The organism is Streptomyces sp. NBC_01275, from assembly GCF_026340655.1.
Taxonomy (GTDB): domain Bacteria; phylum Actinomycetota; class Actinomycetes; order Streptomycetales; family Streptomycetaceae; genus Streptomyces.
Genome location: NZ_JAPEOZ010000001.1, coordinates 9,502,056 through 9,559,533, shown reverse-complemented (window position 1 = coordinate 9,559,533; position 57,478 = coordinate 9,502,056). Strand labels below are relative to the sequence as shown.

The 57,478-nt window shown below is 68.6% G+C and carries 49 protein-coding genes and 12 pseudogenes (2 of these 61 only partly in view); 34 read left to right on the top strand and 27 right to left on the bottom strand.

The genetic code is table 11. The features are described 5' to 3' along the window. The 5 genes from OG562_RS42025 to OG562_RS42005 form a co-directional block, all read left to right on the top strand. Positions 1–803, top strand: partial view of an MMPL family transporter gene (locus OG562_RS42025; RefSeq protein ID WP_266407483.1) — the end only. 1,648 nt of this gene lie to the left of the window's left edge; the window shows 803 of its 2,451 coding nt (coding positions 1,649–2,451); its start codon lies beyond the left edge, outside the window; its stop codon occupies positions 801–803. A 138-nt stretch (positions 804–941) separates the two neighbouring features. Further along, positions 942–2,225: a sensor histidine kinase gene (locus OG562_RS42020; RefSeq protein ID WP_266407481.1), complete on the top strand. Its 1,284-nt coding sequence runs from the start codon at positions 942–944 to the stop codon at positions 2,223–2,225. A 480-nt stretch (positions 2,226–2,705) separates the two neighbouring features. Next, a complete protein-coding gene (locus OG562_RS42015; protein ID WP_266407478.1) occupies positions 2,706–3,641 on the top strand; it encodes an SGNH/GDSL hydrolase family protein in 936 nt (311 codons plus the stop codon). 808 nt (positions 3,642–4,449) lie between these two features. After that, a complete protein-coding gene (locus OG562_RS42010; RefSeq protein WP_266407476.1) occupies positions 4,450–5,652 on the top strand; it encodes a sensor histidine kinase in 1,203 nt (400 codons plus the stop codon). Between the two features lie 68 nt (positions 5,653–5,720). After that, positions 5,721–6,377 (top strand): response regulator transcription factor, encoded by a 657-nt coding sequence (locus OG562_RS42005; protein WP_266407474.1) that lies wholly within the window; start codon positions 5,721–5,723, stop codon positions 6,375–6,377. Here OG562_RS42005 and OG562_RS42000 read toward each other — a convergent pair. Further along, positions 6,347–7,027, bottom strand: a complete 681-nt coding sequence (locus OG562_RS42000) for a DedA family protein (protein ID WP_266407472.1) — start codon at positions 7,025–7,027, stop codon at positions 6,347–6,349. The two genes, OG562_RS42005 and OG562_RS42000, sit on opposite strands and share 31 nt — an antisense overlap. Further along, positions 7,024–7,749 (bottom strand): class I SAM-dependent methyltransferase, encoded by a 726-nt coding sequence (locus tag OG562_RS41995; RefSeq protein WP_266407469.1) that lies wholly within the window; start codon positions 7,747–7,749, stop codon positions 7,024–7,026. Before OG562_RS41995 ends, OG562_RS42000 begins: the two co-directional genes overlap by 4 nt. Positions 7,750–7,881: 132 nt before the next feature. On the opposite strand from OG562_RS41995, the gene OG562_RS41990 reads away from it, so the two are divergent. The 3 genes from OG562_RS41990 (at position 7,882) to OG562_RS41980 (ending at position 10,583) form a co-directional block, all read left to right on the top strand. Continuing rightward, positions 7,882–9,027 carry a sensor histidine kinase gene (locus OG562_RS41990; protein WP_266407466.1) on the top strand — a complete coding sequence of 382 codons (1,146 nt, stop codon included), beginning with the start codon at positions 7,882–7,884 and terminating at the stop codon, positions 9,025–9,027. After that, positions 9,024–9,674, top strand: a complete 651-nt coding sequence (locus tag OG562_RS41985) for a response regulator transcription factor (protein WP_266407465.1) — start codon at positions 9,024–9,026, stop codon at positions 9,672–9,674. The genes OG562_RS41990 and OG562_RS41985 overlap by 4 nt, the downstream gene beginning before the upstream one ends. 303 nt (positions 9,675–9,977) lie before the next feature. Further along, entirely contained in the window at positions 9,978–10,583 is a 606-nt protein-coding gene (locus tag OG562_RS41980; protein ID WP_266407463.1) for an ABATE domain-containing protein, read from the top strand. A gap of 16 nt (positions 10,584–10,599) precedes the next feature. Here OG562_RS41980 and OG562_RS41975 read toward each other — a convergent pair whose 3' ends face one another. After that, a complete protein-coding gene (locus OG562_RS41975; protein WP_323187673.1) occupies positions 10,600–11,073 on the bottom strand; it encodes a helix-turn-helix domain-containing protein in 474 nt (157 codons plus the stop codon). Positions 11,074–11,309: 236 nt separating this feature from the next. Here OG562_RS41975 and OG562_RS41970 point away from each other — a divergent pair, with 236 nt between their 5' ends. Further along, positions 11,310–11,882 (top strand): TetR/AcrR family transcriptional regulator, encoded by a 573-nt coding sequence (locus OG562_RS41970; protein ID WP_266407459.1) that lies wholly within the window; start codon positions 11,310–11,312, stop codon positions 11,880–11,882. A gap of 159 nt (positions 11,883–12,041) precedes the next feature. On the opposite strand, the pseudogene OG562_RS46120 reads toward OG562_RS41970, so the two are convergent. Together OG562_RS46120 and OG562_RS41955 are read right to left on the bottom strand one after the other, a co-directional pair. Beyond that, positions 12,042–12,778: pseudogene (locus OG562_RS46120) on the bottom strand (alpha/beta fold hydrolase). A 246-nt stretch (positions 12,779–13,024) separates the two neighbouring features. Next, complete coding sequence (locus OG562_RS41955; RefSeq protein ID WP_266409817.1) at positions 13,025–13,519, bottom strand: alpha/beta hydrolase fold domain-containing protein; 495 nt, start codon at positions 13,517–13,519, stop codon at positions 13,025–13,027. On the opposite strand from OG562_RS41955, the gene OG562_RS41950 reads away from it, so the two are divergent. Together OG562_RS41950 and OG562_RS41945 are read left to right on the top strand one after the other, a co-directional pair. After that, entirely contained in the window at positions 13,497–14,249 is a 753-nt protein-coding gene (locus OG562_RS41950) for a GAF domain-containing protein (protein WP_266407454.1), read from the top strand. The two genes, OG562_RS41955 and OG562_RS41950, sit on opposite strands and share 23 nt — an antisense overlap. A gap of 501 nt (positions 14,250–14,750) precedes the next feature. Further along, on the top strand, positions 14,751–15,191 hold the full coding sequence (locus OG562_RS41945; protein ID WP_266407451.1) for a CdaR family transcriptional regulator: 441 nt from the start codon (positions 14,751–14,753) through the stop codon (positions 15,189–15,191). 61 nt (positions 15,192–15,252) lie between these two features. Here OG562_RS41945 and OG562_RS41940 read toward each other — a convergent pair. Next, a pseudogene (locus tag OG562_RS41940) lies at positions 15,253–15,860 on the bottom strand (GlxA family transcriptional regulator); the annotation flags it as partial. Positions 15,861–15,954: 94 nt separating this feature from the next. Between OG562_RS41940 and OG562_RS41935 the strand changes: the two are divergent. After that, positions 15,955–16,755, top strand: a pseudogene (locus OG562_RS41935) (NADP-dependent oxidoreductase); the annotation flags it as partial. 25 nt (positions 16,756–16,780) lie between these two features. After that, positions 16,781–17,233: a nuclear transport factor 2 family protein gene (locus tag OG562_RS41930; protein ID WP_323187672.1), complete on the top strand. Its 453-nt coding sequence runs from the start codon at positions 16,781–16,783 to the stop codon at positions 17,231–17,233. A gap of 234 nt (positions 17,234–17,467) precedes the next feature. On the opposite strand, the gene OG562_RS41925 is transcribed toward OG562_RS41930, so the two are convergent. Then, a complete protein-coding gene (locus OG562_RS41925) occupies positions 17,468–18,058 on the bottom strand; it encodes a TetR/AcrR family transcriptional regulator (RefSeq protein ID WP_266407449.1) in 591 nt (196 codons plus the stop codon). A gap of 162 nt (positions 18,059–18,220) precedes the next feature. On the opposite strand from OG562_RS41925, the pseudogene OG562_RS46115 reads away from it, so the two are divergent. Next, positions 18,221–18,436: pseudogene (locus OG562_RS46115) on the top strand (CGNR zinc finger domain-containing protein); the annotation flags it as partial. A gap of 310 nt (positions 18,437–18,746) precedes the next feature. On the opposite strand, the pseudogene OG562_RS41915 reads toward OG562_RS46115, so the two are convergent. Together OG562_RS41915 and OG562_RS41910 are read right to left on the bottom strand one after the other, a co-directional pair. Continuing rightward, positions 18,747–18,955: pseudogene (locus OG562_RS41915) on the bottom strand (PaaI family thioesterase); the annotation flags it as partial. Between the two features lie 16 nt (positions 18,956–18,971). Continuing rightward, positions 18,972–19,415 (bottom strand): annotated as a pseudogene (locus tag OG562_RS41910) (enoyl-CoA hydratase/isomerase family protein); the annotation flags it as partial. Between the two features lie 391 nt (positions 19,416–19,806). Between OG562_RS41910 and OG562_RS41905 the strand changes: the two are divergent. Continuing rightward, complete coding sequence (locus OG562_RS41905; protein WP_266407448.1) at positions 19,807–20,535, top strand: AAA family ATPase; 729 nt, start codon at positions 19,807–19,809, stop codon at positions 20,533–20,535. On the opposite strand, the gene OG562_RS41900 is transcribed toward OG562_RS41905, so the two are convergent. The 4 genes from OG562_RS41900 to OG562_RS41885 all read right to left on the bottom strand — a co-directional run bounded on the left by OG562_RS41900 (position 20,476) and on the right by OG562_RS41885 (position 24,259). Beyond that, on the bottom strand, positions 20,476–21,069 hold the full coding sequence (locus OG562_RS41900) for a hypothetical protein (protein WP_266407446.1): 594 nt from the start codon (positions 21,067–21,069) through the stop codon (positions 20,476–20,478). The genes OG562_RS41905 and OG562_RS41900 overlap by 60 nt on opposite strands. A gap of 35 nt (positions 21,070–21,104) precedes the next feature. Then, positions 21,105–22,022, bottom strand: coding sequence for an alpha/beta hydrolase (locus OG562_RS41895; RefSeq protein WP_266407444.1), 918 nt, complete (start codon positions 22,020–22,022; stop codon positions 21,105–21,107). Positions 22,023–22,085: 63 nt separating this feature from the next. Further along, on the bottom strand, positions 22,086–23,147 hold the full coding sequence (locus OG562_RS41890; protein WP_266407443.1) for an alkene reductase: 1,062 nt from the start codon (positions 23,145–23,147) through the stop codon (positions 22,086–22,088). 320 nt (positions 23,148–23,467) lie between these two features. Then, positions 23,468–24,259, bottom strand: a complete 792-nt coding sequence (locus tag OG562_RS41885; protein WP_266407442.1) for an SDR family oxidoreductase — start codon at positions 24,257–24,259, stop codon at positions 23,468–23,470. Positions 24,260–24,706: 447 nt separating this feature from the next. On the opposite strand from OG562_RS41885, the gene OG562_RS41880 reads away from it, so the two are divergent. Beyond that, entirely contained in the window at positions 24,707–25,285 is a 579-nt protein-coding gene (locus OG562_RS41880; RefSeq protein ID WP_266407441.1) for a TetR/AcrR family transcriptional regulator, read from the top strand. 229 nt (positions 25,286–25,514) lie between these two features. On the opposite strand, the gene OG562_RS41875 is transcribed toward OG562_RS41880, so the two are convergent. Further along, positions 25,515–25,988 (bottom strand): helix-turn-helix domain-containing protein, encoded by a 474-nt coding sequence (locus OG562_RS41875; RefSeq protein WP_266407439.1) that lies wholly within the window; start codon positions 25,986–25,988, stop codon positions 25,515–25,517. Positions 25,989–26,187: 199 nt separating this feature from the next. On the opposite strand from OG562_RS41875, the gene OG562_RS41870 reads away from it, so the two are divergent. After that, on the top strand, positions 26,188–27,201 hold the full coding sequence (locus OG562_RS41870; RefSeq protein WP_266407437.1) for an NADP-dependent oxidoreductase: 1,014 nt from the start codon (positions 26,188–26,190) through the stop codon (positions 27,199–27,201). A 247-nt stretch (positions 27,202–27,448) separates the two neighbouring features. Here the strand turns inward: OG562_RS41870 and OG562_RS41865 are convergent, their stop codons facing one another. After that, on the bottom strand, positions 27,449–28,459 hold the full coding sequence (locus OG562_RS41865; RefSeq protein ID WP_266407435.1) for an enoyl-CoA hydratase/isomerase family protein: 1,011 nt from the start codon (positions 28,457–28,459) through the stop codon (positions 27,449–27,451). 64 nt (positions 28,460–28,523) lie between these two features. After that, a complete protein-coding gene (locus OG562_RS41860) occupies positions 28,524–29,684 on the bottom strand; it encodes an iron-containing alcohol dehydrogenase (protein WP_266407433.1) in 1,161 nt (386 codons plus the stop codon). Positions 29,685–29,810: 126 nt separating this feature from the next. Here OG562_RS41860 and OG562_RS41855 point away from each other — a divergent pair, with 126 nt between their 5' ends. Both OG562_RS41855 and OG562_RS41850 read left to right on the top strand, forming a co-directional pair. Further along, positions 29,811–30,773 (top strand): LysR family transcriptional regulator, encoded by a 963-nt coding sequence (locus tag OG562_RS41855; protein ID WP_266407431.1) that lies wholly within the window; start codon positions 29,811–29,813, stop codon positions 30,771–30,773. Between the two features lie 248 nt (positions 30,774–31,021). After that, the gene (locus OG562_RS41850; RefSeq protein ID WP_266407429.1) at positions 31,022–31,357 is read left to right on the top strand and encodes a hypothetical protein; all 336 of its coding nucleotides are present in this window, start codon (positions 31,022–31,024) and stop codon (positions 31,355–31,357) included. Positions 31,358–31,449: 92 nt separating this feature from the next. On the opposite strand, the pseudogene OG562_RS41845 reads toward OG562_RS41850, so the two are convergent. The 4 genes and pseudogenes from OG562_RS41845 to OG562_RS41835 all read right to left on the bottom strand — a co-directional run. Beyond that, positions 31,450–31,952: pseudogene (locus OG562_RS41845) on the bottom strand (transposase); the annotation flags it as partial. 840 nt (positions 31,953–32,792) lie between these two features. Next, the gene (locus tag OG562_RS46300) at positions 32,793–33,989 is read right to left on the bottom strand and encodes a TniQ family protein (RefSeq protein ID WP_353962843.1); all 1,197 of its coding nucleotides are present in this window, start codon (positions 33,987–33,989) and stop codon (positions 32,793–32,795) included. A gap of 127 nt (positions 33,990–34,116) precedes the next feature. Beyond that, positions 34,117–34,375, bottom strand: a pseudogene (locus OG562_RS41840) (winged helix-turn-helix transcriptional regulator); the annotation flags it as partial. Positions 34,376–34,454: 79 nt separating this feature from the next. After that, positions 34,455–35,219: an IS5 family transposase gene (locus OG562_RS41835; RefSeq protein ID WP_266407427.1), complete on the bottom strand. Its 765-nt coding sequence runs from the start codon at positions 35,217–35,219 to the stop codon at positions 34,455–34,457. A gap of 327 nt (positions 35,220–35,546) precedes the next feature. Here OG562_RS41835 and OG562_RS41830 point away from each other — a divergent pair, with 327 nt between their 5' ends. Further along, positions 35,547–35,810: a hypothetical protein gene (locus OG562_RS41830; protein WP_266407424.1), complete on the top strand. Its 264-nt coding sequence runs from the start codon at positions 35,547–35,549 to the stop codon at positions 35,808–35,810. After that, entirely contained in the window at positions 35,756–35,995 is a 240-nt protein-coding gene (locus OG562_RS41825) for a GNAT family N-acetyltransferase (protein WP_266407421.1), read from the top strand. Before OG562_RS41830 ends, OG562_RS41825 begins: the two co-directional genes overlap by 55 nt. Positions 35,996–36,107: 112 nt before the next feature. Here the strand turns inward: OG562_RS41825 and OG562_RS41820 are convergent, their stop codons facing one another. After that, the gene (locus OG562_RS41820) at positions 36,108–37,253 is read right to left on the bottom strand and encodes a LacI family DNA-binding transcriptional regulator (protein ID WP_266407418.1); all 1,146 of its coding nucleotides are present in this window, start codon (positions 37,251–37,253) and stop codon (positions 36,108–36,110) included. A 100-nt stretch (positions 37,254–37,353) separates the two neighbouring features. Here OG562_RS41820 and OG562_RS41815 point away from each other — a divergent pair, with 100 nt between their 5' ends. Continuing rightward, positions 37,354–39,579 carry a glycoside hydrolase family 36 protein gene (locus OG562_RS41815; protein WP_266407417.1) on the top strand — a complete coding sequence of 742 codons (2,226 nt, stop codon included), beginning with the start codon at positions 37,354–37,356 and terminating at the stop codon, positions 39,577–39,579. Positions 39,580–39,696: 117 nt separating this feature from the next. Here OG562_RS41815 and OG562_RS41810 read toward each other — a convergent pair whose 3' ends face one another. Continuing rightward, a complete protein-coding gene (locus OG562_RS41810) occupies positions 39,697–40,710 on the bottom strand; it encodes a hydroxyacid dehydrogenase (RefSeq protein WP_266407416.1) in 1,014 nt (337 codons plus the stop codon). 361 nt (positions 40,711–41,071) lie between these two features. Here OG562_RS41810 and OG562_RS41805 point away from each other — a divergent pair, with 361 nt between their 5' ends. The 7 genes from OG562_RS41805 (at position 41,072) to OG562_RS41775 (ending at position 51,468) form a co-directional block, all read left to right on the top strand. Beyond that, positions 41,072–42,403, top strand: a complete 1,332-nt coding sequence (locus OG562_RS41805; protein WP_266407415.1) for an ABC transporter substrate-binding protein — start codon at positions 41,072–41,074, stop codon at positions 42,401–42,403. 84 nt (positions 42,404–42,487) lie between these two features. Further along, the gene (locus tag OG562_RS41800; RefSeq protein ID WP_266407414.1) at positions 42,488–43,444 is read left to right on the top strand and encodes a carbohydrate ABC transporter permease; all 957 of its coding nucleotides are present in this window, start codon (positions 42,488–42,490) and stop codon (positions 43,442–43,444) included. A gap of 26 nt (positions 43,445–43,470) precedes the next feature. Then, entirely contained in the window at positions 43,471–44,310 is an 840-nt protein-coding gene (locus OG562_RS41795) for a carbohydrate ABC transporter permease (protein ID WP_266409813.1), read from the top strand. A gap of 31 nt (positions 44,311–44,341) precedes the next feature. After that, positions 44,342–47,749 carry a Tat pathway signal sequence domain protein gene (locus tag OG562_RS41790; RefSeq protein ID WP_266407413.1) on the top strand — a complete coding sequence of 1,136 codons (3,408 nt, stop codon included), beginning with the start codon at positions 44,342–44,344 and terminating at the stop codon, positions 47,747–47,749. Between the two features lie 72 nt (positions 47,750–47,821). Further along, the gene (locus tag OG562_RS41785) at positions 47,822–49,051 is read left to right on the top strand and encodes a hypothetical protein (RefSeq protein ID WP_266407411.1); all 1,230 of its coding nucleotides are present in this window, start codon (positions 47,822–47,824) and stop codon (positions 49,049–49,051) included. Positions 49,052–49,078: 27 nt separating this feature from the next. Continuing rightward, positions 49,079–50,668 carry a glycoside hydrolase family 43 protein gene (locus OG562_RS41780; protein WP_266407410.1) on the top strand — a complete coding sequence of 530 codons (1,590 nt, stop codon included), beginning with the start codon at positions 49,079–49,081 and terminating at the stop codon, positions 50,666–50,668. Beyond that, positions 50,665–51,468 carry an alpha/beta fold hydrolase gene (locus tag OG562_RS41775; RefSeq protein ID WP_266407408.1) on the top strand — a complete coding sequence of 268 codons (804 nt, stop codon included), beginning with the start codon at positions 50,665–50,667 and terminating at the stop codon, positions 51,466–51,468. Before OG562_RS41780 ends, OG562_RS41775 begins: the two co-directional genes overlap by 4 nt. On the opposite strand, the gene OG562_RS46295 is transcribed toward OG562_RS41775, so the two are convergent. After that, positions 51,393–51,599, bottom strand: a complete 207-nt coding sequence (locus OG562_RS46295; RefSeq protein WP_353962842.1) for a hypothetical protein — start codon at positions 51,597–51,599, stop codon at positions 51,393–51,395. The two genes, OG562_RS41775 and OG562_RS46295, sit on opposite strands and share 76 nt — an antisense overlap. 28 nt (positions 51,600–51,627) lie before the next feature. Here OG562_RS46295 and OG562_RS41770 point away from each other — a divergent pair. The 3 pseudogenes from OG562_RS41770 to OG562_RS41760 all read left to right on the top strand — a co-directional run. Beyond that, positions 51,628–51,750, top strand: a pseudogene (locus OG562_RS41770) (IS5/IS1182 family transposase); the annotation flags it as partial. A 215-nt stretch (positions 51,751–51,965) separates the two neighbouring features. Continuing rightward, positions 51,966–52,532, top strand: a pseudogene (locus OG562_RS41765) (transposase family protein); the annotation flags it as partial. Positions 52,533–52,639: 107 nt separating this feature from the next. After that, positions 52,640–53,046, top strand: a pseudogene (locus tag OG562_RS41760) (RidA family protein). Between the two features lie 67 nt (positions 53,047–53,113). On the opposite strand, the pseudogene OG562_RS41755 reads toward OG562_RS41760, so the two are convergent. Further along, positions 53,114–53,434 (bottom strand): annotated as a pseudogene (locus OG562_RS41755) (IS701 family transposase); the annotation flags it as partial. A gap of 59 nt (positions 53,435–53,493) precedes the next feature. On the opposite strand from OG562_RS41755, the gene OG562_RS41750 reads away from it, so the two are divergent. After that, the gene (locus OG562_RS41750) at positions 53,494–54,354 is read left to right on the top strand and encodes an aldo/keto reductase (protein ID WP_266409812.1); all 861 of its coding nucleotides are present in this window, start codon (positions 53,494–53,496) and stop codon (positions 54,352–54,354) included. A gap of 231 nt (positions 54,355–54,585) precedes the next feature. On the opposite strand, the gene OG562_RS41745 is transcribed toward OG562_RS41750, so the two are convergent. The 3 genes from OG562_RS41745 to OG562_RS41735 all read right to left on the bottom strand — a co-directional run bounded on the left by OG562_RS41745 (position 54,586) and on the right by OG562_RS41735 (position 57,085). After that, a complete protein-coding gene (locus OG562_RS41745; protein ID WP_266407407.1) occupies positions 54,586–54,816 on the bottom strand; it encodes a hypothetical protein in 231 nt (76 codons plus the stop codon). A gap of 414 nt (positions 54,817–55,230) precedes the next feature. After that, positions 55,231–55,725 carry a MarR family winged helix-turn-helix transcriptional regulator gene (locus OG562_RS41740; RefSeq protein WP_051185546.1) on the bottom strand — a complete coding sequence of 165 codons (495 nt, stop codon included), beginning with the start codon at positions 55,723–55,725 and terminating at the stop codon, positions 55,231–55,233. 133 nt (positions 55,726–55,858) lie between these two features. Further along, positions 55,859–57,085, bottom strand: a complete 1,227-nt coding sequence (locus tag OG562_RS41735; RefSeq protein ID WP_266407405.1) for an acyl-CoA dehydrogenase family protein — start codon at positions 57,083–57,085, stop codon at positions 55,859–55,861. Between the two features lie 63 nt (positions 57,086–57,148). Here OG562_RS41735 and OG562_RS41730 point away from each other — a divergent pair, with 63 nt between their 5' ends. Then, positions 57,149–57,478, top strand: partial view of an NAD(P)-dependent oxidoreductase gene (locus OG562_RS41730; protein WP_266407403.1) — the 5' portion only. 498 nt of this gene lie beyond the right edge of the window; the window shows 330 of its 828 coding nt (coding positions 1–330); its start codon is at positions 57,149–57,151; its stop codon lies beyond the right edge, outside the window.

Sequence of the window (57,478 nt, the reverse complement as noted above, 5' to 3'; positions counted from 1 at the left end):
AGGCCGCCCTGGGCTTCCTGCTCAGTGTGGTCTCGACCCTCGGCGTCCTGGTGGCGGTGTTCCAGTGGGGCTGGCTGAAGGACCTCTTCGGCGTCGACCAGACCGGACCCATCGTCAGCCTGCTGCCCATCCTGCTGATCGGCGTCGTGTTCGGACTCGCCATGGACTACGAGGTCTTCCTCGTCTCCCGCATGCGGGAGGAGTACGTCCACGGCGCCGAACCCACGCAGGCCGTCGTGCAGGGTTTCCGGCACAGCGGCCGGGTGGTCACCGCGGCCGCGGTCATCATGGTCTCCGTCTTCTCCGGATTCCTCCTCGACGACGCCGCTCTGATCAAGTCGATCGGCCTGGGGCTCGCCGCCGCCGTGTTCTTCGACGCCTTCGTCGTCCGGATGACCATCGTCCCGGCGGTGATGGCCCTGCTCGGCCACCGCTCCTGGGACCTGCCGAAGTGGCTCGACCGGATTCTTCCGAACGTGGACGTCGAGGGCGAGAAACTGCGCCACGCGCTCGAAGCCGAGCAGACGGACTCCGCGCCTGAACCCGTGCTCGCAGGTGTCGCCACGGGGGTCCACGCGGGCTCGAACGACCACGGCGCCGCCCACGCTTTCACCGACGGCCGCGCTTCTGGCGCCCCGGACACGCCGGCACCTGCCCAGCAGGCCCCTGGGAAGGCACGCGGACTGTCCAGGCTCAAGCAGCGCCTCGCACGGGGCGGCGACGCCACCACCCCTGCCGACTCGACGGAGTCGGAGGCGCCGGCGCGCAGGAAGCTGCTGAAGAACCCGATCCGCAGGAGTTGACACACGGAGCCGCGGCACCGGCTTCCGCACGGCTCCCGACGTGGCGACCGACTCTCACCGGCCGTATCCCCCTGCCCCGTCCGCCGGCCCGATCACCCCCGTCCGGCGGACGGCCCGACATCGCGAAGGGCCTCCCCCGTGACCGCACCGAGCGCCCCCGCTCCCGGACCACGCCCCGACGAGCGCCAGTTCCTTCAGGCCCTGACGAGCGATCCCGAGCAGCGGGTGATCGCGTCGGTCATCTCCCGGCTCGCCTCATGGCGGCGGGCCGACCGGGCCCGTCCCCGGGCCCGGCGGTGGGGGGTCCCTGCCTTCTGCTTCGCGGTCGGCAGCGACGCCTACGCCAATCCTCACAACGTCAGCGACCCCCAGCTGCCGATCATCCTCGCCTTCTGTATCCCGCTGCTGTGGCGGGAACGACGCCCCATGCTGGTCTTCGCCCTCACCACAGCCGTCTCGATCGTGTCTCTTCCTCTCGGTGTGCTGACGGGCGCCGAGTTCGCCCGGGTGGTCGCCCTCTTCAATGTCGGCCGGCACTGCACCCCACGCCGACTGGCCGCCGCCACCGGCGTCACCCTCGTGCAACTCGTCGCATGGGCCTACTTCTTCTGGCGCGGCCGGCAACTGGAGTACGTCACGCGTCCGGAGCCCGTGACGTTGATGGCGATGGTCGCCGTGGCGGCGTGCGCGGCACTCCTGGCCTACGCCTACATCGACGCCCTGAAGAGGCAACACGGCCAGCAGGCCCGTCTCGCCACCGCGCAGGAACGCGCCCGCGTCTCCCGCGAGATGCACGACATCCTCGGCCACACCCTCGCCGTCATCGTCGGCCTCGCCGACGGCGCCGCAGCCCTCACCGAGACCAAGCCCGAACGCGGACCCCAGACCCTCCGCATCATCGGCGCCAGCGGCCGCGACGCCCTGGCCGAACTGCGCCGCCTGCTCGCCGTCATCGGCGACGACAACGACCGGCCGCACGATGCCCCGCTCGCCCCGCAGCCCGGCCTCGCCGACCTCGACGCCCTGCTCGACCGGGTCCGCGCCGCCGGCCCCACCGTCGCCCTGTACGCGCACGGCGACCTCACCAGCCTGGCCCCCGGACTCCAGCTGTCCGCCTACCGCATCATCCAGGAGGCCCTGACCAACACCGTCAAGTACGCCGCCTCCGCCACCTCGGTCCACGTCTCCATCGCCGCCGACCCCGGCATCGTTCGCCTCACCGTGGAGGACACCGGCCCGCCCCGCACCCACGCACGCCGTGACGGGACGGGCGGCGGTCGGGGCCTGGTCGGTATGCGCGAGCGCGCCACCCTGTACCGGGGTGAGGTCACCGCCGGACCCAACCGTGAGGGCGGCTGGACCGTCCACGCCCTCCTCATCCCCAACGCGCCTGCCGACTCCCTGGAGAAGCGGCCCGTTTGACTCGGCGACGTGCCGGGTGGTCTCGATTCCGCCGTGCCGCGCCGCCTGATGGAAACCCGCACCGCGCGGATCGCCTCGCGCGAGGTCGACCCCGACCCACGTCTGACCGGCCTGCCGGCGCGAGCGCGATGTCCTGGCCGATACCGCCGCCTGGCCGGGATCGGCGCGCGCCCCACGACACGGGACTCGCCCGGCCGGCCTTGGCCGCACCTCCGCCGCGAGTCGACGCGCCTTCCTACCGCGGTACTACTCGACACTGCCGCAATCGGTCCCGCGGTACCGACGACAAACGCGTTTTGCCGCCTACTTTGACGGCAGGTTCGCATACGACCTCGTCCCCGCCGTGATCCGGGCAAGCCTTCCGCCTCCCCGGCCGGCCCTGCGGTCCCGCTCCGGGCGACGCCGCCCATCGCCCGCAGTCCCCTGCGCTGCGGTGCCCGCCCAGCAGTTGGTCATCTGTGACGACGACAGGAGAAACCCGTGGGACCGTATGCACGCACAGGTCTGGCCGGGATCGTGAGCTGCGGTGTTCTGCTCACCGCCGTCCTCATCGGACGGCCGGACGGCGACCACGGGAGCTCCGGGGACGCGGGACCGCAGCCGGGGCCCTACGTCGCTCTCGGCGACTCCTACACCTCCGGTCCGAAGATCCCCCGACAGTCCGGAACCCCGGCCGGATGCGACCGCTCCGACCACAACTATCCCGCGGTGGTGGCACGCCAACTCGGCGTCACGGCCGCTGACTTCCGTGACGTCAGCTGCAGCGGCGCCACGATCACCGACCTCACCGCGCCGCAGAAGACGCCCAACGGCGCCAACCCCGCCCAGCTTTCGGCCCTCTCGAAGCGGACGCGGCTGGTCACCCTCGGCATCGGCGGCAACGACATCGGGTTCGGTTCGACGGTCACGAAATGCGTCACGTTGGGAGCGGTGTACCGCGCGACCGGCGGCGGCCGCCTCTTCTCCGACAAGGCGCCCTGCAAGAAGCAGTACGCCGACGACGGCACCGACGAAGTGGCACAGAAGATCCAGGCAACCGGCCGACAGCTTTCCGCGGCGCTGGCCGAGATCGAACGGCGTGCGCCGAAGGCCCGGGTCTACGTCGTCGGGTATCCGGCGATCCTGCCCGCCGAAGGCAAAGGCTGCGGCAGGGAGCTGCCCCTCGCGCCCGGTGACGCGACCTACCTGCACGACAAGGGCAAGCAGCTCAACAGCATGCTGCGCGAGCAGAGCGAGGCCGCCGGAGCGACGTACGTCGACACCTACTCCCCGTCCGTCGGTCACGACGCCTGCTCCGCGGAGAAGACCCGCTGGATAGAGCCCCTCCAGCCCAGCAGCCCGGCCGCCGCCGTCCATCCAAACGCGCACGGCGAGAAAGGCATGGCCGACGCCGTGCTCCGTGCGATCGGAGCCTGAACGCCCGTAGAAGCTGCAACGCCTCGGCTACCGCCTCCTGCTGGATTCCAGGCCGGACCTGAGCCCGGATCGGAGCCCGCAGTCGCGTCCAGGCCGTCGCCTACGCCTACGCCTACGCCTACGAGTCGGGTCTGACCGCGCCGCACACCATTCGCTCGGCGCTCCCCCCGCCCGGCCGCGCTCGCACCGGCCCCGCAACACAGACCGTGGACCGCCGTCGCGGCCGTGAGGAGGACGAACTCCGGTACCCCGGTACTAGTCGGCGCCGCGGCATTCCCTCCCGCGGTGCCGTGGCATCGGTCTATTCCGCTTCTAGGTTGAAGCCCGGTACTGGTCAGGCCCGTCCAGGCAATGACGTCTCTTCCCTGCGGGAGCAACTTCGTGGCCATCGTTCTGCACCAGTGGTGGTGGGTGAAACGCCGACCGGCTCGAGGCCGGAAACCGCGCCACGCGCTCGAAGCCCGGCAGGCCGCCCGCCCCACGGCCGCCCTCGCCCGAGGTTCGGCCCCCGGCTCCGGCGGCGCGGACAGGGGCCGGGGCAGGGGCGGTGACCAGGTCAGGACGACCGCCGACCCCGAACCGTTGTCAGCCGTACGATCGCGAAAGAGCGGTCGGCCCCGGTCGGCGTTCTCCCCCAGTCGCCGCCCGTCCGTCCATTCCCCCGGGACCGGCGAGCGGCTCGCCTGCACCGCGAAGGGCCCAGACCTTGACCCCCACGACCCCACAGGATTCCCGGCCCGGTCGACACCTCCCCGGTCGGCCCGAGCTGCCCGAGGCACTGACGACCGATGACGAGCAGCGTGTGATCGTGTCCATCATCGCCCGGCTGTCTTCCTGGCGGTGGGCGGACCGGACCCACCCCTGGGTCCGGCGATGGGGCGTACCACTGTTCTGCGCCGCCCTGGGCCTGCCGTCCGTACTCACCTCCGCCGACGAATCCGGGGTCGCCGAAGAGCTGGCCCTCAGCGTCGCCGTGGCCGTTCCGCTGCTGTGGCGGGAGCGCAGGCCCATGCTGGTCTTCGCGCTCACCACTGCCACCGCTGTGCTGACGAACTACACAGGGTCCCTCCACGGCGCCGACGCCGGCGCCGACGTCGCACGCCTCGTAGCCCTGTTCAACGTGGGCCGCTTCGGCACCCCCGCCCAGCTGCTCATCGCCCTGGCCATCTCCCTGACGCAGCTGGTCGCCTGGGCCGCCGGGCTGTGGGGCGACGGTCAGGCGGAGTACGCCGCACGCCCGGAACCCCTCGTACTGCTGGGGATGGTGACGGTGACGGCCATCGCCGGCCTCGGCCTCGCCACCCGCCTGGTGAACGTCGTCATCGCCGCCCTGCAGAAGGAGAAGGACCAGCAGGCCCGCCTCGCCGTCGCCCAGGAACGCGCCCGCGTCTCGAAGGAGATGCACGACATCCTCGGCCACACCCTCGCCGTCATCGTCGGCCTCGCCGACGGCGCCGCCGGTCTGACCGAGACAAAGCCCCAGCGTGGTGCCGAGACCCTGCGGATCATCGCTGACAGCGGCCGCGGCGCCCTCGCCGAACTGCGCCGTCTCCTCGCCGTCATCGGCGACGACGACCGGCCGCACGAGGCCCCGCTCGCCCCGCAACCCGGCCTCGCCGACCTCGACCCGCTGGTCGAACGCGTCCGCGCCGCCGGCCCCACCGTCACCCTCGGCACCGACGGCGACCTCACCGCGCTGGCCCCCGGCCTCCAGCTCGCCGTCTACCGCATCGTCCAGGAAGCTCTCACCAACACCCTCAAGTACGCGGCCGCCGACACCTCCAGCAGCGTCCGGGTGACCGTCGGACCCGGCACGGTCCACGTCCACGTCGAGGACACCGGCCCCCTCCGCGCACCCCGCTCCCGAAGGCGGAGCACCGGAAACGGCCGCGGCCTGATCGGCATGCGCGAACGCGCGGCCATCTACCAGGGCCAGGTCACCGCCGGACCCAACCGTGAAGGCGGCTGGAGCGTCCACGCCCGTCTCCTGACCACCCCGCCCTCCCCCTAGCTCTCGACTCCTCCCCCCATGAGCAGGGAGGCACCCCCATCCACGACCAGAACGGAGAACCCCCGCACATGACCACCGTGCTCATCGTCGACGACCAGGCCCTGCAACGCCTCGGCTTCAGCATGCTCCTGGAACAGCACGCCGACCTCACCCTCATCGGTGAGGCCACCCACGGGGCCGAAGCCGTCCGCAAGGCCGCCGAGCTGAAGCCCGACGTCGTCCTCATGGACGTCCGTATGCCCGGCATGGACGGCATCGAGGCCACCCGACGCATCATCGCGTCCGGCGGCCGCTCCCGCATCCTGGTCCTGACCACCTTCGACCTCGACGAATACGCCTACGACGCCCTGCGCGCCGGAGCGTCCGGGTTCCTGCTGAAAGACGCCCTGCCCGACGAACTCGTCTCCGGCATCCGCGCGGTGGCCGCCGGAGACGCCGTCATCTCGCCGGGGCTGACCCGCAAGCTCATCGACGCCTTCAGCAGCCGTCTGCCGGGCCACACGCCCGAACAGCAACGGCAGCTGGCCCGCCTCACCAACCGCGAACGCGAGGTGCTCACCGCCGTCGCGACCGGCTGGAGCAACACCGAGATCGCCGCACGCCTCTCCCTCGCCGAGTCCACCGTCAAGTCACACGTGAGCAGCATCCTCGCCAAGATCGGGGTCCGGGACCGGGTCCAGGCCGTGATCTTCGCCTACGACGCCGGCCTCGTCAGACCTGCCTGAGCATGGCCGGAGGACTTCGTGGCGGGCTCGGACGCCGGTCCCCGGGTCGGAGGAGACGGGCGGCGCCTTCTTCGCCACAGCAGCGAGCCCCCGATCGCCGTCAGAGCGACCAGGGCGAGGGCGGGGCCGCCCAGCGTGAGGACGCGCTGGAGAGAGGTCGCGGCGGCGTATCCGACACCCGCTTCCGCTGTGGCCCACACACAAGCGGCGACGACGCTGTACGGAGCGATGCGCCGGTAGGGCAGGCGGGTGGCGCCCGCGGAGTGCGGGGCGAGGGTGCGCACCACCGGCAGGAAGCGGGCCGCGAAGACCGCCCGGCCGCCGTGGCGCGTCATCAGCGTCTCGGCCCGGCCCCACGCGGCATCCGGAACGCGACGGCCCATGGGGCCGCCGCGCAGCCGGTCACCGAGGTACCTGCCGGTGCGATGGGCGAGGAAGTCACCCGCCACCACGGCGCCGGCTGCGGCGGCGATGACGAGAAGAAGGTTGACCTGGCCGGTGCGGGCCAGCGCGCCGGCGGTCAGGAGCAGGGTCAGCGTCGGGACGAAGGCGCCGACGAGCAGGACCGACTCGGCCAGGACCGCAGCGGCCACCACCGCGTACGCCGCGGCCGGCGAGAGGTGGCCGAGGATGGCGGAGAGCGCGTTCACCGACTCGCCCCGTCCGACCGCGGCTCGAGCAGGTCCGCGCAGACGAGGGGGCGTCGCAGATGCCAGACGTAGGCGGGGGGAAGGTTGGCCCACACCGTCCAGCGGCCCGTGGCGTAGGTGCGCTGGTAGGCGGCCATGATCTCGTCCACGGCGGCGTGGCGGCGGGCTTCGGCTCGCGATGCCGTCAGGGCGCGGGCCTTGCGGGTGCCGAGGTAGGCGAAGTAGGTCAGCGTGCCGCCGGGGTGCAGGAGTTCCAGGTAACGGGCCATGATGCGCTCGACCTGCACGGGCGTGAAGTTGGTCAGGGGCAGCCCGGAGACGATGACGTCGTAGCGCTGGTCGGTTTCGAGCTGCTCGACGTAGGTCTGATGCACGTTCACCTGCGCGGACGTGTCTGTCAGATGCGGGTGCGCGGTGACGAGAGTGCGCAGTCGCTCGGCGAACCGCGGGTTGGCCTCGACGATGTCCAGGCGGCTGCCCCGGGACAGCTGCGGTATCAGGGCCCGGGTGACCGGGCCGGTGCCGGCGCCGACTTCCAGGACTGCCAGCGGGTGGGGCGCCTGAGCCCGTACAGGGTCGGTGAGTGCGCGGGCCAGGGCCTTGCCGCTGGGGGCTATGGCACCCGTGGTGCGCAGATCACGGGCCGCTTCGATCAGGAACATCCAGCCTTCGGCGTTGCGCTGCGCAAGGACACGGTCGTGGGAGGTGGTCCGGTCGTTCATGGAATCGACGCTAGAAAGCCACGCCCGGCATGGGATCCGCCGTCCTGCGACGGCGTCCCCCTACGAAAGTAGGGGGTGGACATCGTCGATCGTCAGAGGGAGCAGCGCAGCGGTCTGCCTAGGATGGCGCAGGTGAGCAGCAGAGAAAGCCGCAGATGGGCGGCCTACGGGCGTGGGGCTCTGGTGGCCCTGTGCGTACTGGCTGCCGTGCTCAACGACGTGGCGATCCAGGGGCGCTACCTGGCCCCCGTCATGGCCACAGCGCTGGTGTGCGCAGCGGCTCTGCTCGTGCCCCGGCTCCGATGGCCCGCCGCGCCGTTGTTGGTCACCGTGGCCACGGCATGGTGGGGATCGTTGCTGTTGCCCATGCTGGCAGTCCTCCTGTACGACCTGGCCGTGGACCGCCGGGCGCGCATCGCGGTGGCCTGTGCTGTCGCCGCGCTGGGCGCCAACCTGTTCAGCTACCGGGCCACCTCCCTGTGGACGGGCCAGTCCTACGCGTCCACGTTGCTCCTGCCGGTGCTGGCCGTGCTCGTCGGGCTGTGGCTGGGCAGTCGGCGCCGCCTGCTCCTGGCGCTGGCAGCCGACGTCGAGCACCTGAGCGTCGAGGCGCGGCTGCGCGAGGAGGCGGCCCGCATCGCGGAACGGTCCCGTATCGCCGCCGAGATGCACGACGTCCTGGCCCACCGCCTGAGCCTGATCGCCCTGCACACCGGTGTCCTGGCCACCAAGAGCGACACACTGCCCGCGCCGGTCGCCGAACGCCTCGGACTGCTGCGCACGACGTCCGTCGAGGCCCTCACCGATCTGCGCGACGTTCTCGGTGTGCTGCGCGACCCCGACGCCACGCCGACCGGCGCCGCCCTCACGCCGATGATGAGGGAAGCAGGGGAACTGGCCGACGAGGCCCGCGCCGCCGGCCAGCACGTCGAGCTGACCACCGACGGCCTTCCCGAGCAGGCTCCGACCACCCACCGTCTGGCCGTGTACCGCATCGTCCAGGAGGCACTGACCAATGCCCGCAAGCACGCCGAGGGCGCTCCGGTGACCGTACGCATCGACTACGGGCCGCCCGCCACACTCGTCGAGGTCACCAACCCTCCTGGCACTCCCCGCACGGACACCGTCGGCAGCGGGTACGGACTCGTCGGCCTGCGCGAACGCGTCACCGCCCTCGGCGGGCACCTGAACTCCGGACCGGCCGGCGCGGGCGCCTGGCGGCTGGCCGCACGCATCCCCCACCCCGCCGGCATCGAACAGAACGGCACCCGCACATGATCCGCACCATGATCGTCGACGATGACGCCCTGGTCCGCCTCGGCCTGGCCGACCTCCTGGACGGCGACCCCGGCATCGAGGTCGTCGCCCAGGCCCCCGACGGCCTGAAGGCCATCGAACAGGCCACCGCCCATCGCGTCGACGTCGCCCTGGTCGACGTACGCATGCCCCGCATGGACGGCATCACCGCCACCGCCCGCCTGCGAGCCCTCCCCCACCCGCCGAAGGTGATCACCCTGACCACCTTCGACCTCGACGAGTACGTCTACAACGCCCTCGCCGCCGGAGCCGACGGCTTCCTGCTCAAGGACACCGACCCCGCCGAGATACTGCGCGCCGTCCACCTGGTGGCCGCCGGCTCGGCCATGCTCCACCCCACCGCGGCCCGCCGTCTCATCGACCGCTACCACGCGGCCAACCAGCCCGAGGCGACCGCTGCCAAGGCCCGGCTGGACCGGCTCACCCCCCGCGAACGCGACGTGCTCGCCCTGCTCGCCCACGGCGAGACCAACGCCGGCATCGCCACCCGCCTCGCCATGCGCGAGAGCACCGTCAAGGCCCACGTCAGCCGTGTCCTGACCGCGCTGGAAGTCACCAACCGCGTCCAGGCCGCCCTGCTGGCCCGCGACGCGGGACTCACAGCCTGACGAGCGGAGACCGGGAACACGGAAGGCGAGGTACGACAGCCTCGACGCGGTGCCGAGGCTGTCGATCCGCCGCCGCTGCCTCTCGCAGCCCTGCTGCCCCGTGGGCACCGCCTTGACGTGCGGACAGCAGGCAGCCCACAGGTTGCGTACTGAAGATCGACTACGACCAGGCCGAGCAGGCCTGCGGGAAGTACGTCGTCGACGCCGTCCCGACGCTTCTTGTGACAGTCGGCGGTGCCGGTTGCGCTTTCCTGACACGAGCTAACCGTCTTAGACGGTTGAGCCAGCATGCAGAATGGAGACGTGGCAACGGACGACAAGTGGATCTGGGATGGCGGACGGGTCTGCCTGGACTTCGCCAACACCCTCCGAAGCCGGTGGAGAACCACACCGGAGGAGACACTCCGGGGACCTGACGACCTGATGGGCTGGCTCCGGGAGGCGCGTCTGCTCGCGCCAGGGACCACCGATCCCGGCACGGCAGCCGTTCTCATGTCCGCCCGACGGCTGCGCGAGAGCGTCGACCGGGCCGCACTGGCGGTCGCCGACGGCCGACTGCCCACATCCGGCGACGTGACGCTGCTCAACCGATCGGCAGCGACGGCCCCCAGACCCGCCCTGCAACTCGTCATCACCCACGACCACCTGGAGCCCGCCGGCGCCACGACCCTCGCCGCCGACCCCACACTCGCGCTGGCGCTCATCGCCCAGGACGCCGTCGACTTGCTTCTGTCCGCCGAGATCCGGCGCGTACGCGTCTGCGGAGTGGACCGTTGCGCGCTGCGCTTCCTGGACCGCTCCCCCGCCCGCAACCGCCGCTGGTGCTCGATGTCCCGCTGCGGAAACCGCACCAAGGTCCGCCTCCATCAGGCGCGTACACGACAGAGCGGCCGGATTACGGAAAGCTGACGGAGGAGTCCTCAGCTCACTCGGGCGACCTCATACGAAAGGCCGGGCCGGGGACGCTCTCGATGTCCTTCGCCTGCACCGGGTGGCCTCGTTCGCAGCGAATCTGGACGTCGACGTGCGCGCCGCACTCGCGGTGTCGCGCCAGTACCGCCGGCCCCTCCGGGTCTGCGCGGTATCGGTCACCCCACTGCAGCAGCCCCATCACGGCCGGCACCAGATCCATACCCTTAGAGGTGATCACATACTTCGGCCTACTCCGTGAACCGGGCTCCTTGTACGTCTCGGTGGCCAGGATCCCTTCCTCCACCAGCATCCGAAGCCGCGCCGCCAGAAGGTTGCGAGGGCAGCCGAGGACGCGCTCGAAGTCGCTGAAGCGGGACGAGCCGTACCAGACCTCGCGCAGGATCAGGATCGTCCACTTCTCGCCCACGATCTCAAGAGTCCGCGCGATCGAGCAGTTGGACGTGTCCCGGTCGAGTCGGTGGTCCATGCCGGCGTCCTGAAGAACTTCGGTCCACGCATCCATGGGAGCGATTCTAACCGAGTTTGAGTTTACTTCTAGATACTCAGCCGTCGACGCCGCAATCGGCCACTCGACCCGGCCGGACACGAGAGCCCACCACGCCGGCCGCAGCGCCGCGGTCCGGCATAATATTATATACGTCAGACCATGAACCAAGCTCGGGCTGCAAGGCAACGGCCTTACATTGCGACGGGAGGAAGCCTGTGGCGCGCTACGCCAAGGAGCACAAGCAGGTGACGCGGCAACGGATCATCGAGAAGGCCGGTCGCCGATTCAAGCAGGACGGGATAGACGGCTCGGGCATCACGACGCTGATGGCGGACGCCGGGCTCACCAACGGGGCGTTCTACGCCCACTTCGCCTCCAAGGACGACCTCGTCGCCAACGTCGTCGCCGAGGAACTGCGCTCGCAGGCGGAGGGGTACGACACGCTGCGGCCCGGCCGACAGGGACTTGAGGACTTCGTTCGCGGCTATCTGTCGCCCGAGCACCGTGACCAGCCCGGCACCGGATGCCCCTCCGCCGCACTGCTCGACGAGATCGGCCGATGCGCGGACGTCACCAAGCAGGCGTACACCGAAGGCGCGACGGCCATCGTGGAAGAGATTGCCGGCCGTCTGGCCCCTGCGGATCCGCAGTCCGCTCGCGGCAGGGCCATCGGGCTCTTCACCATGATGGTGGGGACGCTGCAACTGTCCCGCGCCCTCGCCGACCGTAAGTTCGCCGACGAGGTCCTCGAGCGGGGAATCGAGAACGCCCACACGTTCATGAACTGAGAGTGACCACCGAGCCGCAACAGCGGGATGATCGGCCCCCGCCGGGCGCGCGGGGGCATGAGCCGAGCCCGGATGCGACAGCCGTTGACGGGCGTCGACCACCCGGGCCGGTGAAGCCTTCCACGTCCCCACCGCACGTGCCGCCCGCCCTGACACCCACTACCGCTCAAGGAAGTCGAGGGCTTCCGCCACGAACTGCTCGTGGAACTGGAAGATGCCTCCGTGGCCGGCGTCGGGGTAGACGACCAGGTCGGCGTTCGGCAGTCGCCGGGCCAGTTCGAACGAGTTCTTCGTCGGCACCATCCTGTCGCTCTGGCCGTTGGCGATGAACACGGGCTGATGGATGACGGAGAGGTCCTGGGACTGCGCGAGCCCCCAGCGGTGAATGCCTTGAGCTGGGCGAAGTTCGACGTGAGGGAGATCGCCTTGTCCCGGTCGTGGGTGCGCTCCTTGAGACGGTCCGGGAACTGCTTTCCGGCTCGGCGCCCACACGCGGTGCGGGTGAAGAAGAGGAACCGCTTCGGGTCTTGGAGGGCGAACAGGGCCCGGACGGTGTCGAGATGGGGCAGTCGGCTCACGTTCTCGATGCCCTCGCCGCCCGCGGAGCCGGTGCCCGTGAGGATCGGCTTACGGACGAGCTGCGGTTCGTCCTGCGCGATCACCTGGGCGATCATGCCGCCCATCGAGAATCCGTGAATGTCGACATGCTCGAGCCCGAGTCCTCGGATGAAGGTGACGGCATCCTTCGCCATCTCCTCGATGGCCTTCGGCGTCGAGCCGCCGGAAGCTCCGACGCCCCTGTTGTCGAAGGTGATGACCCGGTGCTTGGCGGCGATGCCGTCTACGACCCGGGGATCCCAGTTGTCGAGGACCGCGGCAAGGTGGGTGATGAACACCACCGGAACGCCGGCCTTCGGGCCGAGGTCGCGATAGGCGAAGGTCACTCCCCCGGTGGGTGGTGAGGGTGCGGGTGGGCGCCTTCTTGTACGACGTCACCACGTCGCCTCGCACTCCCTGTCCGTCGTTCATGGCCGCACCCAACCATTACATTATGACCATACTTTTATGCGACGCAGGAGATGCGCTGCACACGATGACGGTGAGGACGACAACCTTCTACGCGATCTGTATGTCGGTCGGCCTCACAGTGCGCCCTTCAGCGCCCGTGCCTGTCGGCGCCAGAACTCCCGCGAAACCTCGGCCTTGGGAAACACCAGGTCGAAGCCGTGGAAAGCGCCGGGGATGACGTCGAGTTCGCAGGGGACGCCGCTGTCACTCAGCCGGCGCGCGTACTCGACGTCTTCGTCGTGGAAGAGGTCGAGGGTGCCGACGCCGATCCAGGCCGGAGGAAGACCGGTGAGATCCTCGCGGCGGGCTGCGGCGGCGTACGGGGAGACGTCCGGGCCCGCGACGGCGTCGCCGAGGTAGGACGACCAGCCGTAGAGGTTGCTCTTGGGCGTCCAGACGCGCACCTTGAGGGTGTCCAGGTCGGTTCTCGTCGTCGTGCGGTCGTCCAGCATGGGGTAGAGGAGCAGTTGGAACACCGGCCGGATCTCGGCCCGGTCATGGGCGAGCAGCGCGAGGGCCGCGGCGATTCCGCCGCCTGCGCTGGCAGTGACGCCGACCGCTGTGTGGATCGCAGCGCTCGGGCTGCTGGCCCGTCAGGCGGGGGCAGGGAGTTCGTCCGAGGACTTGCACGAGAGACTGGTCGCGGTGGGGCGCCAGCTCACCGGCTTCGACTTCTGCGCAGTTCTTCTCACCGACGAGTCGAGAACTCAGCTGCTCATCCGTGCTTGGGCGGGTTTGGATGCTTTCTACGTCGAGCAGATCAACTCCCGGAACCCGTTGACGCTTGGTAGCACCGGGAGTGAGTCGCCCTCCAGCAGGGCCTATACCTCCGGCGTTTCCGTATGGGTATCTGACATCACCCAGCATGCTGACTTCACTCAGTGGTCCGGTCCAGCAAGGGCGCAGGGTTATAGGACGCTGCTGACTGTGCCGCTGCGAGCAGGCGACCAGATCGTCGGGACCTTCAACTGTTACAACAGAGAGGTCAGAGACCCGGATCCCCAGCTTCGCCACTTGGTCGAGGCCCTGGCGGATTTCGCGAGCGCGGCTCTCGAAATCACGCGGCTCCGCCAGGCAGAGACCGGCCGAATGCACCAGCTCGAGGATCTCAACAAGGAACTACGCGACCGACAGACGCGGGTCGAGCGATCTCAGGAGTTGCATCGTCGCCTTACCGACGTGGCGCTCACCAACTCGGATCTCGCCCATCTCGCAAATGAGTCCGCGCAGATGGTGGGCGCTGATTTCTTTGGAGATCGTCGACGACTCAGGTTTCGTGCTGGCACAGGCGGGCTCTGACTCGATCGAAGATCTGACGCCGGAGGACTCGAACTCGGCAGCGGTTCTCCTGCACGGGGAGGTAGCTGCACGAATCGAAGCTTTTGGCGCGACCCTCGACCCCGACATGGCAGCTCGCGCACTGGAGCACGCGGCGACCGTCTGCGCGCTCCTGCTTCTGCGCGACCGGACCGCGGCCGAAGCCGAAGCGCGATTCAGGGACGATCCGATCGGGGATCTTTGTTCTGGCGACCCTGAGCGGCGCGCTGGCGGGCCGCTGCGGGCCGCTGCGACCCTGAGCGGCCCGCCAGCGTGCACTACGAGCAAACCTGCTCGTCGATGAGGTTCAGGTAGTCGTGATGAAGGATCGAAGCGAAGGGAGTGCCGCGGAAGGACAACTCGCCGCTCGGGCGCCGGCTGCGATCCATTTCAAGCCGACGGCCCCGCCTTGTGCGCGGTCGGCTCGGCGACATAGCTGCCACCCTCACGCACGGCACGATCGGCTCTCAGGTACACGCAGTAGTGGCCCCGGCCAGCAGTTCAGAAGACCTGACCCGGGCGTTCCGGTTGGCACGGGGCGCGCTTGAACTCGGCGGCTCCCAGGCTCCGCTGGTTCGCACCATAGAGGACCTGGGGGTGCTGGGCTTGTTGCTCCAGCTGGAGGACCACAGGGCCGTCGCGAGCTTCAGTGATCGCGTGCTGGGTGCGCTGCGCCAGAGCGATCTCGAGCGCTCGACAGACCTGATCCTCACCCTGAGAACCTGCTTGGCCAATGATTGCCGCGCCGATGTGTCCGCTCGAGAGCTCTTCGTTCACAAGAACACGATCTCCCAGCGGCTTCGGCGCATCGAGAAGCTGACGGGACTCTCTTTCGCAAGTCCTTCAGACGTCTTGCAGTTCAGTGCCGCCTTGGCAGCTGACGGCATCCGGGCAGCATCGGACCCTTCGGCAACCGAGCGCTAGTCCGTCCCTCACCCCTGAGCGCTTGCGCTCGCGTCACCGAGCTTGCCCAGGTGGAAGTGGTCACCGGGTGCTGGATGTACTGCGCCTGTCCTCCGTCGCGCCACGGAGGGACGACGCACATGCGGGCCACCTGGTTGGCGACTTCACTGCCGTGGTCCTTGCGGATGATGTGCAGGCAGACGTCGATCCCGGAGGCGGCGCCGGCCGAGGTCAGCACATCTCCGTCGTCGATGAACAGGACGTCGGGATCCAGTGCGACCTGGGGGAACCATGCGCGGAAGAGGTCCGCGGCCTCCAGTGGGTGGTGGCCGGCCGACCGTCGAGGAGACCGGCTTCGGCGAGGACGAAGGCGCTGTTGCAGATTGATACGAGGCGGGTGCCAGGAGTCACGGATGCGAGCGCCTGGACCACGGTTTGCGACAGTCCCCGGGTCACGGCGGTGGCGAAGAAGGGCGGGAGGATGACGGTGTCGGCGGTGCGCAGCGCCTCCGGGCCATGCTCGACGGTGATCGAGAAGTCGGAGTTGGTGCGTACCGGGCGGCCGTCGACGCTGCAGGTCAGGACCTCGTAGCGGCCGTCCGCCGCTCCGAAGACCCGGCTGGGAATGCCCAGTTCGAAGGGGTACACCCCGTCGATGGCCAGGACGACGACTCGGTGAATGGGCTCCATGGCGCGATCCCGTCGAAAGTTGGAATTCATGCCATGGCGTCGAGGAGCGGCAGGCGGCGACGCTGGACGCATGACCAACTCCGACACCCCCACCATGCGCGCCGTCCGCCAGGACGCCCACGGCTCCCCCGATGTGCTCAAGGAAGTCGAACTGCCCCGGCCCGGGCCGGGGCTGAGTGAGATCCTGATCGCCGTCCGCGCGGCCGGCGTCAACCCGACCGACTGGTGGAACCGCGCCCAGCCCATGAGCGTCAACGGCCTGCCCCTCATCCTGGGCTGGGACGTCTCCGGAGTCGTCGAGGCCGTCGGCACCGGCGTCACCCTGTTCAAGCCGGGCGACGAGGTCTTCGGCATGCTGCCCTACCCCCATGGAGTCGGCTCCCACGCCCAGTACGTGACCGGCCCCGCCCGCGCCTTCGTCCACAAGCCCGCCGCTATCGACCACGTCCAAGCCGGTGCCCTGCCGCTCGCGGCCCTGACCGCCTACCAGGCACTCGTCGACACCGCCGACGTCCAGCCCGGGCAGCGCGTCTTCATTCACGCGGCGGCCGGCGGCGTCGGCCATCTCGCCGTCCAGATCGCCAAGTCCCGCGGCGCGTACGTCATCGGCACCGCCAGTGCCGCCAAGCACGACTTCCTGCGTTCTCTGGGGGTGGACGAGGCCATCGACTACCACGCGGTCGACTTCACCGAGGCCGTCAAGGACGTAGACGTGGTCCTCGACTCGGTCTCGCTGGACACCGCGGCCCGCGCCCGCTCCCTCGCCGTGCTGCGCCCGGGCGGCACCCTCGTCTCGATCCTCCCGGTACCCGTCGACCCCCACGAACTGGCCGACATCGCCGAACGCGGCATCCGCTACGAAAGCCTCCTCGTCGAGGCCGACCGCGCCGGCATGGTTCGACGGGAGCGACACGACCGTCATCGACCGCCACGTAGGGCCGGACTACATCCAGCACAACCCGCTCGCCCCCGACGGCCCCGAGGCCATGAAGGCCTTCGCCGCCGCCACGCGACAGCAGTTTCCAGACGCCGAGTACGACGTGCTGCGGGTCCTGTCCGATGGCGACCTGGTGCTCCTGCACTCCCGTGGCGTCCTGGTCCCCTGGGGCGGTGGCGTGCAGGCCGTCCGCAGCGACCAAGCGCTCTTCATCCTCGCTGGATCCAACCCGGGCGTCCCCGCCACTCCGGAGCATCTCGGCCTGGTGCCGGAGATTGCGGAACGGACGGGAGAGGCCGTCGATGCCGACGACTGCGGCCCGGCGCAGGAGCCGGTCGAGCAACTCCGCGGCAACGGCGGCACCACGAAGGCGCCGCCCAGTCGGCGATCCCGGCGTCGGGACAGGGGCGCAGAGACTCCAGATACCGCTGGCTGATCAATCGGCAAAGGGCGCGCAGGCGCCTTCCTCGGCGCGGGAGCGGCGGAGCGCGTCGATGATCAAGAGCTCGGGTCCGGCGAAGAACCGCATCCGGGCCTTCCAGCAGTTCTGGCGGCGCAGGAGGTGATAACCGGTGGCCCGGACTGGTCGACTGAGTGCCGACTGGAGAAGACCTGACGGCGTCGGGCTGCTCCCCCGAAAGCCACAGCCTGGGGCTGGGGATGTGGTGCGTCAGACGCGCTGCCCGGCGTCCAGCAGGGCGAGGGCGTTGCTTATCCCCTGATCGAGGAGTTCATGGGCGAGTTGGCTGTCGGTCAAGGCGCGGGAGAGCTGCAGTGTCCCGGCCATCAGGCCGAGGAGGCTGAGCGCCTTCACCCGTGCGGAGGACGGGGCCTCGGGCGCCATACGGGCGGCAATGCCGTCGATGAGGACCAGCACACCGTCGGTGTACGCCTGCCTGGTTGTGTCGGTGCAGCGCCCGATCTCGTCGAGCAGAGCGGCGTTGGGGCAGCCGTCGCCAAGGCTGTCGCGGTGCAGGGGCGACAGGTACGCGCGCACAATCTGCTCGAGTCCGGCCCGGCCAGGCGCAGCCCGCGCGACGACGCTCTCGGCCTGCGCCTTCAACTGGTCGGCGATTGCCGTGGTGACGAGGTCGTCTTTGGATTCGAAGTGGGCGTAGAAGGCCCCGTTGGTCAGCCCCGCGTCCTTCATGAGCGTCGAGACCCCGGAGCCGTCGATACCGTCTCGCTTGAACCGGCGGCCCGCAGTCTCGATGATCCGCCGCCTTGTCTCCTGCTTGTGCTCTTTTGCGTACCGCACCACAGCACACGCTCCTTCGCCGGCCGGAAGGACCGGTTGCCCTTCACCGATTTCGCCAGTCTATGGTATTGTGAACGTAATTCAAAGAGTCGACAGCGGCGACGGGCGAGCGTCGGGCTTTCATGAGCGAGGGCAGGCGCGGACCCAACACCTGAACCCGCTTGCCTGCGAGCCTCATGGTGTCGCCCGTCACAACCGAGGCTCGCCTACCGACCCGCAGGCGAGCTGGCGCCCGTCACCCAGGACGCCGTCGACCTGCGCCTGTCCGCCGAGATCCGACGCGTAAGGGTCTGCGGAGCACGCCGCTGCGCCCTGCGCTTCTTGAACCACTCCCCCGCTCACAACCGCCGCTGTTGCTCCATGCCTCGCCGCGGCAATCGCACCAAGGTCGCGCTACCAGGCGCGAGCCAGGTGAAGCAACAGCGCCGGGTGACCGGCCCTCGCCGACCCCGGCCTGGTCGAGCGCATAGGCGCCAACGCCCGCCTCAACACCCCCGACCCCAACACCTCCTACGGCGGCGGCCCTTCCGGCTACACCGACTACCCCGTCCAAGCCGCCCGAGCACAGCACCAGGCGCCCAGGGAGACGCCTCCCTGGGCGCCCAGGCATGGCTGCGACACACACCGGCCTCACAACCGACGAGCCCTGTTCTCCCGGCTGCCCCTGGGACCGAGGGCGCTGCTGGCGGGGTCACACCCGCGGGGCGGGCACCGGGAAGAGCATGCAGCTGCTGGTGGCGTGGGCGAGCAGACGGCCCGTCGCGTCGACCAACTGGGCCTGGGCGAGGGCGGTTTGGCGGCCCCGCTGACGACCGTGCCGATGGCGCGCACCGTTCCCGTGTCCACGGTGATGCGCCGCAGGAAATTCACCGTCAGGTCGAGCGAGGTGTACGCCATGCCCTTCGAGTGCCCGATCCCGTCCGATGAGTCGGGGCAGGCGTTCTGTGCCCCCGCCGCCGGGAAGAATCCCGCCGCCGACCTCCGGCTGGCCGAACACAGCGTGCTCGCGGCTGGCGTAGCGCAGATCGCAGGCCAGGGCCAGTTCGTCTCCGCCGCCCCTGGTACGTCCGCGGATGGACGCGATGCTGATGAACGGAGCCGTGGACAGCCGGATCACGAGATCGATCCACGCCGGCGTCGCCTCCAGGTCGGACGGCATGAAGTCAGCGACCCGGTCGAGATCGAAGTGGTTGAAGAAGTAGCCGGGTGTACTGCTGGTGAAGACGACAACGTGAACCTGCGGGTCCTCGCTCAGCTCCGTGACGACCTCAACCAGTCGGGACACGGTCTCCCCGACGATGAGATTCACCGGTGGATTCGAGAATGTGATCTTGCGGATTCCTGGTGTCAGCCGCTCCATGCTGATCGTGCTGGGTTGCGTCATCGTTCGCTCCAAGGGTGACCCTGACGGTTCGTCAGGGAGGCGTGTTCGTCGGGGCGCCCTGAACTGGCAGAGGCGACGCCCAGAAGCAGGTCTCGCGGATTCGGGTCCGTGGCCGCAGCGGCGGCCAGCACAACGAGCTGAGCCGCTGTCCTGCCGACGCTCCCAACCCCGGATCGCCGTCGCCATGTCCTTCTCCTGCGGTGAGGGCGCGAGTGCACCGATCACGCCCGACGCTACGGAGGAAGAGAGGAAAATGGATCCGTCACCGTGTCCGTCACCGTGTCCGTCGAGATATGGCCTGGTGTCGTTGAACTCGGGTTGCCGGCAGTGGCTCCGGGCGACCGCAGCTCTTTAAGGTTTCAAGCAAATGGACCTGTATGGACGGCGCTCGGAGCAGGCAGCCCTTGACCGGATCCTTGACGGCGCTCGGCAAGGCGACGGGGCAACCCTGGTGCTGTGGGGTGAGCCCGGCATCGGCAAGACCGCCCTGCTCGAATACGTGGCCGAGTCCGCGGCTGCGGACTTCACCGTCTTGCGATGTGGGGGCACTCGTCTTGAGTCGGGGCTGGCATTCGCCGCTCTGCACGAACTGCTGTGGCCGGTGACGGAGCGGATCAGCACGCTCCCGCAGCCGCAGGCCAACGCCTTGAACGGGGCGCTCGGCACCAGCAGCGACGTGGCGGACCGGTTCCTGATCGGTGTGGCCGTACTGACGCTCGTCGGCGAGCTGGCCAGGGAACGGCCGGTGCTCATCGTCGCCGACGACGCCCACTGGCTCGACGAGCCATCCGCACAGTGCCTGGCCTTCGTCGCACGCCGACTGCGCAACGAGCCCGTGGTCATGCTCCCGCTCACCATGGCACTGGGCGGGCTCCTCGGTCGAGTCGACTACGTGATGAGTTCGTCACCGAAGACGATTGCGGTGCGTTCCGGGTACCGGGACTCGGAATCCGTCAGGATGCGTGACAAGTTGCGGGGCGGTCTGTGCATCGTCGTTCTCCTGGTTCTCGAGGTGGTAGGTCGCGTCTGGACGAGGTCAGCGGCACGAAGCCGTCGGCTTCCCGGCCCAGCGGCGCGGCGGACTCGATGGTGGTGAGATCGCCCCCGCTCGGGCCCATGACCTGCAGACCGATGGGCAGTCCGCTCCTGCCTCTGCGCACCGCGATGGCCGTCGCCGGACCGTCGGAGACATGGGCGACGGCGTTCCACCTGAGGCGAGCCGGGCCTGCAGGGCGGTGTGGGAGGCAGGAGTAGGGCCGGTGCTGTCGTAGCTGAACGCGCCGTAGACCAGGGGCAGGGAGGCCGGCTGGTGGTTGGTCGCGAGGTCGGCGGGGAGGCTCGTCGGCTGGACTGCGACCTTGGCGCCGACTGCCCGCAGCACGGTGAGTACCTCGTCGACGGCTGCGGTGACGTCGCTGTCGACCGGACGCGACGGATCCTCGGCCAGGAGAGCGACCCGAAAGTCGGCGAGCTTGGTCACGCGCGGCGGTGCGCGCGCGGCGCTGAAGCCACTGTCGTCGGCCGTCCCTACCGTCGCCTGCCGGACCTGGACGAGGTCGCGGGCGTCGCCGACCTGCGCGCTGCCGCAGGCCATGTCGGCGTCCGTCCACCGTCCCGATCCGGCAGGCACGCGGATCTTGCGACTGCCGCGCCCGGACCGCTCGGTCAGATGTTCGCCTTCTCCCGGACCCACGCGCCGATCTTTGCGATGGCGGCGTCGGTCTCCGGAATCCGGCCGGCACCGTAGACGTACGAGTGCTGGCCGCCGGGGACCACCACGGTCGCCGTGTCGATTTCGGCGTCCTTGACGCGGGCGGCGAACTCCTCGTCCTCGCCGGCCAGGACCTCGTACGTTCCCCAGGAGACGAGGGTCGGGGGCAGACCGCTCAGGTCCGCCCGGTTCAGATTGATCCGGGTGTCCGTGAACTCGATGCCCGTGCCGCCGATCCAGGCATCCCGGAAGAACTCCAACAGTTCCTTGCTGAGGATCTTGTCCGTCCCGGCGTTGGTCGCGATGGTCTCGTTGGCGATCTCGAGGTCGCACCAGGGGGAAATCGACACGATGGCGCCGGGCAGGGGCTGCTTCTTGTCGCGGAGGCGAAGCGCCAGGGCGACGGCGATGAACCCGCCGATCGAGTGGCCGATCGTGATGATGTTCCCCGGCTCGTACCCTTCGGAGAGCAGCCAGTTGAAGGCCGCCTCCGCGTCGTCCACCTGAGCCGGGTACTTGTGTTCCGGTGCGCGCCGGAAGTCCAGCACCAGTACGGGGGCCCCGGCGGCCTTGGCGATATGGCCGGCGAGCTTTCGGTCGACGGGTGCTGACGCCAGAACGGAACCCCCCGCGTGACTGTGCAGGAGGACGTAGTCGGTGTTGGCGTCGACGGGTTCGCACCAGATTCCCGGCACGCCACCCGCGTCCACCTCCCGATAGGTGACGCCTTCCGGCTCCCGGGCCGCGAGATGGACTTGCTCCGCCTGGATGCGCGCCGCATCCAACTCGGACGGGGGATTCTGCCCTGTGGCCAGCCATTCCGCGAATTCGATCGCTTGCGGGCTCAGTTCAACAGCAGCGTGCTCAGACACGTGGTACCTCCATGGGGCCATGTGGGCTTACCGGCCCGCCAGGACCGGTGTCGCCCGGGTTTGTCAGGCGGTGTGGGTGGGGTAGTCGGTGTAACCGGCCTCGCCGCCGCCGTAGAAGGTGGCGGGGTCGGGGGTGTTCAGCGGCGCGCCGGTGCGTACGCGCTCGACCAGGTCGGGGTTGGCGAGTGCCATCACGCCGACGGTGACGATGTCGGCCAAGCCGTCTTCGATGTCCTTCGCGCGGGTGGCGATGTCGGTGCCGGCCCGGTTGAGAACCAAGGTGCTCGGCCACAACTTGCGGAGAGTGTGCAGGAGTTCGTCGTCGCCGCCGTGACCGATGTGCAGGTAGGCGAGGTCGAGCGGGGCGAGGGCGCGCACGAGCGCCGGGTACAGCTCGTGGGTGTCGCTCTCCGCGATGTCGTTGAACGGGTTGCCGGGAGAGATCCGGAGGCCGGTGCGGCCGGCGCCGATCTCATCGGCCACGGCGGTGGCGATCTCGACGGCGAAGCGGATGCGGTTGTCGACGGAGCCGCCGTAGCGGTCCGTGCGCTGGTTGGTGTTGTTGGCGAGGAACTGGTGCACGAGGTAGCCGTTGGCGCTGTGGATCTCGACGCCGTCGGCGCCGGCCGCGATGGCGGCCGCCGCGGCGCGCCGGAAGTCCTGGACCGTCGCGGCGACCTCCTCGGTGGCCAGCTCGCGCGGTACCGGCATCTCCTGAAGGCCGGACGGGGTGAACATGTCGCCCGCCGGCTGGACCGGAGAGGGGGCGACCGGCTGCCGGTGGTGCGGGGTGTTGTCGGGGTGGGACATCCGTCCGGCGTGCATGAGCTGGATGACGATGCGTCCGTCGACACCGTGCACGGCGTCGGTGACCTTGCGCCAGCCCGCGATGTGTTCCTCGGAGTAGATGCCGGGGGTGAGCAGGTAGCCCTGCCCGTCGGCGTTGGGCTGGGTGCCCTCGGTGATGATGAGGGCGTGCGAGGCACGCTGGGCGTAGTACTCGGCGTTCAGCTCGGTGGGTATGCCTTCCGGGGTGGACCGGTCCCGCGTCATGGGGGCCATCGCGAGCCGGTGCGGCAGGGAGATGTCCCCGGCGACGATCGGGTTCCACAGGGCGTTAAACATGGATGTTTCCTCAAAACAAAGGGTGAGAGAGAGTTGCGGGGTGGCAGGCTGCCGCGAGTGGCGCGTGACCGGTGACCGGCCGGAAGGGCCTGGTGACCTTCCACCGTGGAAGGCAGACCGCGCGGAGGGGCAGTCGACGGTGCGGAGGCGCTTGCCGCGCTCATGACCGCCGCCATTGGAGGGCTGGGCCCCGGCTGTGCGTCCAGGAGGGAGGACGCCGAGTGCGTCGGTCTTCACCCACGCCCCAGGACGCATCGGTCGTGTGCGGCAGCGGCCGCACCGTTGTCCGACAGGACTCCGCACCGGAGTCGGAGCGGCGGTCAGCCGCGGTAGCGATCGGCCGGGACCCTCAGCGACAGGTTCGGGACGAGCGTCTGACGCGCCTTCTCGAACGACTCCCAGTCGCTGATCCGGGGCAGTGACGGGATGGTGACCGGCTCCCCGGCGTCGAGGCCGGCGAGCGCCGCGTCGACGACGTCGTCCGCACTCATGATCCACTCGTCGGGAAACGCCCCGAGGTCGGCGCCGGAGCCGTCCCAGAACTCCGTGCGGACAGCGCCCGGCAGCACGGCCTGCACCACGACGGGGCTCTCGGCGAGCTCCTGCTGCAGGGCCTGGGTGAACGTCAGCACGTAGCTCTTGGTGCCGCTGTAGACGGCGCTGACGGGCAGGATGTTGAGAGCCAGGGCGGAGGAGACGTTCACCACGGTGCCGCGTCCACGGGCCGTCAGGCCCGGCAGGACCGCGGTGGTCAGCCTGGTCAGCGAGGTCACGTTGAGGTTGATCAGCGCCTCGGAGGCCGCAGCGTCGGAGGTTGCCAGGGGGGTGAACAGCCCCCCGCCGGCGTTGTTGATCAGCACCTCGACGCTCTCGTCGGTCCGCAGACGCTCCTCGACCACGGAGATCTGCGCCGCATCGGTGAGGTCGGCGGTGACGACGTCCACCGCTCGGCCCGTGCGGCTGCGGATGTCCGACGCCAGCGTCTCCAGCCGCGCGGTGTTCCGGGCCACCAGGATCAGGTCGTAGCCCCGGTCGGCAAGCCGCTGCGCATAGGCGGTACCCAGGCCTGCGGACGCACCGGTGACGACGGCGCTCTTGTTCTGCGTGGTCATGGGGTCGATCTCATTTCTGGTGTGGCGGATGAGTAGGGGCCAAACCGTCGGCCCCGCTTTAGATTACGATAGATATCTAAAGCGATCCAGTCAACGGCCTCGACGTCGTCAGCCACTGCCCACGGTCGGAGTCGGAGACTTGCTCGACGTGCAGACGCGCGGCCACAGGGTCGGCAGTCGATCAGGTCCGGACGGGTACTCCTCGGGCGCATGGTCGCCATGGACGGATGCGCTCCACGAGATTTCACATCGGCGCCCTCCCGCAGCCGCGCCCCGGAACGGAGGCATCGCACGGTCGGAAGTCGCCGCCGGTCCGGACGCGGGCCCACGAGCTCCTCGCCTTGCGACCACGAGAGAGAGCCGTAGGGAAAGAGGGCACTGCGGCCGGCCGCCCTGCACTGCGCATATGATAGATGCGCTTTACTATCTATCGTGGGCAGGTGAGTGATGAGTCGCGTTTCGCAGGCACAAGCGCTCGAGAACCGAAAGCGCGCGGTCGCCGCGGCCTCCCAGCTCTTCCGGGAGCGCGGCGTGAACGGCATCAGCGTCGCCGATCTGATGAAGTCCATCGGGCTGACCACGGGCGGCTTCTACAAGCAGTTCCCCTCCAAGGAGGCCCTGATCGCCGAGGCGACCCAAGCCGCTTTCGGGGACCTTGACCTACTCCTGACAGAGTTCGACACGACCCACGGCGATCACGACACCGCGCGCGGCGCCCTCGTCGACTTCTACCTGTCGGCCGAGCACCGCGACCAGCCCGGCACCGGTTGCCCCACCGCCGGATTCGCAGGGGACATGGCTCGCGAGCCCACAGGCGGGGAGGTGCGCGAAACCTACGCAGCCGGAGTCCAGGAATTCGCCGGGTGGCTGTCTGCGGACGCCGACGACGGCCTTCCCATGGTGGCCACTCTGGTCGGCGCGATCCTGCTTGCCCGGGCCACAGCGGGCACCGAACTGTCGGAGAAGATCCTGGAATCGACCCACAAAGCCCTGACTACCTCACAGGGCCTTGACCCGGAATCCTGAGACGGGGATTCGGCTGGGGCCAGCGCCACGGGTGAGCGGGCATGTGCGCCCTGCGCTTCCTGCACCGCTCCCCGACCGCAACCGCCACCGGCGCTCCACGTCCCGCCGCGACAACCGCACCGAGGTCCGCCCCCACCAAGCTCGCAGCAGGCGGAGCGGCGACACCCCGACGGCCTGAACCCACCGGCAGACTGAATCACCAGGAGTACCTGGCGCAACCGCGCTCAGCTCACTCGGCGAGCCCCATGCGAAATGCGGGGACGGGGACGCTCTCGATGTCTTCCGCCTGCACGGCGCGGCCCCGTGCGCAGCGGATCTGGGCGTCGACGTGCACGCCCCATCCCCGATGTCGCGACAGTCCGGCCGGGCCTTCCGGGTCAGCGCGGCAACGGTCGCCCCACCGCAGGAGCCCCATCACCGCCGGGACCAGATCCACACCCTTGGGTGTGATCTCGTACTTCGGCCGGCTCCGCGAGCCCGGTTTCCTGGAGGTCTCGGTGGCCAGAATCCCTTCCTTCACCAGCATCCGGAGCCGCGCCGCGAGGAGGTTGCGAGAACAGCCGAGGACGCGTTCGAAGTCGCTGAACCGGGACGAGCCGTACCAGACCTCACACAGGATCAGGATCGTCCACTTCCCACCGACGACCTCAAGGGTCCGGGCAATCGAGCAGTTCGACATGTCCGGGTCGGGACGGGGGTCCATGCCCGCGCCCCGAAGAGCTTCAGTCCTCGCATCCATGGGGGGGGTGATCTCAGCTCATCTGAGTTTACTTTTCTATACTCAGTAGGTAGCGTCATGATCAGCACATCAACCCGGCCGTACGCGAGAAACGGGCGCGCAGGGGGACCTGCCCGAAGAATCAGATCGACCACCGGCAAACCCACGCAGAAAGGCGGCCGACATGAAGGCATTCGTCGTCGAGAAGTACGGCAAGGACGGCGCGCGCGCCGCAGTGGTACCCGAGCCCACGGTCGGAGACCGTGACGTCCTGGTCAAAGTGAGCGCCGCCAGCATCAACCCGCTGGACAAGATGGTCCGCAACGGGGAGTTCAAGCAGATCCTGAAGTACAAGGCTCCGTTCGTGCTGGGCCACGACGTGGCCGGCGTCGTGACCCGGGTCGGCTCCGCCGTACACGGCATCGAAGTCGGCGACGAGGTCTACGCCCGTCCGCGCGACCTGCGGATCGGAGGCTTCGCGGAGTTCATCGCGATCGACATGGACGACGTCGCACCCAAGCCGGCCTCCCTCACCCTCCAGGAGGCGGCCGCGGTCCCGCTGGTGGCCCTGGCCGCCTGGCAGATTCTCGTCGCCCGCGCCCGCGTGAAGCCGGGGCAGAAGGTGCTCATCCACGCCGGCGCCGGTGGCCTCGGCTCCACGGTCATCCAGCTCGCCAAGCACCTCGGCGCCACCGTCGCCACGACCACGAGCACCGACACGGAGAAGCTGGTCAGGAGCCTCGGCGCCGACGTCGTCGTCGACTACACCAAGGAAGACTTCTCGAAGGTGCTGTCCGGCTACGACCTCGTGCTGGACTCCCTGGGCGGAGCGAACCTCGAGAAGTCGCTGACCGTGCTGAAGCCCGGCGGCCTGGCCATCAGTGTCGTCGGCCCGCCGGACGCCGGCTTCGCCAAGCAGCTCGGCGCCCCCTCCTTCCTGGGCCTGGTCATGAACACGCTCAGCCGCAAGGTGCGCAAGCAGGCCAAGGCGCTGGGCGTGCGCTACCAGTTCTTCTTCATGCAGGCCAACGGCTCCCAGCTGCGCAAACTCGGCGCCCTCTACGACAGCGGGAAACTCCGCCCGGTCATCGACAGCACCTTCCCGTTCGACCGGACGCTCGAGGCGATGGCGCACGTCGAGCAGGGCCGCACCAAGGCCGGCAAGGTCGTGGTCTCCATGGCGCCCTACAACAACTGAGACCGTGCCGGTCACAGACGCTCCGTCCGGCACGGTCACCGGAGGGGCGACGACGCCGTCGGCGATCCGATGGCGACTACGGTCGCGCAGAGCCGCCGCTGTCGGCGTCCCGGTGCCATTCCGCACGCCAAATGGCTCGCGACACAGCTCTACGGCGCCCCGAGCCGTGGTCAAGCCCTCGCACCCGTAACGTGTCAGGAGTGTGATCACGGCGGACGGACCGCCACGCATGCGTGGGCAAACATGTTCAGGACGGCAGCGTCCGTCCGTCGAGCGACGCACGTCGCCAGTGGGGAGTACGGTCCTTGTCGACCAGGGCCGCACGGACGCCCTCCAGGAAGTCCGGCGTGCGGATGGTCGTGCGCGTGAGGGCGAGTTCGGCGGCCAGGCACTCGCGCAACGTGTGCTGCCTGCCCCGGGCCAGCAGGGCGTGAGTGATCTCCAGGCTCTGCGGCGAGGCGGACTCCAAGTCGGCCAGCGCGGCTGCCGCCCAGGGGGTGTCGAGGTGGCGCAGGCGTTTCTCGATCTCACCGAGGGCCGGCGCGCCGAACGCCCAGTCCACGTCCCCGCGTACCCCCGCCAGCCCGCTGCCCGCCACCGGGGAACGGTCGGCAAGGCGGTTCAGGACGACGTCCACCGGGGCGCCGGGGTTGTCGGCCAGGGCGTCCCCGACCGCGTCGAGCCCGTCCGCGGGGACGAAGTGCGTGGCCAGACCCGTGTACAGGGCGTCGGCCGCGTCGAGCCGGTGCCCGGTCAGTCCCAGGTACATGCCGACCGCGCCGGGCAGCCTCGGCAGGAAGTAGCTGGCCCCGACGTCCGGAAAGAACCCGATCCCGGTCTCCGGCATCGCCAGCACCGCGCGCTCGGTGACGACGCGGAAGCTGCCGTGGACGGACAGACCGAGGCCTCCGCCCATGCACACGCCGTCGATGAGCGACACGACCGGCACGGGATACTCGGCGATCCGGGCGTTGAGCCGGTACTCGGAGGCGAAGAAGCGCTCACTGGCCTCGGCATCCCCGGCGAGGCTGTGCTCGCGGATCGTACGGATGTCTCCACCGGCGCAGAACGCCTTCGTGCTGGTACTGGCGAGCACCACAGCGGACAGCGGCGTGCGCTCCCACCCGGCGAGCACACGGTCGATGGCGGCGACCATGCCGGTCGTCAGGGCGTTGAGCGCCTTGGGCCGGTTCAGCAGGATCCGGCCGACGCCCCGATGGACGTCGGCGAGAATCTCGACCGCTGCGGTGTCAGTCATCGGTCGTCACCTCGCCAACCGCGCGGACCTGCTGTCGTGGCCATCACGTTCCTCACTCGCCGGATCAGGCGTAGATCTGCGCGTAGAGATCCTGGATCTCGTCCACGGTGGGTACGACGGGGTTGTTGGCGGGGGATCCGGACGCGAGTGCCTGCACGGCCATGAGGGGCAACAGGCGGAACCACTCGTCCTTGCCGATGCCGTGGGCTTGGGGGGTGGGCACCTCGAGATCCTGACACAGGGCTCGGAGCGCCTCCACGAGCTTATCGGCGGCCGAGGAGTCGCTGTCGGCGTCGGTGGCGGCTCCCAGCGCGCGGGCGCAGTCGGCGTACCGGCTCTCGGCGGCGGGCACGGAGAACGCGGTCACCGCGGGGAAGAGCATCGCGTTCGACAGACCGTGGGCGACGTGGAAGTGGGCGCCGATCGGACGGCTCATGCCGTGCACGAGCGCCACGCTGGAGTTGGAGAAGGCGATGCCGGCCTGGGTCGCGGCGAGCATCATCGCCTCGCGGGCCTCGAGGTCTCCCCCGTCGGCGTAGACGCGGCGGAGGTGATGGCCGATGGTCCGGATCGCGTTCAGGGCAAGGCCGTCGGAGAACGGATTGGCCTTGCGGCTCACGTACGCCTCGACGGCATGGGTGAGCGCGTCGACGCCGGTGTCGGCGGTCAGCCGGGCCGGCATCGACAGCGTAAGTTGGAAGTCGACGACGGCGGCGACCGGCAGGAACGCCGGCCCCGCGCAGAGCATCTTCTCGTCCGTGGCGCTGTCGGTGATGACGGTGAACTGAGTGGCCTCCGAGCCGCTGCCCGCGGTCGTCGGGACTGCGATCACCGGGAGCGCCGGGCCGAGGCTGGTGTGCGGGGCCTTGTGGTCCCGCATCCGGCCGCCCTGGACGCCCAGCAGGCCGAGGGCCTTGGCGGTGTCCATCGGGCTGCCGCCGCCGAATCCGATCACCGAGTCCGCCCCGTGTTCCCGCAGCACGGCCAGGCCCGCGTCGAGCGAGTCGGTCGTCGGATCCGGGACGGTGCCGGCGAACAGGCGCGGCTGCAGTCCGGCATCCCTCAGCGTCGCCATCAGTCGTTCCGCCGCACCGGTCCCGGCGAGGAACGCGTCCGTCACCAGCAACGGTCGGCGCAGGCCCAGCTCCCGGACGACGTCACCCAGCTCGCCGACGGCACCGCCGCCGACACGCAGGATCCGCGGGAGGGAAAGGCTGGCAACCATGGCGGCCCTTTCGGCAAGAACGGCGGGGCGTCGCGCCCACTGCCCTGACTTTGCAGTCCCGCACCGTGTGCAATCAACCACCAGTGGCGCACACCCACTGTGCAGAAATGCAGATACGGTCGGGCCGTGCACCCCCGCTCCCCGGACGAGAACCCCGCCCCGCAGCCGGCTGGCTCCCATAGCTCCGTCGATCCGCGCAAACTCCGCGCGGACGATCTGCGCTACCTGCTCGCGCTGTCCCGTACCGGACGCCTGGTGACCGCCGCCGACGCACTCGGCGTGGATCACACCACCGTGTCCCGCCGAATCGCGGCATTGGAGAAGAACATCGGCATGCGCCTCATCGAACGGGGCACTGAGGGATGGACCCTGACGGACATCGGCAGAGCCGTTTCGGAGAACGCACGCGCGATCGAGGAGGCCATCGACCGCGTCGTCGACACCGTGGCGGGCCAGGACTCGCCGTCCCTGCACGGCACGGTGCGCGTCAGCGCGCCCGACGGCTTCGGCACCGCCTTCGCCACACCCGCCCTCGTACGGGTACGCCGCCGGCACCCCCGGCTCCAGGTCGAACTCATCACCGCGACACGCCAGCTCGCCCTGCGCCCGTCCGGTTTCGATCTCGCTCTCGTCATCGGCACTCCCGCCAGCAGCCGCCTGGTGACCGAGCACCTCACCGACTACACGCTGGGGCTCTACGCCAGTGACGACTACCTCACCGAATACGGCCGGCCGGAGACGGCGGCCGAGCTGCGCGAGCACCCGCTCATCTTCTACATCGAGTCGATGCTGCAGGTCGGCGACCTCGACATCGAACGCCACCTTCCCGGCATGACCCCGGCCTTCTCCTCGACGAACGTCTTCGCCCAGCTCGAAGCCACCCGGCAGGGCGCCGGCATCGGCGTCCTGCCGGCCTTCCTGACCCGGCGGACACAACTGCGCCGACTACTCGCCGACGAGATCGACATCCGGCTCCCCATCACCCTGGCCGTCCGCCGCGAGGCCGTGACGCACCCCGCCGTACGCGCCATATGGACCGCCCTACGGCATGAGGTCGCCGAACGGGCCGACGAACTGCTGCCGCAATGAACGCCAAGGAGTTTCCGGTGCGGTGAACGCCCGCCGATCGCAACACATGTGACCGGGCTCGCTAGTTGGCACCAGGCCACGTTCACGACCTGCACTGATGCCAAGTAGCTTCAGCGGCCGGAGCCGCAGAATAAGCGAAATAGTTGGCATTTTGGTACAGAGCAGGTCATGAGGCGTGTGTCGCCATAGCGGGGCCAGAGATCTTCGGCGGCAACGGCCCTTGATATGAACGCGGCAGCCACATCGCCATGTTCCTGCGAGGCGAGGAGCTGTGCTGCACGACAAGCCGTACCGCTCGTGCCAGTATGCGCAGTTCGTGGACACCAGCCGTCGGCATGGTCGAGCGACCGGCGTTCCGGCGCGACACCTGGGTCATGGGCGTCACGGACGACGGCGAGGTAGAGGAGCCTCCGTCCGAACGCATCGCTGCCTACGTCGCCGCGCCTCTTGAGCGGTGGCGCGACCTCACCGAGGACGATGAAAAGACCTCGCCCTGGTCAAGCGGTCCTCTGATCGGCAATACAAGTGGCCCGGTCATCTACTTCGGGATGAGCTGGAGCATGGCCGAGGAAGCGTCGACGTAGGCGCCAGACCTCGCGAACTCGATGGGGCTGGTCTGTTTCGAGGTGCAGCAGAACCGGCTCAGGCCTGAACTCGGCGGCCAGTCGTCGGTAGTGAGGGCGGAGGCGATACCAACGAAGACGAGAAAGTGTTCGGCCGTGCGCTCGTAGCGGCGACGGAGGCACCGGCAGCCAGCCAGGACACCGTTCTCTCGACCACCCAGCGGTGCCGACTGAGCCGATTTCCGGGTCATTTTGGCAGAAATGATACGATTCAGCACCGTCTGCGCTCTCTCTTGCTTGCTCGCATGCTCACGGCGTCGATGGCGTGTCGCGACCAGTCCAGGTCACCCTGGCGTCCAGTCGCGTCACGGAGTAGTTGACGCAGTTCCGTCCAGACATGAGCTTCGGACCACTCGATGAACCTCTGGAGAGCGGTTCCGCCCGAGAGCCCGAATCCGGATGGGAGTAGTGGCCACGCGCACCCTGAGGTCGAAGCGAACACAATCGCGGCCAGGGCCTCTCGGTCGCCGATGCGTCGGGATGTCGCCTTGCGTGCCTGGTCGGATGCCGACGGGACCACGCGCTGGAACAGCTCCCACAGATGGTCCGGCGCCATCTGCCCTACGGGGTCCCCCAACTCGCGAACTGTACGGTTCAGTGTTGCAACACGTGACGTCGCATCGAAATTCGCCTGTGGCCCCTCCTCCTGGATGACACCAGCGGCTACAGCTTCTTCGTCACGGATGACCTCACGCACCGAGACCGCCGGTTCATGGTTCTGGTCACAAGAAGTCGCGAGGCGTTCGGCATACAAGTGAAGTCGCCGACGCAACCTTAGGCTCGGTCCTCTCGCTCCGTTGCCCATCCGGTACAGGAGTGCACAGAGCGCCCGCCTATCCTCCCCAGAATCCCGAAGGTCGAGCACTACCGGACTGTGCATGCGCTCTCCTTCAGTCACTTCAGCCCAGACTAGGGCCGAGCCCATTGTCGGGCCCGCCTGCTCCCTTAGTCTCTCCAGTCCAGGAAGCCCGTCACTCATAGTGAGCCAGTCGTCCAGCGGCAGACGCCAGAAAGCTAAGCATCTGCGCCTGTTGACATAGTCGATACGTTGAGAAGTCGTGTCCAGGTATTTCGCGATCTGTTCGACAGCCTCTTCGAAAGCTGGCCAAAGGCAGAGCGCCTCCAGTTGGCGCCCGAGGTGTTTGAGGGTACTTCGAGCAAGCCCAGGCTGCATTCCCACCGCTGGTGCGCAGTCGTCCCAAGTGGCACCTGACTTCAGTTCGGCGAGCCGCAGCGAGGCGGCCCGCCGGAGGTGCCGTTCGATCGCGGTGGTAAAGCGCGGTAGGCGCTCAACAAATTCGGCAAAGTGCTGACCGAACCATGCCAGAGGCAGGAATGATGGAATCTCTTCGACTCGGAAGTAGTGTCGAGTCGAGAGCGCGGCTCGCAACTCGGCTCAAACAGGCATCCTATGGATGCGCCACGTGGTGGCCCGGGCCAGAGCCGGTGAGATGTCGATGCTTCTACAGATACCGCCGGCGTAGCTCCTTGCCCGGCGGTATGCCTCCCGAGCCAAGGGCTGTACGCGAGGTCGAAGCGTAAGGAGTTCACGATTTCCCAGCGCCACATCGGCTGCTGCGAGGAGAGCTCCACACAGCGCGGAGTCACTGGGAGCGATTTTCGTTCCCCGATTATCCGCGGCCTTTTGCCGCTGGTTCTGTTGCTGGGCGGTGATCTGCGCAAGCAAAGGTTCCACATATGCTTGGACGAGGCCTTGCAGGCGGGCGGATGGAAGGAATTCAGCACCCAGAGGCCACGTCAGCTTGATCAGATGGGCAGTTGCGATCAAGTCCGAGAAATAGTACCCGTCAGGCCTGACGCTCCCATCCCGGGCTTGGGCCTGTGGCGAGAGGTACTCCAAGATGCGCAGTTGCAGGGCAAGGAGGTGATCCAGATCACTGTCTGGCAGAGTGCTGTCAGAATCTCGACTCACGCGGTCAAGTCGCATTCCGCACGGAACACTCTGGATCCGCTTGGCGCAGTGGAGCGGATTATCCCTCGTACGAGTAAGAATGTTACGGCACTGCAAGGGGTGCAATCCGGCCAGTCTGGGATTGTTGATCAAGCTGTTCCGCTTACCACGTGCGACCTCGAGCGGTTGACAACAGGCCGGACAGAGGTGTTCCAGCAGACGCCGATGCTGTACACAAGCGAAGATAACTGGAAGATGCCACACTAACTGCCAAGCTTCCCCGAAGGCTTCTTCAACGGCTGTGCCGTCGCCTCGCAGGCAGTCGGGGCAGAACCGGCCGGAGCCAGCAACAGCCCAATTGACTGCGGCACTGTTACCGATAGTTCTGCTGTCCGTCCGGATCTTTCTGAGCGGCGGATACGTCTGAATAAATCTCCTCAAGGTCAGAGCATCGGCTTCGCGCTCTGTCAGGCGCGCGGTTAAGGCGAATTCCCGGATCACCCCTTCAGGCATGGCCCGAAGATACGCGTGGGCAATCCGACGCTGCCGCGACGCCAGGCCGACCAGCTCAGCGACCCGGGCGGGAGAGCGCTCAAGTCGGTATGCGGTGCGCAGCAAAAATCCGGACAGCGACTCTCCTTCCAGTGGCGTGAGACTGCGTGAAAGCCGTTGGGTTGCCATGCTGCCGACCTCTCCGTCCTGGCCCCGACAACAGGTCTGATGAAGACTCGACCTTGCCGACATTCCGGCAATGCCCAGGCGCAGCTTCCTCCACGGAGCGCTCGCCCGGATAGTGCCGCAGTCAAGGGGTGTATTCGACACGCGGCGGAAACGGTGGGGTGCACGCTGCGCTCGACCAGGCCGTTACGCTCCAACATGCGCAGGTTCTGAGTAAGCATCTTGTGGCTGATGCCTTCGATCTCGTTCCGCAGTTCGCTGAATCGCAAGGTGCGTTCACCGAGAGACCCGATGATCAGGAATGCCCACTTGTTGGCGACGTCGGAGAAGATCTCTCGCGCCAATGAGTCCGCGCGCCTGAGGTCTGCTTCCTCGGATCGGTCCTTGATCTATTTGGTCACCATCAGGTTTCCCAGTCACTAAAAAGTGCGTTCTTCCATGTCAGCGACCACTCAGCCTTTCCCAACCTCAGCCTGAGGTGTTGAGGTGGAGGGTGAGGACGGCTTGGACGAGTGCGGTGATGCGGGTGGTGCTGCATCGGAGCTTGCGCAGAATTCGCCAGGTCTTGAGGGTGGCCACGGCCTGTTCGCCGAGTGCGCGGATTTGGGCGTGGGAGCTGTTGACGGCCTGCTGGCCTGCCGACAGCTTCTCCCATCGGCCGCGAAAGGGAACGCGCACTGTGCCGCCGGCGCCCTGGTAAGCCTTGTCTGCCCAGCAGGGGACGCCGGCGTCGGCCAGAGCGTCGATGATGCCGTGAATGCGGGCTGCGCGGATGTCGTGGACCGCGCCGGGCAACGCGGTTGAGGCCCACAGCAGACGCCCGAACGGATCGGCGATGACCTGCACGTTCATCCCGTGCTTCTTGTGTTTCCCGGAGTAATAGGGGCGGGCGGCTGCAATACGGTCGATGGGTAGCAGCGTCCCGTCGAGGATCACGAACGCCTTGCCCGAAACTGTCTGCATGGCAGTGGTGAGGTCGGGCGCGAGAGCGGCCAGGACATCGACGGCCTCAGCCACATACCGGCCAACCGTGCTGGTCCCGACGCCGAAACCGGCGGCGAGCTGGGCGTAGGTGTGGCCACACCGCAGGTGAGCCAGCACCAGCAGGGCCTGCCGGTCCGCCGGAAGCCGGCGCCACCGCGTCCCGAGCTCCAGACGTCGGGCGGCCAGCAGACGGGACAGGAACCGCAAGGTCGAGCTGGACAGATCCAGCCCCGATCGGTAGACAAGCACATGAAGCTCCGGGCGGACAGGTTGCTCTTGGTCGACAACTCATCTACCAGGAGCTTCACCTCTTCCCGCACACACCTCATACCAACTCACGCCGTGGTCAACCAGGTTGGCAAGGGTCACTGGCAGACACCACCGCGGCCGGGGTGTGAGAGGCCCCGGAAAATACCGGCGAGCCTTTGCCTCTCGCTAGTTATCCTGCCTCGTCCTGAACGCGGCCAGGGAGGTCCCCAACCATGAACAGCACCACGTCGTCCTTTCCCGAGCGGATCGAGCTCTCGGGGGAGGGTCTTTGTCCTGCGCGACTGGACGCAGGCGGACCTGGCCGCGATGCCGGCGCTGTTTGACCACTCCGACATCGCGCACTGGACACCGATCGTCTCCCCCTTCAACGAAGCGGCCGCCCGCGCACGGCTGGACCGGGACCGGCGGCTGCGGGCGGAGGGCACGGTCATCCTGCTCGCCATCACCGTCGACGGCGGCGCACTGCTCGGCGAGGTGATGCTGCGGCGTGCCCCGAGGGCACGGAGCTCGGCTACGTGGTCGGCCCGGCGCACCGCGGCCAGGGGCTGGCCGCGCGGGCGGTGCGGGTGATGGCCGCGTACGCCTTCGAGCAGTTGGGCGCGGGGCAGGTGATCCTGGAGCTGGAGGCTGAGAACGCCGCCAGCGTCGCCGTGGCCACCAAGGCGGGCTTCCAACTGCTCGACATGCCGCTGATCACGGGCGAGGAGAAGGGGCGGCCATACGCCCTGCAGACGTGGGGTCTGAACCGCCCCTGACCCTCGGCCTCCACCACGAGCGCCCGATCGCTCGCTCACTCCAGGCCCATGACCGCCAGCTTTTCAAGTTGGAATCAGCTCAATGGTGCGACTCCGGGCAGCCGCCGGAGTCTCATGAAGACCGACGTGCTCGGTCGACGGGACGCGCCCCTGGCGGCCGCGCCGACTGCCGGATCACCAGTTGCGTACTCAGCACGACGTGGTCGTCGGCGAGAGACTTCTCCCGCTCCAGCGCCAGGCGGACCGCGGTGCGTCCGAGCTCTTCGTAGGGCACCCGAACGGTGGTGAGCGCGGGGGTCAGATCGGTGGCGAACGGCACGTCGTCGAAACCGACCAGGGACACGTCGGCGGGCACGGACAGACCCGCCTCACGCAGCGCGGCCAGAGCGCCCACGGCAACCATGTCGGTGCCGGCGAAGATCGCCGTGAAATCCAGCCCCTGCTCCAGCGCGGCCCGGGTCCGCTGATAGCCGGAAACCCGGGTGTACGCCCCGGAGACGTCCAGTTCCTCGGTGTAGGGCACGTCGTGCGCCCGCAGAGCCTGGCGGTATCCGGTCCGGCGCTGTTCGGCGCTGCTCATGAGGGGATCGCCGCCCAGGAACAGGACGCGCCGGTGTCCCATGCCGAGGAGGTGGTCGACGGCTTGGAAGGCGCCTCCGCGGTTGTCGTAGTCCACCACCGTCACCGGCAGGCTGGACGTCAATGGCGGTCGGCCGCACAGCACCAGGCGGGAGCCGGCCGCGTCCAACGCCTTGGCGTACTCCGCCATGCGCTCGTGATAAGCGTCGTCGATCACCGCTCCTCCGACGAGGACCACCGCGGCCGCGTGCTGCTCGCGCATGAGCTGCACCAGGTCGTCCTCCCGGTGCCGGTCGTTGTGGGTGACGCAGACCAGACTGAGCCTGCCGCGTTCTGCCGCCTCCTGCTCCACCCCTGCCGCGACGTGGGCCAGGGAGGGTCCGGTGATGTCCTGCAGAACCATGGCGATGGGGCCCGCGACTCCGCCGGAGAGGGCTTTGGCGTGGACGTTCACCACATAGTGCAGGGACTCGACCGCCGCCATGACCCGGGCGCGAGTGGCCTCGGAGACCGGATAGTTCCCGGCGAGTGCTCGGGAAACGGTTGCTACTGAGACGCCCGCCTTCACGGCGACATCACGAATCGTGCTGGGCCCGTCGCTCGGGCCACTGCCGCGTCGGCGCCTGCGGGGTTGCCTGGGTCCAGAGCTCGTTGGAGCACTGCTTCCGTTGTCCGTCACGGCTCGACGTTACTGCAAGTGATGCCACTTGTGGTCGGCTGGTGCGCAAACTACCGTCTCCGAACAGTAATCGTTTACTGACGTCTCCGGAGTTGCCACTGTGTCCGTCACCCACCTGCGCTGGGGAACCGACGAGCTGTCCCTGATCCTGTCCCTCGATACAGCCGGTCCGGTACGGCTGCTGGCAGCGGGCGACGCGGCCGCGCTGCCCGATCCAGCGCATGAACCCGAACTGTGCGCCCTGCTCATGCACCGCGCCCTTCCGCTGGTCGAGATCCAGACCGCGGGGAGCGGGCGTCTCGGCACCTCGGGCAAGCGCCATGTGGACGGAGCAGCATCGCTCGCCCTGCGCTACACCGACCACGAAGAGGTCCACGAGCGGCACAGCGGCGGTGACGTACGTACTCTTAGCGTACGGATGACCGACGAGGCCACCGGCCTGCGTGTCACCGCAGTCTGCGCGCTGCGCGAGGGCATCCCGGTTCTCCGTACCGAGGCGCACCTGGAGAATGCCGGCGACCATCCGGTCACCTTGGAGTACGTCTCCTCCTTCGCGTACTCCAACCTCGCCCGCCACCTCGGGGACGGCGAACGCTGGGAGGACGGTTTGGCCCTGTGGCTGGCGGCCAATCCGTGGAGCGGCGAATATCGCTGGTCCAGGGCCGCTCTCGCCGAGCGCGGGCTCAATGACGTGGGCATGGTGTCCTTCGGCCAGACCGGTTCCAAGAACCGGATCGCTGTGACCAGTACCGGCTCTTGGTCCTCCTCCGAACACCTGCCGATGGGCTGCCTGGAGGAGACCCGGACCGGCCGGGCGCTGTTGTGGCAGATCGAGCACAACGGGTCCTGGCACGCCGAGGTCGCCGATCGCTTCGACGACGTGTATCTGGCCCTGTCCGGGCCGACCGACCGCGAGCACCAGTGGCGACACGTTCTCGCCCCCGGCGAGTCCTTCCGTACCGTGCCCGCCTCGGCCGCCTTCGTCCCCGTGGGAGGCCTGGAGGCCGCGCTCACCGCCATGACCCGGCACCGCCGCGCCACCCGGCGGCCGCACCCCGACCACCAGGGCCTTCCCGTGGTCTTCAACGACTTCATGAACAGCCTGATGGGCGAGCCCAGCACCAAGGCCCTGCTCCCACTGGTGGACGCGGCCGCGGCCGCCGGTGCCGAGTACTTCTGCATCGACGCCGGCTGGTACGACGCCGAGCCGCCCGGTGCCGTCGGTCCGGGCGGGGTGCCTGGTTGGTGGGACGCGGTCGGCGAGTGGAGGGAGTCGGCCTCGCGTTTCCCCGGCGGGCTGAACGAGGTGCTGGACCACATCCGTGACGCCGGGATGGTCCCTGGGCTGTGGCTCGAACCGGAGGTCGTGGGCGTACGCAGCCCGGTCGCCTCCGCCTTGCCCGACGAGGCTTTCTTCCGGCGGGACGGCGTCCGCCTGGTGGAGTGGGGCCGCCACCAGCTCGACGTGCGCCATCCGGCGGCGCGGGCTCATCTCGACGCGGTCGTGGACCGCCTGGTGCACGACTACGGGATCGGCTACCTCAAGCTCGACTACAACATCGACATCGGCGCGGGCACCGACGGGCCAACGGGTACCGACAGCCCTGGTGACGGGCTGCTCGGCCACAACCGCGCCTACCTGAACTGGCTCGACGACGTCCTCGACCGGCATCCCGACCTGGTTCTGGAGAGCTGCGCGGCTGGAGGCAGCCGCACCGACCACGCCGTACTGTCCCGGCTGCCGATCCACTCTGTCACCGACCAGCAGGACTTCCGTCTCCTGCCCGCCATCGCCGCCGCGGCACCCACCGCTGTCACCCCGGAGCAGGGCGCGATCTGGGCGTACCCGCTGCCGGAACACAGTGATGCCGAACTCGGGATGGTGATGGTCTCGGCGATGCTCGGCCGCATCCACCTCAGCGGCCGTCCCGATCTCCTGACGCCGGGGCAGGCGGCCCTGGTGCGCCGGGCCGTGGACGCGTACAAGTCCTACCGCTTCCTGCTCGCGGGCACCTGGCCGCGCTGGCCTCTCGGCCTGCCCGGCTGGCGTGACGGCTGGATCGCCTTGGCACTGACCACGGAAGACACCGGCGAACCGGGCGACAGGACGCTGCTGGCCCTGTGGCGCCGGGAAGGAGCGCCCGAGAACGTGACTGTGCGACTGCCGTGGGCCGACGCCTGCAGCCGGCCGCGTGTGGTGTTCGAGGCGGGGCCGCGACCGACGTACGACTGGGACGACCGGGAGCGGAGTCTACGAGTCCACCTCCCCGCCGAGCAGTCGGCGGTGCTGCTGTCCTTCGGCCCCGACCTGGACGTACCGGCCTGAGTCGCGCGTGCCACGAACATGCCTGCGCCCCCTCGGCGAACGTGAGTTCACCGAGGGGTCGACTTGTGCGATGGAGGAGGGAGTTGGGCCAGAGCCCGGTACGCCGGACAGGGTGGCTCAGGCGCTGATCACGAGATCGGCCCGGCGGACCTCGTGGGCAAGCTGGAGACCGGAGGCAAGGCGGGCGAGTTCGTCGACGACCGTACGGCCGAGTCGTTCCAGTTCGTTGCCGAGCGATCCGGCGATGTGCGGGGTGAGGAAGACGTTGGGCAGTCGGTACAGCGGGGACTCTGCGGGCAGTGGCTCCGGTTCGGTGACGTCGAGTACGGCGCTGATCCTCCCGCTGGCCAGCTCGTCGGTGAGCGCCTCGGGATCGATCAGGGCGCCTCGCGAGGTGTTGATCAGTACGCCGCCGTCCCTGATCAGCGCCAGCCGGTCGCGGTCGAGCATCCGGTAGGTCTGCGGGATGTCGGGAGCGTGCAGGCTGACGATGTCGCTGGTGCGCAGCAACTCCTCCAGGCCCAGGTGTACGACGCCGAGGGCGACCGCCTCGCTCTCGTCCACGTACGGGTCGTAGAGCGCGACCGAGAAGTCGAAGGGGCGCAGGAGCTCAAGCACCCGGCGGCCGACCCGCGAAGCGCCGATCACCCCGATGCGCCGACCGAGATTACCCATGCCCGCATGGTCGGTGGCAGCCGGGTAGACGCGCTCCGCCTGGAAGCGTTCGCGCAGGCCGAAGGCATCCTTGCCGGAGAGCAGGATCGCGGCGAGGGTGTACTCCGCCACCGGCAGTGCGTTGGCCTCCACCGCGCTGGAGACGGCGACCCCGCGTTGCCACACCTCGTCCCCGACGAGACTGCGCACACTGCCCGCCGCGTGCAGCACGGTACGCAGCCGGGGAGCGGCGGCCAGCGCCTCGGCGCCGATGTGCGGGCAGCCCCATCCGGTGATCAACACCTCGGTCTCGGCCAACGCCGCCTGCACGGCCGGGTCGGTGAAGTCCTGGACGACGAGCGCGGAGTCGATCCGTACCAGTTCCCCCAGGCGTGCCATCAGGTGAGGCGGAAAGAGCTCGGGCAGGTGCACCGGGTTCATCGCGAACACGGCCGAGGGCAGTTGTGAGCTGGGCATGGGGCTCCTGCTTCGAGGCGGGAAGTGACCGGTTTCAGTAAACGTATTCCACGCTAGAGACGAATCCGGCCGCAGGTCAATGGCTTCGGCGGAGGTCGCGGCAACGCATCGGGAGCCACCCCCTAAAGCCGCCCACCTTCACGTCGGTGCAGATCAGAGCGTACGCAAGGTAACTCGTTTGAAAGTTCGACGAAACAATCCGGCCTCGCCTCTTGTGGATCCAGTCACTCGCGACTTACGGTCCACCCAGCAAACGGTTACTTCCCATTCACGGGCAGGGCATCTCGTCCCCTGCCTCGCTGACCACCGCGCCGCCCGGCCCCCACACCGCACGCGCCGTCCTGTCCCCTGTGGAGGACCGATGACCACCTTCCGTGCCAGAACCTTCGTCTCGTCGGCCGCGGCCGCTTCCCTCTGTCTTGTTCTCGCCGCCTGCTCCAGCGGCGGCGACGCGGACGCCGGGGCCCAGCAGAGCACCAAGGGCAAGGTCAAGCTGCAGTTCTGGAGCTGGACCGAGGGGATCGAGGCTCAGGTCAAGACCTGGAACAAGACCCACCCCGACACACAGGTGGAGTTCTCGCAGGAGGCCGGCGACACCGTCTACCAGAAGCTGCGCGCGGCGGTGAAGGCAGGCACCGCACCGTGTCTGTCCAAGATGGACGGGCAGGACCTGGCGACGTTCGCCGCCGACGGCCTGCTCACCGACATCAGCAAGACGGCCGCCTCGTACAAGAGCGCGTACACGACCGCCGCGTGGAACTCGGTCAGCCCGGGCGGCACCACGTATGGCATCCCGATGGGCTCGTCCCCGCTGTTCACCGCGTACCGCGCGGACCTGTTCCAGAAGTACGGGATCACCAAGGCCCCGGCCACCTGGGACGAGTTGATCGCGGACGGCATCGCGATCCAGAAGAAGAACAAGAACATCAAGATCTTCAACATGGCCGGAGAAGACCCGAGCACCCTCGTGGATCTGTCCTGGCAGGCCGGTGCCTCCTGGTACAAGGTGGACGGCGACCAGTGGAAGATCGGCTTCACGACCCCCGCGGCCCTCAAGGCCGGAGACGTGGTCCAGCAGCTCATCGACCACAACCTGGCATCCAACGCCTCCTACGCCGACCCGGGTGTCTTCAAGACCTGGGACCTCGGCAAGACCATCCTGATGACCACCTCCACCTGGCAGTTGCCGATCTACGACACCAACTTCCCCAAGTCCAGGGGCAAGTGGCAGCTCGCCGACGCCCCGCTGTTCGACACCGCCGCGCCCCGCACCTCCAGCTTCTTCGACACCACCGCCGTACTGAAGGGCTGCAAGTACCCGGACCGCGCAGCCCAGTTCGCGGCCTGGCTGAGCAGCAGCAAGGAGTCGGTCACCACGCTGACCGACCCCAAGTCCAAGTCCGGCCTGTTCCCCGCGCTCAAGGACGTCACCCCGTACGTCGACAAGATCATCCCGACCGAGATGTTCAACGGGAAGTCCGACAGCGCCCAGATCATCACCACCGCCGCGTCCCGGGTGGGTGACCAGTGGCAGTACGGCCCCGACTACGCCGACATGTTCGCGGAGATGCAGAAGGACTGGGGCAAGGTCGTCAAGAAGCAGATGACCGTCAAGGACATGCTCACCCACCTCCAGTCGTGGACCCTCTCCGACCTCAAGAGCAAGGGCATCAACGCATCCGCCGCGAACTGACGCCACCGCCCCGAGCCAGGGCCTGACGCCCGGCGACGCCGGTGCCGGCTCGACGAACAGCGCACCCGACCGTAGGAGAGATCCGTGTCCACCGCCCTGCGACGCAGCAGCGCCGCACCCCCCGCCCCCGTGACCGAGCGGGCCGCCCCGCGACCCGCACGAGCGCGGGGAGCGTACAAAGGGCTGCTGTTCACCCTGCCCTTCCTGGCCGGCTTCCTGGCGACGTACGTCATCCCCATCGGCTACGCCGTCTACCAGAGCCTGTACCAGAAGAAGAGCTCGGGCCTGGGCTTCGGCCCGACCCGGACGGTCTTCACCGGGTTCGCCAACTTCGCCGACACGTTCTCCGACGGCTCGTTCTGGTCGAGCATCGTCCGGGTGGTGCTGCTGGGGGCCGTGCAGATCCCGGTGATGCTGGGCATCTCGCTGCTGATGGCCCTGCTCCTGGACAGCGTGGCCGCCCGCGCCGTGCGGTTCCTCCGCTCGGCGCTGCTGATCCCCTACGTCATCCCGACCGTGGTCTCCACACTCATCTGGCTGTTCCTCTACAGCCCGACCGGCAGCCCGATCCACGACGTACTGGGCAGGGCCGGCGCCGACTTCAACTTCTTCGGCGGCGTCACCACCTACCTGGCGCTGGGCAACGTACTCACCTGGCAGGGCATCGGGTTCAACATGATCCTGATCTCCGCCGCACTCCAGTCGCTGCCCCGCGAGATGTACGAGGCCGCGCACCTGGACGGCGCCGGGGAGTGGCGGATCGCCTGGTCGGTCAAGGTGCCCAACATCACCGGGATCCTGGTCCTGACCGGCATGTTCTCGGTCATCGCCCGGCTCCAGCTTTTCGGCGAACCACTGATCCTGCGCCAGGTGGCACCGGAGTCGATCAACACCGACTTCACCCCGATGCTCACCATCTACTTCAAGGCCTTCCAGACCGGCGAGTACCAGTACGCCGCCGCCCAGTCGCTGATCCTGGCCCTGGTCACCGGCGTGCTCGCCCTCGCGTACTTCCGCTTCACGAACCGGGGGGCCAAGTGAGCACCGCCACCACCATCAAGTCCCCGATGGCCCCGAGCCTGCGGGCAAAGATCGTCACGACCGGTCTGCTGGTCCTGTTCGTGCTGTACTCCCTGGCGCCGACCTGGTTCCTGCTGGTCTCCAGCACCAAGAACCAGAGCGACCTCTACTCCACCTTCGGCCTGTGGTTCTCCGCCAACCACTTCACGGACAACCTCCACGACATCTGGGTCTACCACGACCACCTGTTCGCCCGCTGGATCGGCAACTCGATCCTCTACTCCGGCGTCGGCGCGCTCGGCTCCACGCTGATCTCGGTGGCGGCCGGCTACGGCCTGGCGAAGTTCGACTTCAGGGGCCGGGGCGCGATCTTCGGCACGATCGTGGGCGCCTCGCTACTGCCCGGCACCCTGCTGGCCCTGCCGCTGTATCTGCTCTTCGCCCAGATCGGACTCACCAACACCGTCTGGTCGGTGCTGATCCCGTACTTCGTCAACCCGTTCGGCGTCTACCTCGGCAAGGTCTACGCCGACAGCTCGGTGCCGGCCGAACTGCTGGAGGCCGCCCGCATCGACGGCGCGGGCGAGCTGCGAATCTTCCGGTCGATCTCGCTGAAGCTGATGACCACGGGGGCCATCACCATCTTCATGCTCGACTTCGTCGGCATCTGGAACAACTTCTTCCTCCCCCTGTTCATGCTCAACGGCGAACGTTCCTTCCCCGTCACCCTCGGCCTGTTCGCGTGGGAGAAGCAGTCCCAGTCCGGCATCAACATGAACACCCTGGTCCTGACCGGATCACTGCTGTCCATCATCCCGCTCGCCGTCTTCATGTTCGCCCTGCAGAAGTACTGGCGCAGCGGCGTGCTGGTCGGCAGCGTCAAATAGCTTTCGCGAAAGCCCGACGAGAGGCACAGCCATGTCCACGGCCCCACGACGACGTGAGGTTCTGAAGTGCGCAGGCGCCACCGGCGCCGCAGTCGGCCTCGGCTGGCTGGGCAGCGCACCCGCCGCCGCTGTCACGCCGGTCGAACCGGGCTCCGCTGCCGCATCAACGGCCTCGGCAGCCGCCTGCGAGCCCCTTGACCTCGTTATCTTCGGTGACTCGGCCTCCGAGGCCGCACACAACCTCGACGCCACGCTCTCCGACACCGTCACCGGCGGTCTCGGCCAGAGCGCCCGGGTGCTCAACCCCACCGACACGGCTTCGTTCTGGGGCGGCACGCTCACCTTCGACGTCAAGGTCAGCCCCACCGGCACCACCTACGTGACGGTCCGGCTCTGGGGCGACGACCACGACTCCACCGCCACCGAGGCAGGTTTCGGCTCCAACAACTGGCGGCTGCAGCTCTTCTGCGAGGGCCTTCAGATCGGCTACCAGGACGAGGGCGCGGTCGACAGCCTCGACATCCTCGACACCTCGCCCCGCACCCCGGGCCGCTTCTTCTTCCACACCCTGCCGCTGCCGGAGAAGCTCACCGCGGGCAAGGAGACAGTGAGCCTGGAGATCCGCTCGATGGGCCGCATCTGGTCCTACGGCCAGAACCAGGCGCAGCTGTACCGCAACCAGACCACGCCCTCGCGTGGCATCTACCGCCTCTACACCCACACCGATCCCTGCTTCGCCCCGCCCCGCGGCGAGGTCCAGGGTGCGGCTCCGGTGCCCGTGGCGCGTACCACCGGCGCGGAGGTGCTTGATGCAGTCAAGGCCCGGGTCCAGAAGGAACAGACGAATTACCTGACCACCGCCACTCCCGCCGCTATGGACGGCTGGGCGATGCAGTCGCTCGCCGAGGGCTATCTGTGGTCCGGCAGCCCCGCCTATCAGCAGGACGCCGCCGTCGAGCGTGTGCTGCAGGCGATCGACGGCCGTTATATGGCCTGGCAGTCCGACGCGACCGTGCTCACCGGCTCGGACCAGCAGTGGCAAGGCTTCGGCCGGGTCGGGCTGTGCCTGGACCTGCTCTGGGAGCACCTCGGTGACCGGCTCGACGCAAAGGTCACCGGCTCCCCGTACGAGATAGCCAACGCCGGCTTCGAGGACGGCGGCACCACTCCCACCTCCTGGGCCGTGCCCACCTGGGCCTCCGGCGGTGGCGGCACCTGGGCCCGCGACACCACGGTCTCGCGCACCGGATCCGCCTCCCTCAAGCTCACGGCCACCGCCGCCGGCGGTTACAGCTACGTCTACTCCACCCCCAGGACCAAGGTCGGCTCCGGCACCTACACGTACGGCGCCTGGATCAGGACCGACGGCGTCACCGGCGCGGGCGCGCACATCGACCCGCTGTTCTTCGACGCGAGCGGCACTCTGGTCGGCAGCGACCACAAGGTGTTCTCGACCACCGGCACCCATGACTGGGAGTACGTCTCCGTCGACCTGGCGACCCCGACTGGCGCCACCCAGATGGAGCTCCACCTGCGCCTGACCGGCCCCGGCAGCGCCTGGTTCGACTCCGTCACCCTCGTCAAGCCCACCGAACTGCGCAATCCCGGCTTCGAGAGCGGCGGCGCCACCCCCGACCACTGGGCCAAGCCCAGCTGGGCCACCAGTGGTGGCGGCACCTGGGCCCGTGACACCACCGTCTCCCGCTCCGGCTCCGCCTCCCTCAAGCTCACCGCGACCGCTTCCGCCGGCTACAGCTACGTCTACGCCACCCCCAGGATCCAGGTCGGTTCGGGCACCTACACCTATGGCGCGTGGATCAGGACCGACGGCGTCACCGGCCTCGGCGCCCACATCGACCCGCTGTTCTACAACGCGAGCGGCAGCCTGGTCGGGAGCGACCACAAGCAGTACTCCACCACCGGCACCCATGACTGGGAGTACGTCTCCCTCGACATCGCGACCCCCGACGGCGCCACCCAGGTCGAGTTCCATCTGCGCCTGGCCGGCCCCGGCAGCGCCTGGTTCGACGACATCGACCTCATCGCCCCAGCCGCCGAAGCCGCGGAACAGCCGGTGCGCCGGGCGGCGTACAAGACGATGCTGCAGACCAGCCGCGACTACTGGCGGCAGCACTTCCCGCACTACTCCAACCAGGCCCAGATCTGCGCCATCGGCATCTACCAGGCCAACCGCGGCCTGGGGCTGCTCGACCCGGACCTCGCCCTGCCTGAGGCCAAGGCCCGCGACTACCTCTACCAGTCCATCGGCATGGTGCCCTACCTCGGCCCCGAGGACGCGGACGGCAACCCAACCAAGCCGCTGGGCGCCGACTACTACCAGGTCACCGAGGCGGGTCTGACCCGCGAGCTGGGCTACGTCGGCAGTTACGGCGAGGTCACCGACTGGCTGGTCATGATGTACGAGTCGGTGACCCGGGGCCACAGCGGCCAGGAGGCCCCCGAGCTGCGCGAGCAGATGATCAAGATGGTCAAGGCGCGCGGCCGTTTCCGGGTCGTGGACGTGGACGGCGACAACGCCCGGGTCTCCCGCACCGAGACCGTCATCGGCTGGCGCAACGAGGTCTACCCCGGCGCGATCGCCTACGCCTCCCGTACCGCCTGGGACTCCCACCCGCTGATGTCCGCCGCCGTCTTCAAGGACCCCGACCTCGTCGGTTGGACCCAGGAGATGGTGGACGACGGCCAGCTCTACCCGCAGCTCCAGCTGATCGCCACCTACAACTGGACCCGGGTCGGCCTCAACGCACTGCGCCTGGTCTCCCGCGACTGGGACGACTTCCAGACGCTCGCCGCCCGCCCCAACCGGCTGCCCACCGGCTGGGACAGCCCCGACTTCGTCTTCACCGACGAGGAGAACGGCGCCGTCGCGATCAAGCACGGCCAGGAGGTGCTCTTCGCCTCGCTTTACTGGCGGGCCCGCCAGGGCGTCAACAACTACGCCCGCGTCCACCACGTCACCCCCGTCGACCAGCGGTCGGCGACGATCCGCCAGCACTCGGCGGGCACTACCGACGACACCTTCACCGCCCGCGACTGGATCCTGTGGGACTACGCCATCAACGACCCGGGCGCCGGCGGCCTCCCGCCCGGCGGTTTTCCCCCGCCCGGCGACACCCTCCACCAGTCCCAGGAGGGCGACGTCTACAACCTCGCCCCCGTCCCGGCCGACGTCCCGGACCCGACCCTCGGCGTTCACTTCGACGGCGTCGAGACAATGCTCGTCGGCAGGGCCCCCTTCTACTACTGCGAGTACGGCGACTACTTGATCGCCATGAACACCAGCACCGACAAGGTCTTCACCCTCCCCGCCCGCCAGGACTTCGGCCCCGCCCGTGACCTGGCCACCGGCAGGACCGTCGGCGCCGGCGTCCGCCCCAAGGTCGGCCCGCGCAGCACGCTCGTCCTCCGCCGGATCTGACCGCCGTCCTGTCCCGTTCCCCCTCGTCCCGTTCCCTTCACCGCACTCAGCGTCGAGTCGACAAGGAACCCCATGAACGAGCCGCAGAGTTTCCCGCCCCCGCTCACCTCCGAACTCCTGGCCCCCACTGACCCGTACGGCCCCTCCGCCCCGCCCAGCCGGCGCCGCCTGCTGAAACTCACCGCGATCGGCGCCGGCGTGGCCGGGATCGCGGGCGCCGCAGGGCTGGCCGGGGCGACGAGTGCCGCCGCCGTCACCTCGGGCCTGACCTCGCTGACCCACCCCGGCGTGCTGCACAGCCTCACCGACCTCAACCGGATGCGTACCAAGGTCGCCGCCGGAGCCTCACCCTGGATCGAGGGCTACAACGCCTTCGCGGCCGACTTCTTCTCGTCGTCCTCGTACGTGGTCGCGGGCGGCCGGGCGACCGTCACCCGGGGCACCAGCCCGGAAGACGGCAACATCGACCTGTGGTATGACTGCAACGCCGCGTACCAGAACGCCGTCATGTGGTACATCACCGGCGACACCGCCCACGCCTACAAGGCGCTGGAGATCATCAAGTCCTGGACCGACGCGCTCCAGACCATCAACGGCGCGGACGCCGAGCTGGCCGCCGGAATCTACGGCGCCAAACTGGCCGCCGCCGTCGAGATCATGCACTACACCGGCCCGTCGGGCAGCTGGTCGCTCTCCGAACTCGCGGCCACCGTCGCGATGTTCGAGAACATCTTCGTGCCGCTCATCAACATCTACGGTGACGGCGGCTACGGACTGATGGGCCTCAAGGGCATGCTGCAGATCGCCGTGGCCTGCAACAACCTCACCCTCTTCAACGACGCGTACCACGCGTTCTACACCAACAGCTGCTGCGGGCTGACCAAACTCATCCAGCCCGGCACCGGCCAGTGCTGCGAGTCCGGCCGCGACCAGGCGCACACCCAGCTGATCCTGGGCTCGCTCGCCGAGATCTGCCAGACCGGCTGGATCCAGGGCCTCGACATGTACGGGGCGTCCACCTCGCTGCTGCTGTCGGGCTTCGAGTACACGGCGAAGTACAACCTCGGAAACACAGTCGCCTACGACGCCACCTTCGGACGGTGCAACTGGCACTGGGCGGCCCTCTCCACGACCGGGCGCGGCACCTTCCGGTCCATCTACGAGATGGCGTACAACCACTACGTCAAGCGAGCCGGCAAGTCCGCCCCGTACACGGCACAGGTGGCGGCTGCCCTCCGGCCGGAGGGCGCGCCGTTCCAGTGCGACCATCCCGGCTTCGGCACCCTGCTGTTCTCCCTCTGACCCCGACCTCTGATCGGACGACGCTACATGATCCACAATCCCGTCCTGCGCGGCTTCGAGCCCGACCCGGCGATCCTGCGGGTCGGCGACGAGGACTACTACATCGCCACGTCGACCTTCGAGTGGTACCCGGGAGTGCGTCTCCACCACTCCCGGGACCTGGTCAACTGGCGTGCGCTGGGCGGCGCGCTGGACAGCCGCCGGCTGCTCGAACTGGCCGGGGTCCCCGACTCCGGCGGGATCTGGGCGCCGGGGCTGTCCTACGCGGACGGGCTGTTCCACCTGGTCTTCACGGTGGTGCACACGTATGCGGAAGGCTGGAAGGACCTGCCGAACTTCGTGACCACGGCGCCCTCGATCGAGGGCCCGTGGTCCGACCCGGTACCACTGCATGGGCGTGGTTTCGACGTATCGCTGTTCCACGACGACGGCAGCAGCTGGCTGCTGAACATGCGGTTCGACTGGCGGCCGGAGAAGGAGTCCTTCGCCGGGATCGAGCTGCAGGAGTACGACCGTACGTCGCGCAAGCTCCTCGGGAGGCCCCGGACGATCGCCGTGGGCACGGCCGCCGGCGTCGCCGAGGGCCCGCACCTCTACCGCCGGAACGGCTGGTACTACCTCGTGCACGCCGAGGGCGGCACCGGCTACGAGCACGGTGCCGCCGTCGCCCGCTCCCGCGACGTCTTCGGCCCGTACGAGCCGGACCCGGCCGGGCCGCTGCTCACCGCCCGCCACGACCCAAAGCTGGAGCTGCAGAAAGCCGGCCACTGCTCGCTGGTGGAGACCCCGTCCGGTCAGTGGTACGCGGCCCACATCACCGCCCGCCCCTACACCCAGCGCGGTCGCTGCGTCCTGGGCCGGGAGACCGCCCTCCAGCCCGTGACCTGGACCGAGGACGGCTGGCCCCGCATCACGGGCGGCATCCCCGCAATCACCGTCCCGGGCCCCGGCCTGACGCCCGCCCCGTTCCCGGCACCGCCCGCGGCCGACCGTTTCGACGCGCCCGTGCTCGGCCCCGACTGGTCCACGCTGCGCCGCCCCGCAGGGGAGGACTGGCTCAGCCTCACCGAACGCCCCGGTTCTCTGCGGATCCGGGGCGGCCAGTCCCCGGTCGGCCGCCGGTCCCCGAGCCTGGTCGCCCGCCGGGTCACGTCCGCTCGCTGCTCGTTCGAGACCCGGGTGACCTTCGACCCCCGCACGCCGGACCACCTCGCGGGCGTCACCGCGTACTACAACACCCGCAACTGGCACTATCTGTACGTCACTTCGGCCGACGACGGTAGCCCTGTCCTGCGCGTCCTAAGCAGCGAACAAGGCACCCTCACCGCCCACCCGATCCAAGTCCCCCTGCGCCCCGGCACATCAGTCGTGCTGCGGGCCGAACTCGACGGCCCCGTACTTCGCTTCTCCTACGACACCAGCGACGGAACCGTGCCCCTCCCGCTCGAACTCGACGCCACAGTCCTGTCGGACGAAGCCGCCGACGAGTTCCACGACGGCCAACTGCGCGTCCTCGGCTTCACCGGCGCGATGCTCGGCCTATGGGTCCAGGACCTCGACGGGGCAAGCGTGCACGCCGACTTCGGCTACGCCACGTACGAGACGGTGACCGGATGACCAAGACACTGGACCTCTTCCACACCGTCCTCGGTCCGAGTACCGCCAACGCACCGGACGTCAACACCCTGCTGCTGGTGCATGGTTGGGGCGGCGACGGCCGCGAATGGTCGCGGCACGCCGAGGTCCTAGCCGCCGGACACCGCGTGATCGTCCCCGACCTGCGCGGCCACGGCCGCTCACCCGTCCCGGACGAGGACAACAACCCGGCGGCGATGGCCCGGGACCTGATGGCACTGATCACCCACCTGCGAACCGGCCCCGTCGTCGCGGTCGGTCATTCCATGGGCGGCCAGGTGGTGAACCTGCTCGCCGTCCACCACCCTGACCTCGTACAGTCCGTCATCGCCCTCGACCCTGCGCACGGCGCGCACGGCGCCGAACTCGACGAGATCCCGCGCCGCCTGACCGCGTACCGCGAGCACGGCGCCCGAGCCGCGGTTCCCCTGGTGGCCGACGCCTTCTCCCCCACCGCCCCACCCGGTCTGCGCACCGCGCACATCCGCACCATGCTCGGCACCGCCGGCCATGTCATCGCCCAGGCCTACGCGGGCATGTACACCGACCCCGACGCGGTCGGCATCCGTCCGCACAGCGAGATCTACCTGCGCCGTCGCACCTGCCCCGCCCTGACGGTATGGTCCTCCGCCGAGGCGGCCGACTGGGAACGCGGCACCCTGCGGACACCCGGATCCCGCGTCGACCACTGGACGGCCACAGGCCACTACCTGCACGAGGAACACCCGGACCGCACCGTCCGGCTCATCGAGCAATGGTCTACAGCCAGGACGATGCCGTAGGGCACCGTTCTGCCCAGTTCGCGGTCGGGGAAGTCGCGGGCGTCGACCCGCGCCAGTTTGCGTCTGGGCTCCCATGCATGGCCGGTGTTCTTGAAGGGGTCGGCCAGTTCCTTCTGCTTCGTATCCAGCATCCCCGCGATGAAGGGCGGCCCGGCCATCGGTCCGTCCCCGGTGGACCGCAGCAAGGCTGGCATCAAGCACATCCTGATCGCCGAGGCGCACAGCATCCCGCTCGCGGCACTCACCACCGGCGGCAACCGCAACAGCTTCAACGAGATCACTTCGTTCCCCCGCTTCGCGCATCACGACCCGTCTTCCAGGGGTCCCTTATCAACAAACCCCGAACAACCAAAGGCCAGACACCCCATCACCACAGCCGCAAGCGCCAGAACCTTTATCAGGGAACCACCAACACCCCAGCTCAAACAGCCCTCACCACACCAACTAGGAACCCCGAAATCACCTACCTGTTCGCCTGACCGTGACCCTGTACTTCCGCCACGGTTGGCCGGTATGTGGCTGAGGCCGTCGATGTCCTGGCCGCTCTCGCGCCCGACCTCACCACTGCCATGCAGACAGTTTCGGGCAAGGCGTTCGTGATCCTCGACGGGACGCTGCTACCCATCGACCGTATTGCAGCCGACCGCCCCTATTACTCCGGGAAACACAAGAAGCACGGGATGAACGTGCAGGTCATCGCCGATCCGTTCGGGCGTCTGCTGTGGGCCTCAACCGCGTTGCCCGGCGCGGTCCACGACATCCGCGCAGCCCGCATTCACGGCATCATCGACGCTCTGGCCGACGCCGGCGTCCCCTGCTGGGCAGACAAGGCTTACCAGGGCGCCGGCGGCACAGTGCGCGTTCCCTTTCGCGGCCGATGGGAGAAGCTGTCGGCAGGCCAGCAGGCCGTCAACAGCTCCCACGCCCAAATCCGCGCACTCGGCGAACAGGCCGTGGCCACCCTCAAGACCTGGCGAATTCTGCGCAAGCTCCGATGCAGCACCACCCGCATCACCGCACTCGTCCAAGCCGTCCTCACCCTCCACCTCAACACCTCAGGCTGAGGTTGGGAAAGGCTCACTCTCTTACGGTTTCTGAGTAACCAAAAGAGACCACGAGGCCTGGAGTGACGAGCACGGGCCCACGATGCCCGGACAAGGAGGCGGACGGCATGGCCATCACCCTGGTGAACCCCAGCGGATTGCCCGAGATCGATGTCTACCGGCAGGTCTCGATCGCAACTGGGTCGAGGCTGGTCTTCATCGCCGGGCAGGTCGCCTGGGACGCCGAGGGGATCACGGTCGGCGAAGGCGACCTCGCCGCGCAGGTCGAGCAGTGCTACCTCAACATCGGCACCGCCCTGGCCGAGGCCGGCGGCTCCTTCGACGACGTGGCAAAACTGACCTTCTACGTCGTCGACTGGACTCCCGACGAGATGCCCCCCGCTCCTGGAGGGATCTCCGGGCGGCCGCAAAGCTGGGAACCACCCCGGCCCCGCCGGCCACCCTGCTGGGGGTTGCGGCACTCGACGTACCCGACCACCTGGTCGAGATCGAAGCCACCGCGATCCTCGGCTGAACAGATGGCCTTCGCCCGCTGAGCACCGAAGTGGCCAACTGCGGTGCTCAGCGGCCAACCAGCGTGCTCAGCACATCGCCTGATTCGCGGCTTGCCGGTGGTAGTGGCCGGCTCGGGACCGGGCCTGATGACGTCGCCGCCAGTCGGACCAGCCGAGCCGGTGGGCCACGTCCTGCACGGGTTGGACGACCAGGGCGACGAACACGCGCTGGATCTCGTTGCAGGTGAGCGGGATCAGATCCTCCGGGGCGGGGTGCCGGGCGTGTTCGTCGGCGCGGACGGCAGCGAGGAAGGCGTGGGCGAGCATGGCGAGGGCGACCCAGCGGGTCCAGGAGACGAAGCGGCGGACTTGGTGCTCGTCGAGTCCGGCGAGCCCCTTCTCGGTCCGAGGCCGGCGGAACGTTTCTCGATACCGCGGACGGCTACCAGTTCGGTGAGTCGGAGGAACTGGTGGGGAAGTTCGTCGCCGCCGACCGGGACCACTTCGTCCTGGCCACCAAGTTCACCAACGGGGCCGGCCCACAGCCCGGCATCTCCCGGACGGGCAACAGCCGCAAGAACATGGTCGCTTCACTGGAGGCGAGCCTGAAGCGCCTCGGCACCGACTACATCGACCTGTATTGGGTCCACTTCCCCGACGACCTCACGCCCATGGAAGAGATCCTGCGCGGGCTGGACGACCTGGTCAGCTCCGGCAAGATCCTCCACGCCGCCCTGTCCAACTTCCCCGCATGGCGCGTCTCCCGCGCCGCCACCCTCTCGGACCTGAAGAACTGGGCGCCGGTCGCGGGCGTCCAGATCGAGTACAGCCTCGTCGAGCGCACCGCCGACCGCGAGCTGCTGCCGATGGCCGAGAGCCTGGGACTCGGCGCCGCCCTGTGGTCCCCGCTCGGCGGCGGACTGCTCACCGGCAAGTACCGCCGCAGTAACGAGGGCCGGCTGACCGACCTCAAGGCGGTCATCCACACCGAGAGCACCGAACAGAAGACCGCCGTCGTCGACACCGTCCTGGCCGTCGCCGAGGAGACCGGCGCCACGCCCGCCCAGGTGGCGGTGGCCTGGGTCCGTGAGCGCGCCGCCCAGGCGTCCACCTCGTTCGTCCCGATCATCGGCCCGCGCAACCTCGCGCAACTCGACGACTACCTGGGTGCGCTGGACGTCCAACTCACCTCGAAGCAGTTCGCACACCTGTCCGACGTCAGCGCCCTCCCGCTCGGAGTGCCCCACGAGGCCTCCGCCGGCATCCGAGACGTCGTACAGGGTGGTGACGCCTCCCTCGTCATCCAGCCCGCCGTGCCTGTGGCCTGAGCCGCGGATCCTGCCGCCGGCGGCCCCTGCCGTCGACGCCATTCTCCGTCCCGCTTCGTGTGCCTGGTGCGCGACGGCGCCGTGTGGCGGTCCGTGGCAGATCCCACCCAGCCGTCACAGCCCCATCATGTCGATCGTTGGCGAAGCAGAGGGACAACGCGCGTCTTCGACCTCCTGGGCAGGAACGGTTGGCCGAGTAGGTGAGGGACTGGGGTATCAGCACTGCTGAACCTAGTCGCCGGACAAAAGCGTGAGGGCTCCCGACCACAGCACGCCCGGGTTGATGCACTCGGGGTGGAGACTCGTCATCCCCTCGAAGAACTCCATCGTTGTGGTGGAGCTCTTCAGTTGCCGGTCCACGGCGTCGAGGTAGCGCCTCGTGCGGCCGATGTGGGCCACGTCGTCCGGGCGAGCCGGGACTTGGCGGCCGGCCACCATGAACTCCACTCCGAGCGCCTTCACCTGACGGAGAGCCCTTCGCCACGCGTCGCGGCCACCACCTCAGATTCCGCGAGCGAGAAGTGCACGCCGTTGTAGACGACGCCCCCTAACGGAGACGAGCGCGTGCCCCTCCAGACTCAGTCTGCCCACCGGCGCACTTTTCGTGGAGCCCGGTCGCCCAACCCTCCGAGCACCACCACACAAACCGCTCGGCGAACGCGGTGACGAACCTGCCGGGAACGAGCACCTCGATCACGGTCAGCGACTCGGGTGTTGCCCCATGCTCGACCCAATTGACGCATGGCCTACGAACAGGGCGCCCCCTGCCCACCACAACGAGGCAGCCGAAGACCGCCGGATGGCATACGGCCCGGCAAGCCGACTTCGCCAGAACCGGGGCATAGCGCTATACCCCGGGGCGATCCCCTAGAGCCGTTAAGCCCGTTTCCCACCGTTCTGCTCCCGGACGGTGTCGAACAGGGAGGTCAGAGCGGGACTTCCCGCGAGACTGTCCAGCAGGACGTGAAGCGACTGTCGTTCCGTGGTGCCCAGGTCTGCAAGGATTTCGCCGTCGAGATCGACGAGCGTGCGGTTGAGGCGGGCCAGGACCTTGCGCCCTTCGGCGGTGATGTCCACGGCGTAGCGACGACGATCCTGCGGATCTCGTGTCCGCTCCGCGTATCCGGCGCGCTCCAGGTCGTCGAGACTCGTCACCATCGTCGCGGGGTCGATGCGCAGGAACGAGCCAAGTGCCAGTTGCGGCATGGCACCGTTGTCCGCCAAAGCCTGCAGGACGCTGTAATGCCGCACTCGCAGGCCGGTCCCACCGATGCCGTCCTCGGCGATCCTGAACGCCACCTGCCCGAGTTTGACCAGCAGGCAGATGGTGTGTTCGGCCACTGTCCCCGGTACCAGCGGAGCCTCGGACATCGTTTATCCCGCCCATGGTTAGTCGTACGTATGGTCCTGTCCATCGTACGAGAAAGCCCGAGGCGCCAGGACCGCTGCAGGCCGGCGGGATTCCCCACCTTCCGCCGGCTTACGGCCGGTGCGTCCTGGGTGGTCAGCCGACGATGGCCCGACCGAAGATCTGCCGGGCTATGACCCACTTCTGGATCTCGTTGGTGCCCTCATAGATCTCGCCGATCTTGCTGTCCCGGTAGATCGCCTCGACGGGGCCGGGGCTGCCGTCGGCACCCAGTTCGCGCGCGAAGCCGAGGCCTCCGAAGGCCTGGACGGCGTCGCGCGCCATGTCCACCGACAGCTTGGTGGCGTAGTACTTCGCCATCGCGGCCTCGGGCTCCGGGGACGGGTTGCCCGCGTCCAGGCGCAGGGCGGCCTTGGTGTAGAGGGTGCGGGCGTTCTCGATCTCGGTGGCCCGTTCGGCGAGCAGGAACTGCCAGTGCTGGTTGGCGGCCACCGGCTTGCCGAAGGCGTGTCGCGTCGACACGTGGGCCACGGTGTGGTCGAAGGCGGCCTGCGCCATGCCGACCCCCGCGGCTGCGATGCCGATCCGGCCGTAGGTCAGAGTGGACAGCGCATGGCGCAGTCCGTGTCCCTCGGCGCCACCGAGGAGGTCGTCGTCGGTCAGGTGCACATCCGTGAAGCGGATGTCCGCGGTGAGCTGGCCTCGGTTGCCCATCTTGCGGTCGGGAAGGCCGACTTCCACTCCGGGAAGTGCCGTGTCGACGATGAACATGCTCAGCCGGGTGCCGGTGCGGGCGAGAACCACCACGAACCCGGCGACGGGCGAGTTGGAGATCCACCGCTTGTGGCCGTTCAGCACCCAGCCGGCCTCGGTGCGTATCGCTTCGGTCTGAACCGCCTGCGGGGACAGGTCACTTGAGGCGTTCGGCTCGGTGGTGGCGAACGCGCCGACCACTGAGCCCTCCGCGACCTTTCGCAGCCATCGCTGCTGCTGCTCCTCGGTGCCCTGCCGCAGGGCGTTGCCCGCCAGGATGCAGTGCACGTCGAAGACGGCCGCGACGCTGCTGGAGTAGTAGGCCAGTTCCTCGACGGCCGCGGCGGTGGCGCTCGCCGGGTGGGTCAGACCGTCGCCGCCGACCTCGCTGGGGAAGGGGATCCGGAAGACGCCCGCCGACGCAAGCCCGTCAAACACATGCCGGGGAAAGCCGTCCGTGCGCTCGTCGCCCCCCGCGATCGCCACGGCGTGCGGAGCCACTTCGTGCTCTGCGATCCGGCGCACGGCAGCGCGAACGGACTGGGTCTCTTTGGGGGCGAGGAGCTCGTGGTAGAGCCGGTCGATCTGGCGTGTGGGAGTGGAAGTCATACGGGGAAGATACCATTAGCACCACGTACCATTAGTTCGACAATCTATTTTGGAGGTTCGACCATGACACAGACGCTGGCCGACAAGACCATCCTGATGTCGGGAGGCAGCCGCGGCATCGGACTCGCCATCGCTCTGCGCGCGGCCCGCGACGGTGCGAACGTGGTGATGCTCGCCAAGACCGCCGTGCCGCATCCGAAGCTCGAAGGCACGGTCCACACCGCCGTTGACGAGATTGAGCGCGCGGGCGGCAAGGGGCTGGCCGTCGTCGGTGACGTCCGCGACGAGGACGATGTGCGCACCGCTGTCGACGCGGCGGTCAGCGCCTTCGGTGGCATCGACATCGTGGTGAACAACGCCAGCGCGATCGACCTGTCCCCGTCGGAGCAGCTG

Coding starts and splice junctions, on each gene's coding strand:
- OG562_RS41875 (WP_266407439.1), bottom strand. CDS start 25,988: ATGGACCCCCGTCCCGACCCGGACATGTCGAACTGCTCGATTGCCCGG.
- OG562_RS41740 (WP_051185546.1), bottom strand. CDS start 55,725: ATGTCCGAGGCTCCGCTGGTACCGGGGACAGTGGCCGAACACACCATC.
- OG562_RS41885 (WP_266407442.1), bottom strand. CDS start 24,259: ATGACCACGCAGAACAAGAGCGCCGTCGTCACCGGTGCGTCCGCAGGC.
- OG562_RS41905 (WP_266407448.1), top strand. CDS start 19,807: ATGGACCTGTATGGACGGCGCTCGGAGCAGGCAGCCCTTGACCGGATC.
- OG562_RS41850 (WP_266407429.1), top strand. CDS start 31,022: ATGTTCCTGCGAGGCGAGGAGCTGTGCTGCACGACAAGCCGTACCGCT.
- OG562_RS42005 (WP_266407474.1), top strand. CDS start 5,721: ATGACCACCGTGCTCATCGTCGACGACCAGGCCCTGCAACGCCTCGGC.
- OG562_RS41870 (WP_266407437.1), top strand. CDS start 26,188: ATGAAGGCATTCGTCGTCGAGAAGTACGGCAAGGACGGCGCGCGCGCC.
- OG562_RS41985 (WP_266407465.1), top strand. CDS start 9,024: ATGATCCGCACCATGATCGTCGACGATGACGCCCTGGTCCGCCTCGGC.
- OG562_RS41880 (WP_266407441.1), top strand. CDS start 24,707: ATGAGTCGCGTTTCGCAGGCACAAGCGCTCGAGAACCGAAAGCGCGCG.
- OG562_RS41810 (WP_266407416.1), bottom strand. CDS start 40,710: ATGCCCAGCTCACAACTGCCCTCGGCCGTGTTCGCGATGAACCCGGTG.
- OG562_RS46295 (WP_353962842.1), bottom strand. CDS start 51,599: ATGCTGGATACGAAGCAGAAGGAACTGGCCGACCCCTTCAAGAACACC.
- OG562_RS41780 (WP_266407410.1), top strand. CDS start 49,079: ATGATCCACAATCCCGTCCTGCGCGGCTTCGAGCCCGACCCGGCGATC.
- OG562_RS41775 (WP_266407408.1), top strand. CDS start 50,665: ATGACCAAGACACTGGACCTCTTCCACACCGTCCTCGGTCCGAGTACC.
- OG562_RS41865 (WP_266407435.1), bottom strand. CDS start 28,459: ATGACTGACACCGCAGCGGTCGAGATTCTCGCCGACGTCCATCGGGGC.
- OG562_RS46300 (WP_353962843.1), bottom strand. CDS start 33,989: ATGGCAACCCAACGGCTTTCACGCAGTCTCACGCCACTGGAAGGAGAG.
- OG562_RS41805 (WP_266407415.1), top strand. CDS start 41,072: ATGACCACCTTCCGTGCCAGAACCTTCGTCTCGTCGGCCGCGGCCGCT.
- OG562_RS41785 (WP_266407411.1), top strand. CDS start 47,822: ATGAACGAGCCGCAGAGTTTCCCGCCCCCGCTCACCTCCGAACTCCTG.
- OG562_RS41890 (WP_266407443.1), bottom strand. CDS start 23,147: ATGTTTAACGCCCTGTGGAACCCGATCGTCGCCGGGGACATCTCCCTG.
- OG562_RS41735 (WP_266407405.1), bottom strand. CDS start 57,085: ATGACTTCCACTCCCACACGCCAGATCGACCGGCTCTACCACGAGCTC.
- OG562_RS41790 (WP_266407413.1), top strand. CDS start 44,342: ATGTCCACGGCCCCACGACGACGTGAGGTTCTGAAGTGCGCAGGCGCC.
- OG562_RS41830 (WP_266407424.1), top strand. CDS start 35,547: ATGCCGGCGCTGTTTGACCACTCCGACATCGCGCACTGGACACCGATC.
- OG562_RS41795 (WP_266409813.1), top strand. CDS start 43,471: ATGGCCCCGAGCCTGCGGGCAAAGATCGTCACGACCGGTCTGCTGGTC.
- OG562_RS41860 (WP_266407433.1), bottom strand. CDS start 29,684: ATGGTTGCCAGCCTTTCCCTCCCGCGGATCCTGCGTGTCGGCGGCGGT.
- OG562_RS41995 (WP_266407469.1), bottom strand. CDS start 7,749: ATGAACGACCGGACCACCTCCCACGACCGTGTCCTTGCGCAGCGCAAC.
- OG562_RS41975 (WP_323187673.1), bottom strand. CDS start 11,073: ATGGACCACCGACTCGACCGGGACACGTCCAACTGCTCGATCGCGCGG.